This is a genomic window from Pseudanabaena sp. UWO311 (assembly GCF_006937785.1).
In the GTDB taxonomy this organism is placed as follows: domain Bacteria; phylum Cyanobacteriota; class Cyanobacteriia; order Pseudanabaenales; family Pseudanabaenaceae; genus Pseudanabaena.
The window spans coordinates 57,672-115,342 of record NZ_SJEE01000013.1 but is presented as its reverse complement, the minus strand read 5'-3'; the positions used below and the strand labels follow the sequence as shown (position 1 = coordinate 115,342).

Annotated in this window: 46 protein-coding genes (2 of these 46 cut by a window edge); 22 read left to right on the top strand and 24 right to left on the bottom strand. The window is 41.9% G+C overall.

Going from position 1 to position 57,671, the window contains the following annotated elements; translation table 11 throughout:
• From PseudUWO311_RS12085 to PseudUWO311_RS12070, 4 genes are all read left to right on the top strand, one after another.
• Positions 1–3,379, top strand: the 3' portion of a protein-coding gene (locus tag PseudUWO311_RS12085; protein ID WP_190303473.1) for a PAS domain S-box protein. 17 nt of this gene lie to the left of the window's left edge; the window shows 3,379 of its 3,396 coding nt (coding positions 18–3,396); its start codon lies off the left edge, out of view; it ends in the stop codon at positions 3,377–3,379.
• Between the two features lie 119 nt (positions 3,380–3,498).
• Entirely contained in the window at positions 3,499–3,873 is a 375-nt protein-coding gene (locus tag PseudUWO311_RS12080; protein WP_142655478.1) for a group I truncated hemoglobin, read from the top strand.
• 72 nt (positions 3,874–3,945) lie between these two features.
• Positions 3,946–4,668 (top strand): iron-sulfur cluster repair di-iron protein, encoded by a 723-nt coding sequence (ric, locus tag PseudUWO311_RS12075; RefSeq protein WP_142655477.1) that lies wholly within the window; start codon positions 3,946–3,948, stop codon positions 4,666–4,668.
• Positions 4,669–4,735: 67 nt separating this feature from the next.
• Entirely contained in the window at positions 4,736–5,182 is a 447-nt protein-coding gene (locus PseudUWO311_RS12070) for a CopD family protein (protein ID WP_142655476.1), read from the top strand.
• A 32-nt stretch (positions 5,183–5,214) separates the two neighbouring features.
• On the opposite strand, the gene PseudUWO311_RS12065 is transcribed toward PseudUWO311_RS12070, so the two are convergent.
• Positions 5,215–6,177, bottom strand: coding sequence for a hypothetical protein (locus tag PseudUWO311_RS12065; protein WP_142655475.1), 963 nt, complete (start codon positions 6,175–6,177; stop codon positions 5,215–5,217).
• Positions 6,178–6,381: 204 nt separating this feature from the next.
• Here PseudUWO311_RS12065 and clpB point away from each other — a divergent pair, with 204 nt between their 5' ends.
• Positions 6,382–9,054, top strand: a complete 2,673-nt coding sequence (gene clpB / locus PseudUWO311_RS12060) for an ATP-dependent chaperone ClpB (RefSeq protein WP_142655474.1) — start codon at positions 6,382–6,384, stop codon at positions 9,052–9,054.
• A gap of 66 nt (positions 9,055–9,120) precedes the next feature.
• Positions 9,121–9,474 carry a DUF565 domain-containing protein gene (locus PseudUWO311_RS12055; protein WP_142655473.1) on the top strand — a complete coding sequence of 118 codons (354 nt, stop codon included), beginning with the start codon at positions 9,121–9,123 and terminating at the stop codon, positions 9,472–9,474.
• Between the two features lie 77 nt (positions 9,475–9,551).
• Here PseudUWO311_RS12055 and PseudUWO311_RS12050 read toward each other — a convergent pair whose 3' ends face one another.
• Entirely contained in the window at positions 9,552–10,145 is a 594-nt protein-coding gene (locus PseudUWO311_RS12050) for a cob(I)yrinic acid a,c-diamide adenosyltransferase (protein WP_142655472.1), read from the bottom strand.
• Between the two features lie 237 nt (positions 10,146–10,382).
• Between PseudUWO311_RS12050 and PseudUWO311_RS12045 the strand changes: the two genes are divergently transcribed.
• Entirely contained in the window at positions 10,383–10,898 is a 516-nt protein-coding gene (locus PseudUWO311_RS12045) for a molybdenum cofactor biosynthesis protein B (protein ID WP_142655471.1), read from the top strand.
• 146 nt (positions 10,899–11,044) lie between these two features.
• On the opposite strand, the gene PseudUWO311_RS12040 is transcribed toward PseudUWO311_RS12045, so the two are convergent.
• Positions 11,045–11,827: a RibD family protein gene (locus tag PseudUWO311_RS12040; RefSeq protein ID WP_142655470.1), complete on the bottom strand. Its 783-nt coding sequence runs from the start codon at positions 11,825–11,827 to the stop codon at positions 11,045–11,047.
• 144 nt (positions 11,828–11,971) lie between these two features.
• On the bottom strand, positions 11,972–12,538 hold the full coding sequence (locus tag PseudUWO311_RS12035; protein ID WP_142655469.1) for a hypothetical protein: 567 nt from the start codon (positions 12,536–12,538) through the stop codon (positions 11,972–11,974).
• A gap of 418 nt (positions 12,539–12,956) precedes the next feature.
• On the opposite strand from PseudUWO311_RS12035, the gene PseudUWO311_RS12030 reads away from it, so the two are divergent.
• Positions 12,957–13,514 (top strand): photosystem I assembly protein Ycf4, encoded by a 558-nt coding sequence (locus tag PseudUWO311_RS12030; RefSeq protein WP_263402936.1) that lies wholly within the window; start codon positions 12,957–12,959, stop codon positions 13,512–13,514.
• 165 nt (positions 13,515–13,679) lie between these two features.
• Positions 13,680–14,453 carry a peptidylprolyl isomerase gene (locus PseudUWO311_RS12025; protein WP_142655467.1) on the top strand — a complete coding sequence of 258 codons (774 nt, stop codon included), beginning with the start codon at positions 13,680–13,682 and terminating at the stop codon, positions 14,451–14,453.
• A gap of 40 nt (positions 14,454–14,493) precedes the next feature.
• Here PseudUWO311_RS12025 and PseudUWO311_RS12020 read toward each other — a convergent pair whose 3' ends face one another.
• Positions 14,494–14,952, bottom strand: coding sequence for a hypothetical protein (locus PseudUWO311_RS12020; protein WP_142655466.1), 459 nt, complete (start codon positions 14,950–14,952; stop codon positions 14,494–14,496).
• A gap of 205 nt (positions 14,953–15,157) precedes the next feature.
• Here PseudUWO311_RS12020 and PseudUWO311_RS12015 point away from each other — a divergent pair, with 205 nt between their 5' ends.
• The 3 genes from PseudUWO311_RS12015 to PseudUWO311_RS12005 all read left to right on the top strand — a co-directional run bounded on the left by PseudUWO311_RS12015 (position 15,158) and on the right by PseudUWO311_RS12005 (position 20,901).
• Complete coding sequence (locus PseudUWO311_RS12015; RefSeq protein ID WP_142655465.1) at positions 15,158–16,765, top strand: Hsp70 family protein; 1,608 nt, start codon at positions 15,158–15,160, stop codon at positions 16,763–16,765.
• Between the two features lie 101 nt (positions 16,766–16,866).
• Entirely contained in the window at positions 16,867–17,376 is a 510-nt protein-coding gene (locus PseudUWO311_RS12010; protein ID WP_223807549.1) for a hypothetical protein, read from the top strand.
• A 60-nt stretch (positions 17,377–17,436) separates the two neighbouring features.
• Positions 17,437–20,901, top strand: coding sequence for a response regulator (locus PseudUWO311_RS12005; protein ID WP_142655464.1), 3,465 nt, complete (start codon positions 17,437–17,439; stop codon positions 20,899–20,901).
• Between the two features lie 54 nt (positions 20,902–20,955).
• On the opposite strand, the gene PseudUWO311_RS12000 is transcribed toward PseudUWO311_RS12005, so the two are convergent.
• From PseudUWO311_RS12000 to PseudUWO311_RS11985, 4 genes are all read right to left on the bottom strand, one after another.
• On the bottom strand, positions 20,956–21,921 hold the full coding sequence (locus PseudUWO311_RS12000; RefSeq protein WP_142655463.1) for an ABC transporter permease: 966 nt from the start codon (positions 21,919–21,921) through the stop codon (positions 20,956–20,958).
• Positions 21,922–22,152: 231 nt separating this feature from the next.
• The gene (locus tag PseudUWO311_RS11995) at positions 22,153–23,223 is read right to left on the bottom strand and encodes an ABC transporter permease (RefSeq protein ID WP_223807548.1); all 1,071 of its coding nucleotides are present in this window, start codon (positions 23,221–23,223) and stop codon (positions 22,153–22,155) included.
• Complete coding sequence (locus PseudUWO311_RS11990; RefSeq protein WP_142655462.1) at positions 23,216–24,718, bottom strand: ABC transporter ATP-binding protein; 1,503 nt, start codon at positions 24,716–24,718, stop codon at positions 23,216–23,218. The genes PseudUWO311_RS11995 and PseudUWO311_RS11990 overlap by 8 nt, the downstream gene beginning before the upstream one ends.
• A gap of 128 nt (positions 24,719–24,846) precedes the next feature.
• Positions 24,847–26,130 (bottom strand): BMP family protein, encoded by a 1,284-nt coding sequence (locus tag PseudUWO311_RS11985; protein WP_223807547.1) that lies wholly within the window; start codon positions 26,128–26,130, stop codon positions 24,847–24,849.
• Between the two features lie 241 nt (positions 26,131–26,371).
• Between PseudUWO311_RS11985 and PseudUWO311_RS11980 the strand changes: the two genes are divergently transcribed.
• Positions 26,372–27,049 (top strand): glutathione S-transferase, encoded by a 678-nt coding sequence (locus PseudUWO311_RS11980; protein ID WP_142655461.1) that lies wholly within the window; start codon positions 26,372–26,374, stop codon positions 27,047–27,049.
• 129 nt (positions 27,050–27,178) lie between these two features.
• Positions 27,179–28,738 carry a bifunctional phosphoribosylaminoimidazolecarboxamide formyltransferase/IMP cyclohydrolase gene (gene purH / locus PseudUWO311_RS11975; RefSeq protein WP_142655460.1) on the top strand — a complete coding sequence of 520 codons (1,560 nt, stop codon included), beginning with the start codon at positions 27,179–27,181 and terminating at the stop codon, positions 28,736–28,738.
• Positions 28,739–28,799: 61 nt separating this feature from the next.
• Here the strand turns inward: purH and PseudUWO311_RS11970 are convergent, their stop codons facing one another.
• The 9 genes from PseudUWO311_RS11970 to PseudUWO311_RS11930 all read right to left on the bottom strand — a co-directional run bounded on the left by PseudUWO311_RS11970 (position 28,800) and on the right by PseudUWO311_RS11930 (position 40,471).
• On the bottom strand, positions 28,800–31,781 hold the full coding sequence (locus PseudUWO311_RS11970) for an ATP-binding protein (RefSeq protein ID WP_142655459.1): 2,982 nt from the start codon (positions 31,779–31,781) through the stop codon (positions 28,800–28,802).
• A gap of 80 nt (positions 31,782–31,861) precedes the next feature.
• A complete protein-coding gene (locus PseudUWO311_RS11965; RefSeq protein WP_142655458.1) occupies positions 31,862–33,271 on the bottom strand; it encodes an ABC transporter substrate-binding protein in 1,410 nt (469 codons plus the stop codon).
• 85 nt (positions 33,272–33,356) lie between these two features.
• Positions 33,357–34,019 (bottom strand): HAD family hydrolase, encoded by a 663-nt coding sequence (locus PseudUWO311_RS11960; protein WP_142655457.1) that lies wholly within the window; start codon positions 34,017–34,019, stop codon positions 33,357–33,359.
• 11 nt (positions 34,020–34,030) lie between these two features.
• On the bottom strand, positions 34,031–34,969 hold the full coding sequence (locus PseudUWO311_RS11955; RefSeq protein ID WP_142655456.1) for a phosphoglycerate dehydrogenase: 939 nt from the start codon (positions 34,967–34,969) through the stop codon (positions 34,031–34,033).
• Between the two features lie 136 nt (positions 34,970–35,105).
• Positions 35,106–36,128, bottom strand: a complete 1,023-nt coding sequence (locus PseudUWO311_RS11950) for an AEC family transporter (RefSeq protein WP_142655455.1) — start codon at positions 36,126–36,128, stop codon at positions 35,106–35,108.
• A gap of 170 nt (positions 36,129–36,298) precedes the next feature.
• Positions 36,299–37,060: an SDR family NAD(P)-dependent oxidoreductase gene (locus tag PseudUWO311_RS11945; protein WP_142655454.1), complete on the bottom strand. Its 762-nt coding sequence runs from the start codon at positions 37,058–37,060 to the stop codon at positions 36,299–36,301.
• Between the two features lie 70 nt (positions 37,061–37,130).
• Positions 37,131–37,580 (bottom strand): cupin domain-containing protein, encoded by a 450-nt coding sequence (locus PseudUWO311_RS11940; protein WP_142655453.1) that lies wholly within the window; start codon positions 37,578–37,580, stop codon positions 37,131–37,133.
• A gap of 168 nt (positions 37,581–37,748) precedes the next feature.
• Positions 37,749–39,398: an iron uptake porin gene (locus PseudUWO311_RS11935; protein ID WP_142655452.1), complete on the bottom strand. Its 1,650-nt coding sequence runs from the start codon at positions 39,396–39,398 to the stop codon at positions 37,749–37,751.
• Positions 39,399–39,679: 281 nt separating this feature from the next.
• Positions 39,680–40,471: a pentapeptide repeat-containing protein gene (locus PseudUWO311_RS11930; RefSeq protein ID WP_142655451.1), complete on the bottom strand. Its 792-nt coding sequence runs from the start codon at positions 40,469–40,471 to the stop codon at positions 39,680–39,682.
• A 287-nt stretch (positions 40,472–40,758) separates the two neighbouring features.
• On the opposite strand from PseudUWO311_RS11930, the gene PseudUWO311_RS11925 reads away from it, so the two are divergent.
• The 4 genes from PseudUWO311_RS11925 (at position 40,759) to fabF (ending at position 43,993) form a co-directional block, all read left to right on the top strand.
• Positions 40,759–41,328, top strand: a complete 570-nt coding sequence (locus PseudUWO311_RS11925) for a phycobiliprotein lyase (RefSeq protein ID WP_223807551.1) — start codon at positions 40,759–40,761, stop codon at positions 41,326–41,328.
• Between the two features lie 36 nt (positions 41,329–41,364).
• A complete protein-coding gene (locus PseudUWO311_RS11920; protein ID WP_142655450.1) occupies positions 41,365–42,225 on the top strand; it encodes a glutaminase in 861 nt (286 codons plus the stop codon).
• A gap of 193 nt (positions 42,226–42,418) precedes the next feature.
• Positions 42,419–42,655 carry an acyl carrier protein gene (gene acpP / locus PseudUWO311_RS11915; RefSeq protein ID WP_103668621.1) on the top strand — a complete coding sequence of 79 codons (237 nt, stop codon included), beginning with the start codon at positions 42,419–42,421 and terminating at the stop codon, positions 42,653–42,655.
• Positions 42,656–42,739: 84 nt separating this feature from the next.
• Entirely contained in the window at positions 42,740–43,993 is a 1,254-nt protein-coding gene (gene fabF, locus PseudUWO311_RS11910; RefSeq protein WP_142655449.1) for a beta-ketoacyl-ACP synthase II, read from the top strand.
• 193 nt (positions 43,994–44,186) lie between these two features.
• Here fabF and PseudUWO311_RS11905 read toward each other — a convergent pair whose 3' ends face one another.
• Positions 44,187–44,552 (bottom strand): Rieske (2Fe-2S) protein, encoded by a 366-nt coding sequence (locus PseudUWO311_RS11905; protein WP_142655448.1) that lies wholly within the window; start codon positions 44,550–44,552, stop codon positions 44,187–44,189.
• A 970-nt stretch (positions 44,553–45,522) separates the two neighbouring features.
• On the opposite strand from PseudUWO311_RS11905, the gene PseudUWO311_RS11900 reads away from it, so the two are divergent.
• Positions 45,523–46,056 carry a hypothetical protein gene (locus PseudUWO311_RS11900; RefSeq protein WP_142655447.1) on the top strand — a complete coding sequence of 178 codons (534 nt, stop codon included), beginning with the start codon at positions 45,523–45,525 and terminating at the stop codon, positions 46,054–46,056.
• Between the two features lie 98 nt (positions 46,057–46,154).
• Here PseudUWO311_RS11900 and purD read toward each other — a convergent pair whose 3' ends face one another.
• The 4 genes from purD to PseudUWO311_RS11880 all read right to left on the bottom strand — a co-directional run bounded on the left by purD (position 46,155) and on the right by PseudUWO311_RS11880 (position 53,228).
• Complete coding sequence (gene purD, locus PseudUWO311_RS11895; protein ID WP_142655446.1) at positions 46,155–47,426, bottom strand: phosphoribosylamine--glycine ligase; 1,272 nt, start codon at positions 47,424–47,426, stop codon at positions 46,155–46,157.
• A 253-nt stretch (positions 47,427–47,679) separates the two neighbouring features.
• Entirely contained in the window at positions 47,680–48,291 is a 612-nt protein-coding gene (locus PseudUWO311_RS11890) for a chromophore lyase CpcT/CpeT (RefSeq protein ID WP_142655445.1), read from the bottom strand.
• A gap of 267 nt (positions 48,292–48,558) precedes the next feature.
• A complete protein-coding gene (locus tag PseudUWO311_RS11885) occupies positions 48,559–51,933 on the bottom strand; it encodes a response regulator (protein WP_142655444.1) in 3,375 nt (1,124 codons plus the stop codon).
• A 62-nt stretch (positions 51,934–51,995) separates the two neighbouring features.
• On the bottom strand, positions 51,996–53,228 hold the full coding sequence (locus tag PseudUWO311_RS11880; protein WP_142655501.1) for a dicarboxylate/amino acid:cation symporter: 1,233 nt from the start codon (positions 53,226–53,228) through the stop codon (positions 51,996–51,998).
• A 266-nt stretch (positions 53,229–53,494) separates the two neighbouring features.
• On the opposite strand from PseudUWO311_RS11880, the gene PseudUWO311_RS11875 reads away from it, so the two are divergent.
• Together PseudUWO311_RS11875 and PseudUWO311_RS11870 are read left to right on the top strand one after the other, a co-directional pair.
• Positions 53,495–54,316: a fumarylacetoacetate hydrolase family protein gene (locus tag PseudUWO311_RS11875; protein ID WP_142655443.1), complete on the top strand. Its 822-nt coding sequence runs from the start codon at positions 53,495–53,497 to the stop codon at positions 54,314–54,316.
• Between the two features lie 221 nt (positions 54,317–54,537).
• Positions 54,538–55,413, top strand: coding sequence for a COP23 domain-containing protein (locus PseudUWO311_RS11870; protein WP_223807545.1), 876 nt, complete (start codon positions 54,538–54,540; stop codon positions 55,411–55,413).
• Positions 55,414–55,458: 45 nt separating this feature from the next.
• Here PseudUWO311_RS11870 and PseudUWO311_RS11865 read toward each other — a convergent pair whose 3' ends face one another.
• Positions 55,459–56,661, bottom strand: coding sequence for a phosphoglycerate kinase (locus tag PseudUWO311_RS11865; RefSeq protein ID WP_142655442.1), 1,203 nt, complete (start codon positions 56,659–56,661; stop codon positions 55,459–55,461).
• A 392-nt stretch (positions 56,662–57,053) separates the two neighbouring features.
• On the opposite strand from PseudUWO311_RS11865, the gene PseudUWO311_RS11860 reads away from it, so the two are divergent.
• On the top strand, positions 57,054–57,671 hold the beginning of the coding sequence (locus PseudUWO311_RS11860; RefSeq protein ID WP_142655441.1) for a DUF1796 family putative cysteine peptidase. It continues 1,656 nt past the right edge of the window; only the first 618 of its 2,274 coding nucleotides appear in the window; its start codon is at positions 57,054–57,056; its stop codon lies beyond the right edge, outside the window.

Genomic DNA, 57,671 nt, shown 5'->3' with positions numbered 1-57,671 from the left:
GACTGAAAATCATTTAGCAGAAATTTTAGAGCGTATTATATCGTTATCTTTAGAGATTAGTAATGCCTCAAATTTGAACGATCTGTTGAACGTTGTTGTTCAACAGACAAGAGATCTGCTGGGATGCGATCGCGCATTAATATATCAGTTTCTTTCCGATGGCGATGGCGTGGTGATGGCTGAGTCAGTGGGTGAGGGGTGGACTGCAATTGTTGGGGAATTAATTGGCGATCCTTGCTTTGCCAGCAAATATGCTCAGCTTTATCAAGAAGGTAAATTTAGCGTTATCGAAGATACGCATACTAAGCTAATGGAGCCATGTTATGCAAATTTGTTAGCAAGGATGCAGGTAAGAGCAAATCTAGTTATGCCAATCTTGGTTGGTTCGCAACCGCATCTATTTGGTTTGCTGATTGTCCATCAATGCGATCGCCCCCGTTATTGGCAACCTTCAGAAATCAGTCTACTCCATAACATCGCAACTCAATTAGGAATCGCGCTAGGGAGTTCCAAATTTCAGATATTAATCACAAACCAACCCAAAATCCCTTTATCAACTACGCAGTCAGTATCTAACTCGACAGAATATCGCCAATTTGAGCCAGAACTACTCTGGCAAGAAGTCCTATTACAAACAATGTCCGAGGCATCGCCACTCGCCTTTTTTGTGGTAGACAACCGCACTGATAAGATTCTCTACTTTAACCATTATTTTTGTGAGATTTGGAATATTGAGCATTTAGAAGCGAGAATGCAAAGTGGGGAACTGAAAAACAACGATATTATTCCTGATTGCATTCCCTTAATCGCTAATTTATCTGCTTTTATTGAATCCTGTAAACCGTTACAGAGTGAAGAAAATCGCATCACTATTGAAGATGAAATTCCATTTGTAGACCAGCGTATAATTCGCCGCTTTTCTAAGCAAATTCGCGATCTCCAAGATCGATATTTTGGCAGATTATACATATTTGAAGATATTACCGAGCGTAAACAGAAAGAATATATCCTCAAAGTTGATGCCGAACGTAGGCAGTTTGCGCTCGAAAGCAGTGGGGACGGCGTTTGGGACTGGAACGTACAAACTAATGAGGTCTTCTTCTCTCCTCGCTGGAAAGCTATGCTTGGATTTGAAGATAGCGAAATTAATAACGATTTTAACGAATGGCATATTCGCGTTCATCCAGAAGATCTTGAGAATGCTTATGCAGAGATTGATAAACATTCTCTTGGTGAAACCAGCCAATTCGAGATCGAACATCGTCTTCAATGCAAAGATGGTAGTTATAAATGGATCTTGTCAAGGGGAAAGATTATTAGTCGCGTCGCCGATGGCGCTCCCTTGCGATTTCTTGGTACCCATGTGGATATTAGCGATCGCAAACGTGCTGAATTTGCCTTAAAAGAAAGTAAAGCTAAACTAAGAGAAGCCTATGAGGAGCAGAATGCGCTATTTGCAGCCATGAGTGATGTGGTTTTAGTTCGTAATGCTGAAGGAACTTGTCTCAAAGTCGTTACTACTAAAACCACAAATTTGTTGGGCACTCTTAAAGAAGTGATAAGTAAGTCTATTTATGAAGAACTTCCTTGGTCAGTCGCTGAAATTATTGTGAAGGCAACTAGAGAAGCTTTAGCAACCAAAAAAATCGTAAGTTGTGAATATAGTTTAGATATTAATGGTAAAGAAATTTGGTTTGATGCCAATATCTCACCTATATCTGAAGATAAAGTGATTCAATTTGCTAGAGATATTACGGAGCGAAAGCAAAATGAAATTGCATTGCGTGAAAGCGAATCTAGATTTCAACAATTGGCAGATCATGCCCCAGTCTTAATTTGGCTAGCTGGATTAGATAAGCTCTGTTACCACTTTAACAAGAGTTGGTTAGACTTCACTGGGCGAACGACAGAGCAGGAATATGGGAATGGGTGGGCTGAGGGTGTGCATCCTGATGATTTGCAATTTTGCTTAGATACCTATGTCCAAGCCTTTGAAGCCCGTCAAAAGTTTGAGATGGAGTATCGCCTCAGACGATTTGATGGCGAATATCGCTGGCTTCTAGATACAGGTGTACCGCGATTTGATGCTAATGGAGAATTTTTAGGTTATATCGGTTCCTGTATTGATATTAGCGATCGCAAGCTAGCCGAAATAGAACTCGCCAAAGCGAAGGAAGATGCAGAAGCGGCGGCAAAGGCTAAGAGTAATTTTCTGGCAAATATGAGTCATGAGCTACGGACACCGATGAATGGTGTATTGGGTATAGCAGAATTACTTTCCGCCACTAATTTGACCGCAGAACAGCAAAATCTTGTCCAAATTATTCAAGATAGTGGAGATACCTTACTAGCGATCGTCAACGATATCCTTGATTTCTCTAAAATCGAAGCAGGGATGATGACACTAGAAGCTAAGGAATTTGTTTTAGATGATATTTTGTCGTCTGTATGCAAGCTTTTAAACAAACAAGCCTTAGATAAGCAGATCCAACTCAATTATGCGATCGCTTCCCATCTTCCCAGCAAATTTATTGGTGATAGTACGCGACTCCACCAAATCCTACTAAACCTAATTGGCAATGCCATTAAATTTACGCAAAGTGGTCATGTAGCGATCGCTATTAGTGGTCAATCGCCTAATAACAAAACTGAGCCATACAAACTCACCTTTGCCGTGCGTGATACAGGCATAGGCATTCAGCACGAATATCTAGCGGAACTCTTTCAAGCCTTTACTCAAGCCGATGCTTCGATCAGTAGAAGATATGGTGGTACAGGACTGGGCTTAGCCATTACTAAACGTTTAGTAGAATTAATGGGAGGTACAATTTGGGCAGAAAGCCTCGGTCATGTTGGTGGTAATCCGCCATTAAATTGGCTACCCACCTTAGATTCACAAGGCACTACCTTCCATTTTGAGATCGATCTATTGCCTAGCTTCTCAACGCCTCACACCGCAAAACTGGATAGCAATGAACTCAAAATTGATACCCATATGTCTGAGAAATTTCCTCTCCGCATTTTGTTAGTAGAAGACAACCTCTTCAATCAAAAAATTGCCAGTATTACTCTTAAAAAATTAGGATATCAAGCCGATATTGCTAACAATGGGTTAGAGGCGATCGCGGCTGTTCAACAAAAAGTTTACGACTTGGTGTTAATGGATGTACAAATGCCAGAAATGGATGGCTTGACCGCCACCAGACATATTCGCCAAAATTCTATGGATCAACCGTGGATCGTGGCAATAACCGCAAATGTAATGCCAGAGGATCGTAAGGCTTGTTTGGAAGCAGGGATGAATTATTACCTGAGCAAGCCCTTTAAAATTCAAGATATAGTTCGGATATTTTCTACCTTAAGATCTAATACCATGTAAGGCCGACTGTCTATTTTTAGACTGGGAAGGAAGTATATATAAGTCGGATTTGACTTAAGTCAAAGGCTTCTTCGTTAATCTTCTCCTATGCTGGTTTCACAAGACAAAAAAGAAACCAAATGACAACATTATTTGAAAAACTCGGCGGCGCAGGAGCAGTTGCCGTAGCGGTAGATCGATTCTACGAAAGAGTATTACAGGATGATCGCATCAAACACTTTTTCGCAAATACAGATATGGTGAAGCAAAGAAATCACCAAAAAGCTTTTCTCACCTATGCTTTTGGCGGTGCTGATAAATATGACGGTCATCACATGCGTCAAGCCCATAAAGATTTGGTGAGTAATCAGGGTCTAAATAGCGATCATTTTGAGGCTGTTACCGAAGATTTGATGATTACCCTCAAAGAGATGGGAGTAAATGATGACCTCTTGGCAGAAGTAGCAGCAGTGGCGGCAGCGCCTCAACATAAAAAAGATGTCTTGAACGGCTAGATGTTTTTTCAAAGTGCGGCTTTGCCTCACTTTGAACTTATAAAAAATGAGATTAATTGAGATTTTAAAGATATGACAACTTTGCAAATCAGTGACACCGTAGGTCAAATTGTTCGCGATCGCTCTTCCCTTTCTCGTCTGTTTGAACAAGCCAAAGTTGACTATTGCTGTGGCGGCAAGAAGTCTCTGGAGGAAGCTTGTCATAAGCAAGGTATTGATCCGCAAGTATTTCTTTCCCAACTCCAAGCGATCGCTAATTCAACCGAAGATCCTGAGATAACCGTAGCAAATTTATCCCTCACCGAACTAGCTGACCACATCGAACAAACTCATCATGCCTATCTGCATACTGAGCTACCTCGTTTGGAAAAGATGGTAACTAAAGTTGCGGCAGTACATGGTGAAAAGGAACCACGATTGCACCAAATCAAGGATATATTTCTTGCTGTATCCCAAGAACTGGAAACGCATTTGCAGAAAGAAGAGAAGATTTTATTCCCGATGATCCGTCAGTTAGAATCTAGCACCACAGTTCCCTCTCTCCATTGCGGCACTATCGTAAATCCTGTGCATCAGATGGAATTTGAACATGATGAAGCTGGTGTTGCCCTCGGTCAGTTGTGTCAACTCACTAATAATTACAATCCTCCAGAATGGGCTTGCAACACCTATCGCGCCATGCTGGATGGTTTGCTGAACTTTGAGCAAGATATGCATCAACATATTCATAAGGAAAACAATATTCTGTTTCCTAAAGCGATCGCGCTAGAGCAAGTCAAAGCCAATCAGAGCTAATCAGAATTAAGCGATCGCAGTATTTTTGAAACCTAGACTAAGGCAGGTTACACCTGTAAATCACAAAATGTTATTTAAAATCTTAGTTGTTTTGCATATCTTAGGAGCCACAGTCTGGACAGGTGGTCATCTGGTATTGGCTGTAACCGTTCTGCCTCAAGCACTCAAGCACCGCGATCCCGATCGCATTCATCAATTTGAAGAACATTTTGAAGGATTTGGACTGACTGCACTGTTGTTACAGGTGACTACAGGACTATGGCTCACATGGATTTATTTTCCGAATTTCCAGAACTTCTTAGCCTTTGATTCTTATCTGTCAACTTATATCTGCATCAAACTATTACTTCTGTCAGGTACGATCGCCTTGGCAATTCATGCACGCTTTTTTATCATTCCAAATCTTACTAAAGAGACTTTGAATTCCTTGGCTTATCACATTGTTGGAGTGACGACACTAGCTGTTCTATTTGTTATTTTGGGCGCAGGAATTCGCCTCGGTGGTTTCTTGTAAAAGAAAAAGGGGCGCATTCGCCCCTTTTTCTTTTACAGCAGCTCTTTGAGCTTCAATTGATATTCTTCAGGAGTAATACTTCCTGCTTTCAGCTCCTCATTTAGCAACTGAACTTGAGGCTCGATCGCTTGTTTCTTCGCTGCAATTTCATCAGCTTTAGTTTTGTAAACAGCTTCACCCTCTTTCTTCGCTTGTTTAAAAGCTTGACGGAGACTAAAGCTATCCATTTCGCCACCAGATGCATAGTATTCGTTGGCAACTTTGCCAAGCGCCCATGTACTTGCATAAGCAGTAGTTGCACCAACTACCATGCCAAAAACAGGAACAAGTTTAGCTAGATTGCTAACTGCGATCCTTGTACCAGTGATTCCTAAACTCCCAAAAAGGGCTTTGCGAAGATTTTCGTTAGCGCGATCGTAGCCCCAGCTTTGACCGATCGCTTGAGCGAGATCAAGTTGGTTCCAGTAGATCAACATATCGAAGGCGATCGCGATCCCAGGGATGGGGAAAGCACCTAAAACTGCATTCAAAAAACAAGCATCGGTAGTCGCACTTTCAACCTCGGCTGCCCGTTTATCAGGATCATCGATTTGACGCACCTGTTCCGAGATAGAAGATTTGGTGGAGCGACGCTCTAGGGTCTCCAGCCATTCTTGTTTGCCCCAAAGCCTAGAACTCGTGAAAGTTGAACCAATTTTATCTAAAAGCTCTTTTTCTTCTGAACTGCACTCACCATCGATATTTGCCATCGCATAGGCAGACTGATAAACCATCTCCTGCGCGATCTCGCTAGTGATTTGGGTCAATAATGTATCGATTGGCTCATCTTCTTCATTCAAGAGGCGATCAACGGTAACGCCTTCAGGTAGATGGATTTCTTCAAAAGTATCGGCAAGACTGGAAAACTCTTCTTCAAGCAGTTTACCGTCGGCTTTTGCCATGCTTACCAAAACCTTAAAGCTTGCCAAAACTTCTTGCTGATTGACTACGGACATCGAAGGCTTTCTCCTTTCCAGAAATTATCAATGATGGTAACAGCGATCGCGATCTAAGTTTGTATAAAGCTAGTCTAAGAGAGTACGCCCTTTCGTCGCATAGTCTCACAAACTATTTAGGTTTGCTATAGACAAGAAACTATATTGTAAACTTATTTTAACTAACGTTAGCAATCACACTTAAGCCTGCTGTAACCAAAGTCAATGCAACCAACCGATCCGAAAAAATTTACCGAAAAAGCATGGGAAGCGATCGTCAAGTCGCAAGAGGTCGCAAGGCGATCGCAGCATCAACAACTTGAAGTCGAGCATTTGCTGATGGCGCTCTTGGAGCAAGAAGATGGCTTAACCACAAATGTATTTGCGGCGATGTCCGTACCGATGGCGCGGGCGCGGCGACAGGTTGAAGAATTTTTGCGGCGACAGGCTCGTGTGGCGAGTCCAGAGCAGTTGTATTTGGGGCGCAGCTTGGAGATATGGCTCGATCGCGCTGAGGAGAGTCGCAAGGGCTTTGGTGATGACTTTATGGCAGTTGAGCATATGCTGTTGGGCTTAGCCGATGACGATCGCATCGGTAAGCGGCTATATCGGGATTTAAGCATTGATCGCAAAAAATTAGAAGAAACAATCAAATCACTACGGGGTAGCCAGACCATCACCGATCAAAATCCTGAAGCAAAGTATGCTGCTTTGGAAAAATATGGCCGCGATCTTACAGAACAGGCGAAGCAAGGCAAACTCGATCCTGTGATTGGTCGTGACGATGAGATTCGGCGGGTGGTACAGGTATTATCGCGGCGGACTAAAAATAATCCTGTGTTGATTGGTGAACCAGGGGTTGGTAAAACAGCGATCGCAGAGGGACTTGCCCAGCGTATTATTCGTGGCGACGTACCAGAGTCTCTTAAAGATCGCACGATTATTAGTATGGACATGGGGTCGCTGATTGCAGGGGCAAAATATCGGGGGGAATTTGAAGATCGCCTGAAAGCAGTTCTAAAAGAAGTTCTCAATTCCGATGGCAAAATAGTGCTATTCATTGATGAATTGCATACCGTGGTGGGTGCAGGAGCCACACAGCAAGGCGCAATGGATGCAGGAAATATTCTCAAGCCGATGTTAGCACGAGGTGAATTGCGCTGTATTGGCGCAACGACCTTAGATGAATATCGTCAATACATAGAGAAAGATGCAGCTCTAGAGCGTCGTTTTCAGCAAGTTTTAATCGAGCAGCCGACAGTCGAAGATACAATTTCGATTTTGCGTGGTCTAAAAGAGCGCTACGAATTACACCATGGCGTAACTATTTCTGATTCAGCACTAGTAGCGGCGGCGACCCTTTCTAATCGCTATATTACCGATCGCTTTTTGCCAGATAAAGCGATCGATCTTGTGGATGAATCAGCAGCCAAATTAAAAATGGAAATGGATTCCCGACCACTAGAGCTAGATGAAATTGATCGTCGGATCAGACAGCTAGAGATGGAAAGATTTTCTTTGCAAAAAGAAAAAGATGCCACTGCTGTCGAACGAATGGAAGCAGATGGCAAAGTAGTCTATAAGAACAAGAGCAGTAAAGCCGTACAGGATCGACTGGAACGCCTTGACAATGAGATGAATGAACTCAGCGATCGCTTTACCAGTCTCAATGATCGTTGGCAACTTGAGAAAGATGCCGTGACGAATTTACGTTCATTGAAAGAACAAATCGATCAAACTAAGCAGCAAATCGATCAGATGGAGCGCGAGTTTAATCTTAATAAAGCCGCAGAACTCAAATATGGGAAATTAACTGAGCTAGAGAAAAATCTGGATGAAGCTGAGTTAGAAATTAGCCTTGCGGGTTCTGAAGGATCTCTGTCTCGCGAGCAAGTTACTGAAGATGATATTGCCGAAATTGTAGCGCGTTGGACGGGAATTCCTCTTAACAAATTATTGCTTTCAGAACGGCAGAAATTACTGACTTTAGAAAAACATCTCCACGATCGCGTTATTGGTCAAGAAGAAGCGGTAACTTCGGTAGCTTCAGCAATTCGTCGCGCTCGTGCGGGTATGAATGATCCCAATCGTCCAATTGGTTCATTTCTATTTTTGGGTCCCACGGGCGTGGGCAAAACTGAGCTGGCTCGCACCCTTGCCGAATTTCTATTTGATTCCGATGCCTCGATGGTGCGGATCGATATGTCGGAATATATGGAGAAACATTCGGTTTCGCGATTAATCGGTGCGCCTCCTGGATATGTTGGCTATGAGGAAGGCGGACAATTTTCAGAAGCCGTGCGTCGCCATCCTTACTCAGTAGTACTATTTGATGAGGTCGAGAAGGCGCATCCTGATGTATTTAATATTCTTTTACAAGTTCTTGATGATGGGAGAATTACCGATAGTCAAGGGCGCTTGGTAGATTGCAAAAACACGGTGATCATCATGACCAGTAATATCGGTAGCGATCGCATTCTCGAAGTGTCAAAGGATTTATCCAGCGATCTTGATGGCGACTCTCGCTATGATGAAATGCGCGATAAAGTCCTTGATGTCCTTCGCAATCACTTCCGTCCCGAATTTCTCAATCGCATTGATGAAACCGTAATCTTCCATGCTTTACGGCGCAATGAAATTCGCTCGATTGCTACGTTGCAAATTAAACGTATTGAAAATCGACTTAGCGATCGCAAGATTTCTTTAAAACTAAGCGAAGAAGCGAAAGACTATATTGCTGCGGTTGGCTATGATCCTTCCTATGGTGCGCGTCCTTTAAAACGAGCGATTCAAAGGGAGATCGAAAATCCGATCGCCAATAAAATTCTAGAAGGAACTTTTGCGGAAGGTCATCAGATTTCGATTACGGTTGAGGATGACAAACTAGTTTTTAGCTAAAGTATCAAGGATGTGCGGCGCTTTGCGCCGCACATCCTTGACATATAGAGCAGTTGAGAGATTTTTATGCAAAATACTCGTCTTAGTACAATTGTCAGTGGTAGCGTTACAAGAATATCGCAATGGTCACGGAACCCTTGGCGGCGAACATCTTTTATACTGATTAGTCTGTTGTTCGGATTCTTTTTAGCATCAGTGGTCTCCACTGCTTCTGGAGCAAAATCTGAGCAAGATATCGTGAGCGCAGCCATTGTAGTTTTGATTGTGGAGCTTACTAATCGCTATGTTTATAGTACTAAAAGAGTAACTTCTGTTGATGGAAGCTTAGCCCCAAGACTACTGACTACTGAAATATTGAATTCTATTAAGTTAGGCTTGGTATATGGACTATTTCTAGAAGCCTTCAAGCTTGGTTCATGATTAAGAAAGAGAGCTTTCTTAACAAAAAAACTTTAAAAAGTGCTGCGAAGCAGCACTTTTTAAAGTTTTTTTGTAGTCTAACTACGTCGGTGGGTGACTTGATCAGCGTAGTCGGCAATGCGAGAAGGCATTGATGCGCCTGTCAAGATAACATTGACCTTGGACGATCTCGTTTCTAGCACCTCTAGCAATTCTTCCTCTGTGATTAGCGATCGCGCTACGAGCAAATTCGCTTCGTCTAAAATAACTAAACTTGCATGTTCTAACTTAATCGCAACCTTGGCATATTCCCATAGCTCCAGTACCGCCAATTTCTCGACATCCGTCAATTCGATATCATCCTGTGACAAGTCCCGCTGAGCTTCACAACGGAGCCATTCCAAGTTTTCGACTAGCCGCCGAGGATTTTTCAACCCTTGATTAATGCCTGTTTGAAATGGTTGTACTAGTAATACCTGTGTGCCTTGACCCGCTACCCGCAAGCCTTGCGCGATGATATCAGCGTAGAGATTGCGGTGGGGCGCGATAAACACCTGCACATTGCCTTTAATTGGGGTCACGATAGATGCGCTTTTAGGCGATTTGAGATCTGTTGGATTAGTTTTGGTCTGATTCTGGTTGTTTTTTGTTGGTTTCGTCTTAATCTGAGCCGTCTTAATTTGAGCCACCATAAACAAATCTAGTGTTTAAATTTCCACTATGCATCATAGCAGACACTAGATGTAGAAATTGTTCCTCTTGAGCTGCAATGGCGTTGGGATGGTCTAGATCTATGTCTAGGGCAAAGTTTTCGCGATCGCAAATTTTTGATAAGTAATGCGATCGACCAAATGGAGATTTTTGGTGACGAGTTTGCAGATAGTGGCACAAATGCTAAAACACTGCAAGGTTATACTTAACTAAAAACTATGAAGCCTTCTCAAAATCCTTGTCCAGATCCACCATCCTATCAAGTCCATTTTGCAGTAATTACTGTCAGCGACACCCGCACACCAGAAACTGACAAAAGTGGCAATTTTATTAAACAATCGATGACTAATGCTGGGCATCTGCTGGACTACTACACCATAGTCAAAGACGAACCCGACGAGATTCGCGAGCAAATGTATAAGTTAGCCGCGATCGCTGATCTTGATGCGATTATTCTCAATGGCGGGACGGGGATTGCGCCACGAGATACAACTTACGATGCGATCGCTGCTTTGCTGGAAAAGACACTCCCAGGATTTGGCGAGATGTTTCGATATCTGAGTTGGCAAGAAGTGGGATCTAGAGCGATCGCCTCGCGATCGGAGGCAGGAATCTATAAAGGCAAGCTAGTCTTTTCGCTGCCAGGTTCGAGTAATGCCGTGAAACTAGCGATCGAGCAGCTAATTTTGCCAGAAATTATTCATCTTGTGCGCCAACTTAAAGGTTTGCATTAACAAATTGATAGCGTAGCCCTGCACTCAAGTGCGGGCTAAAAGTTCAAACCCGTTGAAACGGGTTAATTGGAATTATTCTTTAGTCTGCTTCAGCAGACTTGAGCTTTTAGCCAAGAACTTGAGTTCTTTGGTTGTTTGCATAAGCCCTAAAATTGATAGCGCAAAAATAACTCTGATTCATGGTGGTATAGCGATCGCAACTTGAGTTTGGGTAAATCAGTACCACCAAGCCCATAACCTGAACCGCCAACAACGGTCATATTGTCAGCTCCGCCAACTATATGAGGAGATAACGTCAAAAACAACTCATCAGCTAAACCTTGAGAGATTAGCGAATAATTTAGGGCGGGGCCACCTTCCACTAAAAGACGCTGAATTCCAAGTTTCTCAAAAAGCATTGCCAATACTTGTTTTATATCGATTTGGTGATCATTGGTGGGAAATCGAAAAATTTGCGCTTTCTCCTCGAGCCAAGGTTCGACGGAAGTATCTTGTCCCAGCAAAGCAATTCGCAAATCTTTCCCAGCATTCCAAAACCGATGGTCGCTAGGCAGATTACCCGAATTACTAATCACGATGCCGAGAGGCTGAGGCTGCAAAAAGTTTTTTTGACGTTCCTCTAATAGGTCGGGAGGTACGGTAGGGATAAAGGCATCCTGGCGTAGCGTCGTGCCTCCAGCTAAAACAGCATCAAATTGCGATCGCAGTCTTTGCATTAATAGGCGATCGGGACGCGAGCCTAAGCCTGTAAGTTTCCCTTGATAGGTTGTCGCTTTTCCATCGACACTAGACACCATATTGAAGGCAATATATGGACGCTTAGCGGGGCGATCGCCTGCATTCAGCTCAAATTCCACACCTTCCGTTGGGAAAGCTAGTTCTTCAAAGTTATAAATGTGATCGTGAGATGAGTAGAAACTGTTATACATTTTGTAGCGAGTTTGATCGGTATTTGCTAAACCAAAAAGAGAGTTGCGGCGCTTCGCGCCGCAACTCTCTTTTTGGTTTTGATTTTATCCAAAACCTTAAAAGAACAAGCAAGATCGCAGTGCGATCTTGCTTGCCTAAAAAGATTATTGTTTGACCAATTTTACAGGCTGACCATCAGCTTGCAATTCCTTGCCATCTGCGGACAAGGTGTAAGGCTGTTCGGGAGGAGCTTGGGGCGGTTTTTCTCCATTAACGGATTCAACTTGAGAAACAACCTTGCCATCTTTGATTGAAATTTTGCCAGCAGTCTTGATTTCTTGGACTTCATCTTTAGTAGAGACTGCTTTGAGGGTAGCTTCAAAAGTACCTTCAGGTTTAATCGTCCATTTACCTGTAACGGATTTAACACCCTCTTTTTCAGCATCAGCTAAAACTTTAGGGTCTAAAACGACTGTATATTCACCTGCGACCTTGTCAAGACTAGCAGCGGTTGCGGGGCTTTTATCTGGTGCAGATTCAGGAGTCTTTGTGGTAGGAGATGCTGATGCGGTGGTAGTAGGACTTGCCGTTGCTGCGGCTGTGGGTTTAGTGGTTGCCGCAGTTTCTTTTGGTGCTGGTGGTTGCTGACAAGCTGACATAACCGCAACACAACTAACGGCGATCGCTGCGAGTAGGCTTTGCTTTAAGGAATAATTGAGTGATTTTTTCACGATTAATTTGGAAAGGTAATTGTCGGTAAGTAACGGTTGGAAATTAGTCTTGAGTCACTTGTCTAATCAAGATACTCTACGCATCATTTCTTAGCAAATCTTTTGGGATACAACTGATTGCGATCGCGATCAGCCTGAAGCATAGATATATCCAGCAACTCTCCGTATTTAAAGCTATTGGTCATTGATCCCAAATCTCAAAATTGGTTTTGAGAACGAGAATTGCTGCTTGAGTAGCTAATCAAAATTAAATATAAAGCCCCAAAATCTGCACTGCCCGCTACGCGGGCGGTGCAGATTTTGGCTCTGGGTTTTTAATTTTGATTAGCTACTTACGAGTAGTTTACACATACTAGAGACTGCAAGCCGCTATATACTGTTCCTTAGCATAGTAATTTTTTTAATATTGTTTCAACCGATGGTAACTACAAAATCTCAATCCAATGTTCTGCGATATGACATTGTCGGGTCACGGCGCTTTAGTAACTATTGCTTTGCGGTTATTGTTGCCATAGGGGCTTCGGGCTTTTTGCTAGCAGGAATATCGAGTTTCTTAAAGATTAATTTGCTGCCGTTTTCTGAGCCTCTACAGTTGGAATTTGTGCCTCAAGGTTTGGCGCTGTCCTTTTATGGAGTAGCTGGCACATTGCTAGAGCTATACCTGCTTTATGTAATGGCGATCGATTATGGAAGCGGCTACAACGAGTTTGATCGCAACAGTGGCAAGGTGACGCTTTTTCGGCAAGGACGTAGTAAGAGCAAGAACATTGAATTGACCTACAAGATTGCTGATGTGCAGGCAGTACGTGTGGAAATTCGCAATGGACTAAACCCTAAGAGAGCATTATATTTGCGAGTTAAGGGCAAAGGTGACTTACCTCTATCAGAGGTTGGTCAACCGATCGCTTTAACTGCTCTCGAAGATCGAGCCGCAGAAATTGCCAAGTTTTTGGCAGTGCCATTGGAAGGGCTGTAATTAGATGCGATGCGGCGCAAAGCGCCGCATCGCATCTAGTTATAGTAGGGTGTGTTAGCGTCAGCGTAACGCACCCTTAAAGTACCATTGCGGTTATTGGGTGCGTTACGCTAGCGCTAACACACCCTACATCTAGGTAGTTTTTTTAGTTATCAAGGGTTAAACATGTTGCGTTGGATTCTTAGTTGTTTTTTAGCAATGAGTGTTTTGCTCACAAGTTGCGCAAATGGCGGTAGTGTTTCCGCAAGTGCTTCGCCGACTGCTTCGGCAGTTACATCAGCTACTACTTCGCCTGCCGCAAGCAGCAAGCCAGCTGCGACCCCAGCATCGCCTAAGCCTAGTGCCAGTCCTGAAAACTCACTAGATGCGGCACTTGCTAGATTTGTGCAGCTTAAAGGCTCAGCAACGGTGGAATTAAAACTAAAGTCTGGAACCGTTAAGATCGAGCTTGATGGGGTTAATGCACCAGTTACCGCTGGGAATTTTGCCGATTTAGTCAAGCGTGGGTTGTATAACGGCTTAACTTTTCATCGAGTGGTTAAAGATCCAACCCCCTTTGTCGCCCAGGGTGGCGATCCCCTTGGCAATGGTACGGGTAATTTCACTGATCCTGTAACTTCACAGCCTCGTTATATTCCTCTGGAAATTTTGCCTGATGGCGCAAAACAGCCTGTCTATGGCGAAATTTTACCACCTACCCAAAAGCCAAAATTGCGTCACAACAAAGGCGCGATCGCTATGGCGAGATCACAGTCTCCTAATTCTGCATCTAGCCAGTTTTATCTCGCTCTTGATGATATTTACTTTCTTGATGGATCCTATGCTGTATTTGGCTATGTAACCGAAGGCATGGAATTAGTTGAAAAAATTCAAGTCGGCGATCGCATTGAATCGATAACGATCATTAAAGGCGAAGAAAACCTTAAGCAACCTGCTTAAAAAATTAAAAAAGGAGCCTGCATTCGCAGGCTCCTTTTTTTTAACGAATACGAATGATCCGTTGCTCGATAATATAGCGATCGCCAAGGTTAGAGTTATAAGGGTTATAGATCATCGATGGATTTGACGTAGGATAGCTGCTATATCCTCCAAGGTTGGCATTATATGGGTTATAGACCGATTGATTTGCCGCAGGAAAATTAGCAGGATAGACCACGCTAGGTGCAGAAGGATAGTTCCATGATTTGCCGTAATTATGGATTGGGACTATCTCCCGCACAATCACCCTAGAGTTAACATCTTGATGGTGGTTGTAGTTTTGGGGGTAAGGATTGTAATAAGTGTGCTGATGATTAGAGTTATAGGAATCGTAGGTTTGATAGGTGTCGCTTGAGGGGCTTGATCCAAATCTGATGTTAATGGTGACATCAGCGAGTGCTGAGCCTGCAAATGTAGTGATTGCCCCAATCGCGGCGATCGCAGTAATGATAAGTTTCATCGGTTTATGCTCCTTAAGATTTCAGAACACAACATAGAGCCTATCTCTACTTTAACTCAAGCTACTCCCCTCTCACCCAAGAATGAGTGGTGCGGCGCTCAGCGCCACTCATTCTTGGGTGGAAAGGATAGATGTTATAAATGAATAATTAGTGGTGCGTGGCTTTATCTCGTACCACTAATTATTCATTGGGAAGAGAGTAAACATGACTGTTGTTGCGATTGACTTTGGAACTAGTAATACTGCGATCGCAATTCTTATAACAGACAGCGATCACGATATTGCTACACCAAAAACTTTGCATTTTGATAATATCTCTCACGGTTTTGAGGTGGATGAGGGAACTGCTTGGCTAGTGCCTAGCTTAGTCTATGTGCTTGGCTCCCAGACGGATTATGGTGAATTTCTATTTGGAGAGCAAGCGCGATCGCAATATTTATTAGAAAATCAATCAAAGCGAATGTTCCAAGGATTTAAGCGGGATATTGTCGCTAGTTTTCGATCACCTGCGCGTGAGATTGATAACAAGCTTTATGATGCCGAAGCGATCGCAGAACTGTTCTTGAAAGAACTATGGCAGCGACTAATATTGCAAGATATCCACCCAACACAATTAATATTTACAGTGCCAGTTGGCGCATTTGAATCATATCTCAACTGGTTTAGGAACTTCGCCGAACGACTAAAAGTTAATAACTTCCAAATTATCGATGAATCTACTGCTGCCGCTCTAGGCTATGCGATTACTCGTCCAAATGTGCTGGTATTAGTGATTGATTTTGGTGGTGGCACGTTAGATTTGAGTTTAGTACGCACTGCACCGATCGCTAACGCCACCAATCCTAAACAAGTTAACAAAGCTGAAGCGATTGCCAAATCTGATGCTTATATTGGTGGAATTGATATTGATCGATGGATCGCAGAGTATTTTTTACGGCAATTGGGAAGAACGCGATCGCAAATTAGGGAAGCTAGTTGGCTCAGTATTTTAGAAATAGCGGAACAAATCAAAATCAAATTGTCAGTGGTTCAGGAAGTCGCGGAAATTTGGCTGGATGAGAATATGATTTCTCACGAATTGAGGCTTAATCAAGAAGAATTGACGGAAATTCTTGAACAAAATCAGATGCTTGAGCAGTTGCGCGAAGCTATTGATGAAGTTCTGACTATTGGACTAAATCGGGGTATTAGTAAAGCGGCGATCGAGCAAATTCTGTTAGTGGGAGGTAGCTGCCAGATTGTGGCAATTCAGCAATTGATCATATCGTATTTCGGCAAATCCAAAGTCAAGTTTGGCAAACCATTTGAGGCAGTCGCTCATGGGGCTTTAGTTCTAGGTCAGAAGATCGCGATTGTAGATCATTTGCGGCATAGCTATGCGATTCGCCTTTGGGAACCTTATCTGCATCAATATTCCTTCTATACCTTGTTTGAGAAGGGCACAAAATATCCTTGCCAACGCCCTGAGCCTTTAATTTTGCAAGCAGCGATCGCGGGACAAACCGAAATTTGGCTGGATATCGGTGAGGTTGCCGATATTTCGCAGGCTGAAGTTACCTATGACAGTTTTGGACGCATGACTAGCAGTCAATTGCTGAAACAATCGGATTTTCGATCGCTAGCCGCAAATAGTAAAAAATCAGAGGTCGATCAAGTGTGCATAGCGCGACTCGATCCTTCAGGACAGTTAGGAAGCGATCGCATTACTGTAAATTTTGAAATCGATGATCGGCGAGTTTTGATAGCGACCGTGAGCGATTTGCTGACGGATCAGGTACTAATCAACAGACAGGCGATCGCCAAACTAGAATGAATCTTTAAGAAATGACCTTAAACGTCTGAAATTTTGTAGAATCTAGAAACGTATATTTCTACGTTCTGACTCAAACCTTCAGTTGATAGCAGGCATCACTTGTGACTCACACACGCTCTAAACATTCTCGACTGATGATTGCTGTCTTACCTGACGAATCTTCAGCTTTTGAAGCATATCGATTGCTTCAATGTCATGGCATCTCGCCAGAGCATCTTGCTCTGGTCGGAAAAGGTTATAGCAGCCCCGATAGTGTGGGCTTATTTAATCCCACTTTCACAGCGTGGCGCTATGCCAAGCGAGGAATGTTTTGGGTAGGTGTAATTAGCACCGTAATGGGCATTATCTTGTATCTGATCTTCAATATCAAATTGCCCAATCTTGAATGGCATCAAGCTCTATTGACAATCGCTTCAACCTCTGGACTGATTGGGATCTTCATTGGTGGTGTTATTGGTACTTTATATGGCTGGTTTTTTAAAAGTAGCCTGTCTATTTCCTGTCGTAGTTGTTTAGAGCGCGGACAATACTTGCTCATGCTAGAAGGTTCTGAAACGCTTACTCGGCGAGGAAGAGAAATTCTTGATGACTATACTGTAAAACCACATTAATTACCCTAAAAAAGCACTGCAAATTTCGTGTTAAGATCTTGCGAAATGAGTTTTTAAGCTATGTCTAATGCGAAAACTATTTTGATAGTGAATGATGATGAAAGCGATCGCTTACTTTGTCGTAACTATATAGAATGTGATCCCGAAAATAGCTATCGTATTTTAGAAGCTGAAACTCTTAAGCAAGGATTGGAATTATGGCGATCACAAAGCCCTGATGTTGTATTAATTGACATCGGTTTGCCTGATGGCAATGGCATAGTCTTAGTTGAGACTATTCGTGTCGATATTCAAAGTAAGTCAAGTAAACAGATAATAGATCTCAAACTTCCAGTAATCATGATTACTGGAAGTGAAGATGCAAAAAATGCTGTGAGCGCAATGCGTTTGGGGGCGTATGACTACTTGACTAAAGATGATATTACCAAATATTCATTACAACGGAGTATCTGTAGCTTACTTGAATACCTTAGCCTAAACCGCCAACTAGAGCAGTCTCGCAGACGGGAAGAGCTAGTTTCTCAAATCGCTCAAAATACTCTTCAGTTTATTAATCTAGAAGATATTTGTCAGACTGTGGTTCAAGAAATTAGTAAATTTCTCCAAACCGATCGCACGCTTATTTATAAATTTGATGAGGTTATGAGCCGCAGAATTATTGCTGAGGCAGTAGTTCCGCCTTTTTCTTCTTGTCTAAACATTGAGTCTGATAATGGTTGTATGTGTCTTTCTGAAGCGCAAGTGAACGCTTACTTAGATGGCAAGTTTTTTGCTGCTTCTGATATACATAGCGCTGATTTTTCGGAATGCCATGTGCAGATGTTGGAAGGCTTTCAGGTTCAGGCAAATGTTGTTTTACCAATTCTATTAGCTGAACCTCTAAGTATTAATAGTTCAGTTTCAAATAAACAACTCAATAATCAGCCAAATAATCACCAGAACAATCAAACTTTATGGGGATTACTGATTGTTCATCAATGTTCTACAAACCGTGATTGGGAAGACCATGAAATTAAGTTGCTTAAGCAATTATCGGTGCAATTAGCGATCGCAATTCAACAGGCTGAAATCCATCAGGAATTTCAAAACCTGAATGGTTCTTTAACGATACAAGTCCAAAATAAGACATCCGCACTTCAAGCTAGTGAGCATAAGTTGCGTTCAATATTAAATGGGATTCCAGACATTATCAATTTAATCAGTATAGATGGTACTTATCTTGAATCCAAACAGGATAAACCTTCTTATGATTTCATTCCCGATCATACTCATTCGATTGGGAAGAATATTGTAGATCTCCTGCCATTAACACTTGCGACAAATCAACTTCAAACAATTCAGCAGGCTGTCTCTTCTGGGGAAATGTTAACCATCAATCAAACTTATCAGGCTAGTGACGGGGTGCACTATGAGGAAGTTCGAGTAATCCCAATAGATAATAACGCTGCTGTTGTAGTTGTCCGTGATATTAGCGATCACCGTCGCGCTGAAGTTGCCTTATTTGCAAGTGAGGAGAAACTCAAAAAAGTAGCATTGTCATCTCCAGTGATTATCGAGATTTTTGTGCAACATGCAAATAGTTCTGCTTGTTTTGAATATTTAAGTCCAGCTTTTGAGGAGATTCATGAGTTAAAAGTTGCACAAGTCATGCAAAATCCTCAACTTTGTTTTGAGCAGATTCATCCTGATGATGTAGCGAATGTATGGGAAGCTGTTGGCATTAGTCTTGAGACACTATCAATCTTGCAGCACGAATGGCGAGTCATTACCCCATCTGGCAAGATTAAATGGCTATGTAGTAATCTCCGCCCAGAGCGGCGAAAAAATGGAGATACGGCTTGGTATGGAACTGTCTCAGATATCAGCGATCGCAAACAGATAGAAATCACTCTTGAGAAACAATTAATCTATAATAGAACACTTTTAACTAATTCTTTTGATGGAATTGTGATCATTGATAGTATGGGAAATCTTGTTGAGTGTAATTCAAGTTTCGCCGAGATGCTTGGTTATTCTCTAGAAGAAATACCTAATCTCAGTATTTATGATATTGATGTGAGATGGACAAAAGAAGAATTAGATAAGGGAATTCAAGAATTTAAACTTCAGCGAAAAAAAGTCCTGTTTGAAACTCAACATCGTAAAAAAGATGGATCGATCTGTGATATTGAGATTAGCGCCAATTCTGTCGATTGGGATAATAATATTTTACAATTTTGCATTTGCCGAGATATTACAAAACGCAAACTCGCTGAACAATCATTAGAGAAAGCCAAAGAACTAGCCGAATCTGCCAATAAAGCTAAGAGTGAATTTCTTGCCAATATGAGCCATGAAATCCGTACGCCAATGAATGGAGTTCTTGGCATGGCGCAACTGCTATCTACTACACCCTTGAATGAAGACCAAAAGGATTTTGTAAAGGTTATCTTAGATAGTGGAGATGCTTTATTAACGATAATTAATGACATTCTAGACTTCTCGAAAATTGAATCTGGAAATCTCCAGCTAGAGCAGAAAGAATTGAACTTTGAAGATACGATCAATGCTGTTTGTAATCTCTTAAACAAACAGGCTTCTGACAAAAGTATTAATCTGCAATGCCACGTTAATAGTATAAACCCAACTACCGTTATAGGAGATAGATCACGGCTGCGACAAATCCTGATCAATCTAATTGGTAATGCGATTAAGTTTACTGAACAAGGCTATATTTCCATCAGCTATAACCGTAAGTTTATAACAGCTAACACCTACGAATTTAGATTCTCGATCACAGATACAGGAATTGGCATCAATCGCCATAGCATTTACAAACTCTTTAAACCTTTTACTCAAGCCGATGCCTCGATTAACCGTCAGTTTGGGGGCACTGGACTGGGCTTAGCAATCTCGAAACGACTTGTAGAAATAATGGGCGGAACGATCTGGGTAGAAAGTCGAGGTAATGTCGGTGGCGATCCTCCACCAGATTGGGTAATCAGATCTAACGATAATACTCAAGGCTCCACTTTCCATTTCACGATCGTCTTACCAGTAATTGGAGCAATTCCAACAGTTAAAGCAATTGATGATAATCTTAGTGCCGCTCTATCCAATGAGAATAAAATCAATTTCGAGAAGTTTCCTGTCAAAATTTTGATCGTGGAAGATAATATTATCAATCAAAAAATAGTTGTCCTCATGTTGAAAAAACTAGGATGTCAGGCTGATGCTGTTAATAATGGCAGTGAATGCGTGGAGATCATAGCCGATCAGGAGTCCAATCTAGCCTATGACATCATATTCATGGATGTGCAGATGCCTGTCATGGATGGACTAACTGCAACTAGAGCGATTCGTCAAAGTTCATCATTACAAACTCAGCCTTGGATTATTGCCCTGACGGCTGATGCTCTGCCAGAAGATTATGAAGCCTGTATGAGCGCGGGAATGAATGACTATATGAGTAAGCCAATTAATATCAAAGATATCGAGCGATCGCTATTAAAATACATCAAAGTCAATAACGTACGATCGCTGTAAATCAATTACCTAATACCAAAACACAAAATGGCTTAGCCATTTTGTGTTTTGGTATTAGTCCTGATCAAATACTTTTCCTAATGACGCAGGTGGTGTAGTTCTGACTGTATTTAATATCCCTTGTTTAAGCGATCGCGGCAAGGCTGATATTAAGCGATCGAGCCATTCTCCTGAAGTCAGCGCCAACATCATAATCATCAATACAAATGGAGCCGTATTAAATACCTGTGTCGGCACTTCAGGAATGGCACTCTGAGCGACGCTAGCTAAAGATTGCAAAATTCCAAATAGATATGCTCCTAAGGCTACACGCAGAGGATTCCAACCACCAAAAATGACGATCGCTAAGGCAATCCAGCCATAACCTGCGGTGTGGCGGTGGCTCCATCCAGCTTTAAAATCTAACGAGAAAGCGGCTCCTGCGATCCCCATTAATGCACCACCGAGGAGCGTATAGATGTAACGCATTTTAATCACATTAGTGCCTCTAGCAAAAGCCGCAGATGGTTGTTCACCCACTGTCCGTAGGATCAAACCGCCTTGGGTACGATAGAAATAGAACCATGAACCCAGAATTAAAATGTAGCTGCTGTAGACTAATAGATCACTTTGAAATAGGAGTTTCCCAAAAACAGGAATACTCTCTAAAACAGGAATTTTAAAGCTCGGAACCGTAATTCCCTCAACTCTGACAACGGGATTACCTAAAAAAGAAGATAAATCACTACACATCAGAGCCAATACAAATCCAATTGACACTTGAGATTGCTTTAGGGTAATTGCGCCAACTGCAACGACTAATGCGATCGCAGCGCCAACTAGCGCCGCCGATGCAAATCCTAATATCAAGCTATTAGAGAACTTCGCTACCGCAAAGCCTGTCATCGCTGACATCATGATTGTGCCTTCGGCAGATAGGTTGATCACGCCTGCTCGTTCGGTAATAGTTTCGCCAATACTGGCAAAAATTAAAGGTGTTGAAGTTGCGATCGCTGTAGCCAGAATTGTAATTATATCCATGAATTTATGACTGAATTAATTTAAGAATTCATTGAAATATTTGTAGATATCCCTGTAGGGGCAGGTTTTGCAATAAATCTGTGGTTAACACGTTAAATTTTGTCTAAACCTGCCCTTACATCTGGGTTGGTGATTTTTATAAATATCCCTGTAGGGGCAGGTTTTGCAATAAATCTGTGGTTAACACGTTAAATTTTGTCTAAACCTGCCCCTCCGAATTGTCTAGAAAGATCATGTTTCTTTGGATAACTTTGCTAAACCTTCGCCAAGAATAGCGAAAAGTAGCAATGCTCCTTGAATAATCCCAGAAAGAGAAGAATCTAGACTTAGAGATAGCGGTAATTCCAAACTACCAACATTAAGAGAGCTAAATAGAAATGCGATCGGCAAAACCAAAAAGGGATTGTAATTAATCAGCATGACTACTAGCAAAGCTAAAAATCCTAAATTGCTAGAAACATTGGGAATGAGTCGATGGAATACCGCGACTACTTGCAAAGAGCCAGCGATACCAGCTAATGCACCACAGATGACAAAACTGCTCAGCATTTGCGCGATCGCAGGAATTCCCAACACATGAGCTGCCCGTAGATTATTACCCACCGCTTTTAGCTTCAACCCAAAATAAGTAGCTCTAATTGCGATCGCCGTTACAATCAAAGCAAATATAGCGATCGCTAAAGCGATCGGACTAAAATCCGTATTGCCCACAGTAGGTAAAGCTAAGGCATCGCTAAATGGCTCAGTGCCGCTCATTGAGGCAACTCCCGATCGCTTCCACGGGCCAAAGACTAGATAAAGAGCTAATCCCTGTGCGGTGAAGTTCATGCCCAAACCAGCAAAAATCTCGCTGACTTTGCCATAGATATTCAGCAGTCCAGTTAGTAAGCCCCATAAGCCGCCGCCAACAATGCCAAATAATATGGCAAACGCAATCGCGATCGCAGGGGGAAACCCTTCGGGAATAAGTCTGAGCAATAATGTCGAGGCGATCGCACCCGCCGTAATTTGACCTTCGATACCTAAGTTATATAAACCTGCGGTAAAGGTAAAAATCAAACCGCAGGAGGCAAGTAATAAAGGACAAAGGGTAGAAATGACTCTAGCAAAGCGATCGCTACTACCAAAAGCCCCATTCCACATGCCCATGGCGACTTGAGGTGGTGAGCCACTTGATAGCAAGATCACCGCCGCAATGAACAATAACGCCGCCACAAAAGCCCCAATCCGAAAGTAGACGACTTTAGGGAATTTTTTGAGAATTTGAAGATTTTGTGAGAAATTTTGTAAGGGACTATGCAAACTTTCCTCCGATCGCTTGACCTAGTTTATCGACTGTTAAAGTTTTCGCATCAATGGGCTGTGAGACTTTACCGCCGCAAAATACGAGAATGCGATCGCTATATTGCAAAATCTCATCAAGATCGGAAGATGTGAATAAAATCATCATTCCTTTTTCGCAACGTGCCATCATCTGTTTCCAAATCCATAGGGTGGATTCGATGTCTAATCCTCTGGTTGGCTGTTCCATTAATAGTAGATTTAAATGATCTGGTAAAAGTGATATTTGGGTGCGCTGCTGATTACCTCCCGATAATCTTTCAACCTTAGTAGAGGGTTTCCCACGAATATTAAAAGTCTCGATTGCCTCATGTGCAAACTTGCGTGTATCCCGCCAATTGATTAAAAAGCCTGAATGCGATTGACGCAACATGAAATGCTCATGGATTGATAGACCGCGAATCAAACCATCCTGTAAGCGATCGGCTGGCAAATAACCAATTCCTGCCTTCAAGAAATTACTATAGGCGCGACTAGTCATATCCACATCACTAATGCGAATCTTGCCAGCGTTCGGCTTGAGTAAACCAGCACAGGCTAGCAATAGCAATTGTTGTCCATTGCCTTCCAATCCCGCCAGCCCGATCACCTCGCCCTCATTAACCGTTAATTTATCAATCTGTAAACTTAAGCGATCGCCATCAATCTGCAAGTTCTGAATTACTAAAGCGGGTTCCGTTTGCTGAATGTTAATCTCATGTTTTGCGGGTATGGCTAGCTCTCGACCAAACATCATATCCACTAAAGACGATGCTAACTCATTAGATTCTCGACCTTTAACCTCAGCTTCTCCTATTACTTGACCCTGACGCATTACCATCAAGCGATCGCATAGTTCTTCTACATCTTCTAATTTATGCGATACAAAAATAATCGATTTCCCGTCCGCAGCCAATTGCTTGACCGCTGTAAATAAAGCAGTTTTTTGGGATGCGGAAATACCTGTTGTTGGCTCATCAAGGATCAAAGTCTTGACTCCAAGAGACAAAAGTCGAAGTATTTCTAACTGCTGACGCTCTCCTACAGTCAGATTACTTAGGCGATCGTTAGGAGGTAAGTCAAAACCAAAAGTTGCGGATAGCTGCCGAAGTTCTCTAATTAAATCACCACGATCGTTGCTAGTTTTAGTTCTTTTTTTGCCTAAAGTACTTCTCCCAGCCATGAAATTATCAAGTACCGATAGAGAAGGAAAGTCTAAAGGATCTTGATGCAGCATCCCAATTCCTGCGCAGATGGCATCCGCAGGAGTTTTAATGTCAACTTCCATTCCATCTAATACAATCTTGCCAGAGTCCTTAGTAATAAATCCACTCAGGACTTTAGATAGAGTGCTTTTTCCTGCGCCATTTTCGCCCAAGATACCATATACAGTTCCAGCCTCAACCGTCATGGAAATATCATGGTTTGCCTTGACATTCCCAAAGGATTTATAAATATGGCTTAGTTCAACTTTCATGTTTATTCCATAAGGCTTTTTCTCATTTAAAATTTACCTCACCCTAACCCTCCCCTTGCAAAGGGGAGGGAACAAGATTTCTAGTTTTCCCCCTTTGCAAGGGGGAATTAAAGGGGGTAATTCATACCTTATTTACTAGCGCCTTCAATACCCTGTAGCAAGCTGGTAAAGTACCAAATCTGCTGTGGAGTTGCAGTTTCTCCTTCCTTGAGAAAAGGAGTCCCATCTTGATAGTTCAGAGGTCCCTTAAAAAGACTGATCTTGCCATCTCCCAAACCAGTAATAAATTCCGTCAAGAACTTGTCGCCTTCTGGAGTCAAAGCCTTACCTTTCTCAAATCCCACTCCTGAAGTGTCAGGATTATTCAAGTCTTTCCAATTAGGCGTTGCGGCAATAAATTCTCCTGTAAATTTACCTTCCTTAGCCTTTTTGACTTGATCGAGATATGCTGGGCCCCAGTTGTAATAGGGAACTCCAATACAAATTTCTGGAGCAGCATTACAGCCAGTTTTGAGCCCGTAGTGTAGATATTTGACCTTCTTGCCAGCTTCAGCAGCTTTCTTTCCTTGCACCGCCACTTCAGGTGTATCAATACCACTCATCACCACATCAAAACCACTGTTGTAAAAATCATCAGAGACCTTAGTCGGGTCAAGGGTCTGTCCAGGAATATTGAACCAGAAGCCAATCCAAACCACCTTAAACTTCAAATCTTCGGGATTTTTTTTGCGGTAGGTTTGCCAGCAATACTTAGCTCCCAAATAACTTGCTGATACTAGCCTGCGGGTTTCGTCATTGATTAACGGCCCCACAAAACCGATTTTGCCTGTCTCTGAGTTGAGAGCCGCTGCGCATCCAGAGATCATTCGGCCATACTCAATTTGAGGCATGACGTTGCTAATGTTTTTCTGGTTTTTGAAATTTTTGCCTTCTTTCCAAGCATAGTCACCGCTTGCATGAATTATGGACACATTAGGATGCTTTTTCGCGGTTTCTAGGGCATCATCTTTAAAATCGTCAGAATTGAAAACTACTAGCTTTGCACCCTTAGCAATAAGATCGTCAGCCACCTGAGAGGCTTTGACGTTTGGGCGATCGCCTGGGTTGACTTTATCTACATAGTCAAACTGGATGCCAGATTGCTTCTCCATTACATATTTTGAGGCTTCGTAATGACCTTGGTTCCAACCAGAATCATTTTTCGGCCCAACTAAAATCATCGCTGCTTTAAATTCTTTCGCATCGGTCGCAGTTGTAGTTGCCGCAGTAGTTGCTGTAGTTGGTGCAGTGGTTGAAGCTGTAGGAGCTGTGGGAGTACTGTTACAAGCTCCAGCAAATATTCCCACTAGCATGGCAGCCCATAAAAGCTTGAAAGAAACTATAGAAGAAACCTTATTAGTGAGTATTCCCATAAATTAATGTAGTTATATTTTAGATATTTTATACCTTTTTACTATTGTATTTAAGGCGATCGCACATGAGACAAAGGTATTGCTAATTACAGTTTTTGCAACGCTTTACATGAAGCCCAGAAACAAGAAATTTGTTAAAAGTGGAGCAAAGCAACACTTTTAACAAATTTCTTGTGATTCTCTTGCTCACGGATTTCTGTAAGTAATAACATATGCTAATTATTATCTCTTGTTTAGGTATATGCATCTTCCAATCCTCTATTCTTTCAGGCGTTGTCCCTATGCAATTCGCGCAAGAATGGCTCTTGCTTATGCTGGTGTTAGCTATGAACTTAGAGAAGTTACTTTAAAAAATAAACCCAAAGAGATGCTCGATATTTCGCCAAAGGGAACAACGCCAGTGATGCAGGTTTTTATGGAGGAAGATTTTATTGTTTTAGAAGAAAGTCTCGATATTATGCATTGGGCGCTGGAGCAGCATGATCCCCTCAATTGGAAAGATTTGCCAGAAAAATCTTTAGCGATCGCACAACAGCTTATCAATACCAATGATCGCGAGTTTAAACTTGCCCTTGATCGCTATAAGTACCCAAACCGATTCCCTGAAAAATCGCAGGAAGATTATCGTCAACAAGCAGAAGAATTTCTCCAAGTTTTAGAACTTCAACTTCAGTCGCGATCGCTAACTGGTGAAGCTCAAGCTTTTTTAATTGGTGATCAGCAAACTCTTGCTGACATTGCGATTTTCCCTTTTGTACGACAGCTTGCCAATGTGGATATAGATTGGTTCCTATCGAGTTGTTATGAGCGCTTGCAACAATGGTTGAAGTGGCATGAAACTAGCGCCATGTTCGAACTTGTGATGCAAAAGTTTCCTGTATGGACATCCGATCAAGAAGCGATCGTGATTACTCCTTAAAACCAAAAATTGTTTGGGTGGGCGAAGCCCGCCTAAACAATTTTTGGTTTTAATAATGCGATAAAATGGTACAGGAGGATGACAACACTTTGTGTTGCCATCCTCCTAATAACGAATATGGAGCTTTTTATGAAACCCCTTGCGCTTTTGAGTGTCTCTGACAAAACAGGACTACTCGACCTTGCCCGCGAACTATCGACCAACTATAACTTTCAACTAATTAGTAGTGGTGGAACTGCCAAGGCACTCAAAGCGGCTGAGCTTGAAGTTACCAAGGTTTCCGACTATACAGGCGCACCTGAGATTTTAGGTGGACGAGTGAAAACCCTGCATCCGCGAATTCATGGCGGGGTTCTTGCAAGACTCGAACTACCTGAACATCAGCAAGACCTAGCTGACAATGAGATTCAACCAATTCGGATTGTGGTGGTTAATCTTTATCCATTTACAGAAACGATCGCAAAGCCCAATGTCACCCTCGAAGATGCGATCGAGAATATCGATATTGGGGGCCCAACTCTAATTCGCGCCTCGGCAAAGAATTATAATCATGTTGCCGTATTGTCCAGTCCTAGCCAATATCCAGAATTTCTGGCGGAGCTAAAAGCGAATAATGGCGAAACAACCTTAGAATTTCGCAAAAAACTAGCGATCGCGGCTTTTCAACATACACAATCCTATGACAAAGCGATCGCTGATTATTTAGAAAAGGAACAGAAAGCAGCACTAGGGTTACCGAATACGCTCGCTTCTTCCTATACTTTGCTATGCAATAATCCTAAACCTTTGCGTTATGGTGAAAATCCCCATCAACCCGCCATATGGTATCAAGTTGGTGCAACGCCCAAAGGTTGGTCTGCTGCCCAACAATTGCAAGGCAAAGAACTCAGCTTCAATAACTTGCTCGATCTAGAAGCAGCACGGAGCATCATCGCTGAATTTAGTGACGATCTCCCCTGTGCGGTAATCATCAAACACAACAACCCTTGCGGAGTTGCGATCGCACCTACTATTGCCGAAGCTTATCAAAAAGCTTTTGAAGCAGATTCCACTTCTGCTTTTGGAGGTATTGTCGCCCTTAATCGTCCGATTGACGAAGAAACTGCGCTGCTTTTAAATAAAACATTTTTAGAATGTGTCGTTGCTCCTGCATGTGTCCCCAGTGTGGCAGCAATTCTGGGGAAAAAGCAAAACTTACGGGTGCTAGTTCTATCTGATCTTAAGCATGGTTCCCATGAGACAGTGAAGACGATCTCTGGAGGGATGCTAGTCCAGAAGTCTGATGATGAAGCAGTTAATCCTGATGTATGGAAAGTTGTGACTGAAAAGCAGCCAACCCCAGAACAGTTGCAGGAGTTGATTTTTGCTTGGAAAATTAGTCGTCATGTCAAGTCTAATGCGATCGCCATTACTAAAGACTGCACTACAATTGGCATTGGCGCTGGTCAAATGAATCGAGTTGGCTCAATCAAAATTGCTCTCGATCAAGCAGGCGAGAAGGTGAAAGGAGCATTCCTAGCTAGTGATGGCTTTTTCCCGTTTGACGACTCTGTGCGAACTGCCGCAGCCGCAGGAATTATTGCGATCGTGCAACCAGGAGGAAGTATGCGTGATGCCGATTCGATCAAGGCAGCTGATGAGCTTGGCTTAATTATGGTATTTACAGGCGTTCGCCATTTCTTACATTAAACAAAAAGCAGGGGCAATTCATGAATTGCCCCTGCTTTTATAACGACAGACAATCCTCTTTCTATTGGTCGGCAATTAACAAAAAGCGAATATTTTCCATACCTTGCTCAGCACGGAGAGATTGCACTTGATCCGCTAACTTGGTACTAGCAATGATTACATCTGGCTGAGAAGCAATCACAGTAGTTCGTAAATCGTCTTGATTAATGATTTTAGATGGTAAGAAGCCTTGGTTTTGCAGCATTTCCATCAATAGATCGATAGAACCAAAATTGTCATCCACTACCAAAATCTTTTTGCCAGTAGAAGCCTTACTAGATAGAAGAATATCAACTTCTCGCAACAATAGCACCATATCTAGAGGTTTAGTCACATAACTATCAATACCTAGATGGCGACCTTTAGCTTTGTCATCTAATACTGAGACAATAATAATGGGAATATCCAAAGTCGCAGGATCGGATTTGAGAATTGCTGCTACATCATAGCCACTAATACCATCCATAACAATATCAAGGGTGATTAGATCGGGACGACTTTCACGAACTTTGACAATCGCTTCTTGTCCATTTCCAGCTTCGCGAATAGTATATCCTTTAGCTTCCAACTCTTGTCTCAGCAGGTTGCGAATACTCGCATCATCGTCAATGACTAAAATGTTCTTAGGTTCATCTATCACACTCTGACCGTCTGATTGCGTTTGACTTTGCGAAACCGATCTTTTCTTGAGTTGATCAATCAAAATGTCAAAATTAATTGCAGGAATCTCATTTTCTGGATTGATTGGAAGTGTAAAAGAGAATGTACTACCCTTTCCAATTTCACTCTCTACCCAAATCTTCCCTCCATGATAAGAGATGATTTCTTTGGAAATTGGTAGTCCTAGCCCTGTGCCTTGTGGTTTATCGGTCAGAGTATCCCCAACCTGCTTGAACTTCTCAAACACTTTAGGCTGATCCGATTCAGAAATTCCTACTCCTTGATCGATTACACTGACCATAATTGATTGATCATCTAGCTTAACCCGACAAGTGATGCTTCCCCGATCCGTAAACTTCACAGCGTTGGAAATTAAGTTGATTACGACTTGAATCAAGCGATCTTTATCACCAAGGATATCGGGTAAATCTGCTTCAATCTCTCTTACTGGTATTAATGCTTTTTGCTCAAAGAGCGCAGAAGTTGCCGAAAAGGCTCGATCAATTACTTCGGTAATTGCCAAAGGTTCCATATTCCATTGCATCTTACCAGCTTCTATTTTGGCAACATCTAGGACTTCGTTAATTAGTTTGGTGAGCCGAGTCCCCTCAGATACTATGATCTCAATATTTTCAGTGACTTGACGGACACTTCGATTCACTTTTTTGTCATCGGTCTGGATAAGTGGAAATATTGATTCATCTAACTTTTTCTGAATCAATTTCGCAAAACCTAATACAGATGTAAGCGGTGTTCTCAATTCATGGGATACCGTTGAGATAAAGTCTGTCTTCATCCGATCTACTTCTTTCTCGGCAGTAATATCACGAATGAGAATTACAGTACCTAAATAATTTGTTTCTAATAGAGCCTCTTCCGAAATACTTGCTTCTCCAAAGATTGAAGTTGCAACTGCTTTTCCAATACGGCGATCAGGTAGGGCAAACTCTTCACTAAAAACTTGTTTCGGATTCTCTCTTGTGCTTGTAACGAGATTAGCGATTTCCTCAGATTTAAATATTTCTCTATAACTCTTAGCCTTAGCAATCACTTTACTGCTAATCCCAATCATGCCTGCTAGCGCTGGATTAAATTGGGTAATCTGATCTTCTCCATTAACTACCACCAAGCCATCCACCATGTTGTCAATAATCGCCTTGATCTCACTGGTACGCTGTTCGACTTTCTGCTCCAGAGTACGACTGTAATCGGCTAACTGTTCTCCTGAAGCTTTAAGTTGTGATGTCATTTGATTAAATGCGATCGCCAAAATTCCAATTTCATCTTCTGTGAGAACAGGTGCTTGTGAATCAAGATTACCTCCAGAGACTTGGTTTGCTGCATCAGCGATCGCCAAAATTGGCTGAGAAATTCGTCTGGCAATTAAGTACACAGCTGTCAACAAAATACCTGCGGAACTCAATCCAATCAGCAAAATATCACGAGCAAGGCGATCGGCAGGTTCAAAAGCTTCAGCCTGCGATATTTCTGCAAGTAACGCCAGATTGAGGTTGTCAATCCAAATGTAACTTCCTAATACAGGTATAGTTTTATAGTTTTTATATAAACCCTCCCCATCTTTTCCTAAAGCCGCCGCAGAAATACCATCACTTTTAATATCTTTGGCGAGCTCCTGTTTATCACCTTCCGCTCCTGAAATTAGGACATTCTTAGTAGCTAGTCTGCCCACTAAATAGGTTTCGCCGCTATTACCTAGTCCTGTGCGTTCACGAATGATGTCATCCACCCCTTGGAGATCTAGATCAACCGCTATCACGCCAATGCGATCGCCAGCTTTATTCGTTAAAGGAGCCGCAAAAGTCATTGCTGCCTTTCCAGTGATTGGTGAGATATAGAAATTAGGCACAATGATCCGAGATTGGTCGCGAGTAAAGTAAGTAGTGGTATTTCCGAGCGGTTGGTACTTGCCTTCTTTTTGCTTGTCTGTGGAAACAACCGTAATCCCGTTATTTGTAAGGATTGAAATCTGTCGAATATTTGGTTTGACTGCGGATATATTCGCCATAAACTTTTGCAGAGAGTCAACAGCCGCCTTGAATTCTGGAGATTCTCGCTCTTTCGTAAAAGTTATTTCAGAATTAAAGATCAAATCTGGCAACTGCGTCATTAAAATTACATCGCGGCGTTGATTATCAACCCATTGATTCACCTGCGATTCTTTGAGCGATGTGGCAACTGCTAATCGGTCAATCACTGATTTTCTAAGAGCATCACGACTGCGAGTATTGGCACTTACCGCAACTACTAAAACTGTGACAATCGACAGAACCGAAAAATATGCCACAAGTTGCATCAGCAGGCGTTTCTTAAATAGGTTGATCATCTTCTATACTCACTTAACTAACAATAGTTGTCTGGAAGGTAGGATAGGCGGCGCTTCGCGCCGCCTATCCTACCTTCTAATTATTTCCACTCAGTGAAAATAGCCTTGATTTGGGCGATCGCAGTATCAGCTGCTTGTTCAGGTGAATTTTTACCTGAAGCTACGGACTTGATCGCTTGTCCCCATACTTTTTTAGCACCCACTTCTGAATAAGCAGGATTCTGGGCTGTATAAAAAGAACTAGTATTCTGAAATTGCTTAGTTGCTGCCAAAATATGTGGGTCTTTGGAATCCTTATAATAGGGATCTTCTAATAATTTTGGCATAGTCGGGAAATACCTTCCTCCTGCTCCTTTCAAATAGGTGAGTAAATTATCAGGTTGGATAATATGAGACAAAAGACTTTTAGCAAGAGCTTGCCTTGCCTGTTCCTTAGCAACATCATCCTTAGCCTTTTTAACGTTGGGGGCAGAAAATATAACCGCCTGTTTTACCGCTACTAAATGGCTAAGAGTCTTACCGTCGGGAGAAAGCGGCCATTCTGTGGTCACTAATTTTTTGTTGTAAACCTCTTGATCAAACTGTTGAGATGCTGGGATAGATAATCCTGGGTTAGCCGTCATGAATGAGTTTCGGCTAAGAAACACCTGATTGTTATCGGCATCTGTCCATTGTAAAGCGGTAGGAGGTACATGCTTACTCTGATAGAAGCCAGCGTATTTTGTTAATGCGGCGATAATCCCTTGGCGATTTTGGGGATTCTCAACTTTTAGTTGTCCATTCTCATCTAGTAGCTGTACTCCATAAGCTGTGAGGAATTGCTCAAACATGAAGATCACATCTGTAGCTTCAGTAGACATTGGTAAGCCGATTCCAAAGATGTCTTTTTTGCCTCTATTCGTTGCGCGGTCTTGAGCCGTTTCCCAAAATGCCCAAAATCCATTCCAATCCTTAGGAATATTGGTGTCACTCAGTCCTACATCTACAAGCATATCCCGCCAATAATGCAGCCCAGCAGCTAGCTGGGCGATCGGTACAGCGTAGAAAGCAGGATTAGGATTTTGACTATTTTTATAGGCGACAGCTTTAAGGGCGATTGGGCTGAATAAATTTTTAACAGGTTCTACAACATCAGAAACATCTACTAATTTATTTTGCCAAGCTAATTTCGGATAGAGGGCAAATTCAGCGGTATTACTAAATAAGATGTCGGGAGGATTCCCATTATTAAGAGCATTTTCAGCGTCACGATTCACAGACCCGTCATTATAGAACGTGATTTCCACCTTCGTATTATTCTTTTTTTCCCACTCGGCAACAATTTGTGAAAGTGCCTCTGTTTCAGCAGGATAAAAGCTTTGAATCCACCAAACCCGAAATTTGGAGCTTTTTTCGGGAGCCCGATAATTTAAGACGGCAGAATCGCTACAGGCTGCCAAACCTAAACCTGCTAAAGATAGAGATAACTGATTAAACTGACGACGACGCATAAATTTTTAAGATTAAAAAATAAAGCAAAAATGTAAACTTCAGGAGACAAGGTGTACATCGCCAAGCCTATGTACACCTTGTCTCCTATGTGACGAGTTCAACTAAGTCTGGGAGAACAATTGTCCCTGTGGGGAAAGGATAAGTTTCAGGATACTGCATCACTCTGCCTACAAATTTTACACCCGCAGCGATCGCACCTTCATAATCAGCGATCGCATCGCCAACCATCAATACGCGATCAGGCTCAAAATCATATTTTGACAAAATATCTTGGATAATATCTCCCTTTTTAGCTGGAGACCCATGCACAGAGACGAAATAATGAGCCATATTTCGCCTTGAGACGATGCGTTTCAACTCTTGATCGGGAGTTCCTGAAGCCACAAATAAAGGTGTGGACTGATAATTTCTTTCTAAAAGCTCATAAGCTCCTAAAACATAAACCGCATCCACCACAGCATCTTCAACATATTGTGAGAATAAATCTCCTAGCCGCATCTCCTCTTCTTTGGTTAAGTCTTTGCCAAGCAAAACCTCTTGGTAGTAACGAAATTTTTCAAATCGCGATACTCCTCCATGAAGCAGGTGATAGGCTTTAACCTGCTCTACAATGCGATCGCCATATTCTGCATACAAAGCCCCAAAAGCTTGAGTTTTGACATCGACAGATTCAACTAAGACTCCATCAAAATCAAATACGATCGCATCATATTTTTTCGCAATACCTGTAGTCTCGATCTCGTTCATTATATTTTGGCTCACTTAGCTAAGCCCAAATTTACAAGGCTATCAAATAGATTTTGAGCAGCTTCTTGCTCCATCTGAATTCTCGCTTCCTTAGCGTAAGAACCCATATGGGGGGTCAAAATAACCTGAGGCAAGGTACGGAGTTGACCAGAATATGGTTCTTCTTCAAACACATCAAGGGCTGCGCCTGCCAAATGCCCAGAGACTAGTGCTTCGTACAAGGCTTGTTCATCAACCAGCCCCCCTCTAGAAGTATTAATTAAAATGCTACCTGCTTGCATCTTATTGATAAAGTCGCGATTAACTAAATGATGATTGTCTTTGTTGTAGGGAATATGGATCGTGATTACATTGGAACGTGCGATAAATTCATCTAAAGATGAGATACAAACTGTATCTGCGAATAGCGAATCATCACGAAAAATGTCATAGGCAATTCTTTTTGCCCCAAAAGCCTTCAAAATCTGTCCTACTCGATTGCCGACTCTTCCATAGCCCAACAGCCCCACTACTTGAGAGGCAAGTAGTCTACCCATCAAAGGATTCCATTTTCCTTCTCGCAAAGTGCGATCGGCTTCAGAGGTGCGCCTCAACACGGAAAGAATCAGACTCACTGTCAACTCGGCAACAGCAATTACAGGAGCTGTAGGCGTAATATGTACAGGAATCCCCAATTCTTCAGCTACTACTAAATCAACACTGTCGGTTCCAATTCCACATCGCGAAATTACCTTGAGAGACTTAGTTGAGTTTAAAACATTTCGAGTTAGAGGTTCAACGCCTGCAATCATTCCAACGACATCACCGCTGAGAAGTTCTAAAACTTCTGATTCTTTGAGCTTTCTACCATAGGGATTTAAAACTATTTCAAAACCTTGAGCTTGGAGACTTTGCAATACCTGATTGCTTTTTACATCAAAAGAAGAAGTACTGATCAGTAGCTTGGGCATATTTTCTTTGGTTCCTAGGTTGACTTTATCAATTCTGTCAAGAATTTCTCCGTACGTCTACATAATTATGGCTGATATATTCAACTATTTTTCACATAAAGATTAGGTAAAATAAATATTTTTCGGTTTAGGATTTCTAAGAAAATAGCCACAACCAAATAGGTATAGTAAACAGTAAAAGAACTACACCAAAAGCTAAGGTCGTAACTGTTAAGTCACGATCCAAATTGTAAGCTTGGGCAATTACAAGAGTCGAAAAGGCTGGTGGCATTGCCATTTGCAAAACCATAGCCATACGTGGTTCTCCAGTTACGCCAAAGAACATTAGCCCTGTCCCAACTACAAGTGGAGTAAGTAGCATTTTGATCGATAGACAAGTAAGAGCTTTTTTGACATTGCGCAGGGTTTTTAACTGACTTAGTTGCATCCCAATCATTACCAATGACAAAGTCACAGTTGTCCATGCGATTGTGCTCATGCCACCCGAAACTATTGTAGGCAAGGGAACAAATCTCATCCCTACTCCAATCGGCAAGCTCCATAATGCAGGGGTCTTAGCCATTGATACAAATGGATTGGGCTTCTTCTGACCGCTAGACATGCTGCCATAACGGCTAGCGAGAGCGATCCCAACGGAATAGGCTGCGATCGTAGAGCCAATCAAATCATAAAATAACGACCAAGCAAAATATTGTGGACCCACGAGAGCAAGACTGACGGGATATCCCATAAAAGCAGTATTGCCTAGGGTCATAGCAAGCAGGAAACTACCTTGAGTTGCACCTGACCAAGCACTGTCATTTTCTAAAGTGGCATCCATACTTGGCGAGGTTTCAAGATTTTTTTCTCTAGAAGTAATTCCTCTCGATAACTTACTAAATCTTTCGTCACTTACACCAAGATCGATCCAAATCCAAGCTAGTCCAGCCCCTACTAGAATCGCAACCCAAGCTGTAGTTGGAGCAATCACGATCCATCCCGATAGATCTGCTTGACGGAGGAAAGAAATAATACTAATCGGAACTCCTACAAACAGCAGAGCTTTACCGAGGTAAGTGGTGAAAATCTTTGGGAGGAGTTTGCCTAAGACATACCCCAAAAGAGTCCATCCAATTAACCTCACGTAGAGCATGACGAGAGGGTTTTCTAAAGTGAACATAAAATTTCAACCATAGGAACTAAGTGTGAAAGCTGAAAAAGAGGTGAGTGTTTATTAGGTAGGAAAAATAGAGAAAAGTGTGGATTTACAGATGTCCCGACCTTTTCGAGAAGAGACATAGTTATTTGTTGTTGCTACAGAAAAAGTCGAAGATATCTATAATCTGCATTTTATAACTGTCCACCATTTACATCAACGATCGCACCTGTCATATAGCTAGATAGTTGTGATGCTAGAAATAAAATTACATTTACTTGTTCTTCCATCGAGGCGATTCGACCTAAAGGAATTGAATCAATTAACTTTTGTTCTGCTTCTGGTGGTAATGTTGCCGCTAGCATCGGCGTGTAGGTTTGGCTGGGACAAATAGCATTTACATTAATTTGAAAAGGGGCTAGCTCATAGGCAAGTTGCCTCGTAAAGCCTATCGACCCTGCCTTAGAAGCCACATAATGAATGCCTGATAATTTACTCCGAAAATGTCCTGCGATCGATGAGACATTGACGATTTTCCCACTTCTTTGCTGCTTCATGATGGGGACTACATGTTTGCAGCAGAGAAACTGACTGGTGAGATTTGTTGCCATGACTTTGTTCCAATCCTCAAGGGAAATATCTTCTATCTTGGCAATTTGGTTAATCGCTGCATTGTTGATTAGAATGTCTATCTGCCCATATTTCTGGAAAACTGTAGCGATCGCAGCTTTGACTTGATCTTCATCAGAAACATCACAGGGAATTGACAATGCCGATTTACCTGTTGCATTTAGTTCTGAAGCGATCGCCTCAGCGCCACTACGAGAGATAAACGCGGTATGCGCTCCATAAAGTGCGATCGCCTCAGATACGGCTTGACCAATACCGCTACTCGCCCCAGTAACAATTGCGACTTTTCCCTTGAAGTCGTGGGGGAATTCATGGGGTTTAGTCATAAGCTAAATCAACTAATTTAAGTGTTTTATGAATGATGAAGTGCCGCGCTTAGCATACACTTCATTCCTTTTAAGTGTGAGCAAAAACGTGATCTTCTACAAAAATATGGTTTACATCAGGTTTCCCAATTGCTAAACGGATCGAGGGTTTATCACCAACAACACGAATATTATGAATTACCTTACGGGGTACAAAAATGATGTCATCCTTAGTAGCACGGTAAGCTCCATGTCCATCCACATCCCACTCTAGTTCGCCTTCCATGATTACCCACCACTCATCCTCGTTAGCATGATAGTGAGTGCGATTGCTTTCCCCTGGCTTTTGACAGATCATGACGGCACTCATCATGTCGGTATAAATGAGGCGCACTGACCAAGATGGCTCCCCCATCTCTTTTTTGATATCTTCTAAACGATTAAAAATACGATTGATACTGTCATGGGTATTAGCTTTGGCAACACCATCATTTTTCATTACCGTAGCAAGGTTTTGGTCTTGGCTTGCGATCGTGGTCATAGCTGATTACTCCATCAAAGTTTTAATCAAATTATCACAATAAATATAGTAATCCTTATTTATTTGTGAGGTCAAATAATTTATGAGTGTGCGCCCCTTTGAGACGCACACTCATAAATTATTTGGGATTGCTATATTAAAGGTACGCTTAGAGTGCCTTTAAATTTATTAGAAAGAAAACGTTGTGCGGATGACACCGACTGTTGCTGTCGGATTAGTACTCACACCTTCAGGGTTAAATACCCAGAAAACACCAGGGGTGATGCTAATATTTTTGCTGAGACGATAGCGATAGAAAAGTTCTAGATGATATGGAGTTGAGTTAACTGAACCTAAAGTTGCCAAGCCACTAGCAGACGTGCGATTAATCGGTTGTCCAAATAGAATGCTTCCTGCACTACCTTCACTGAATAAATCATTGAAAGTCAAACCTGCAATCCAACTGGTGAAGGTTGTCGAGGCAGAAGTATTAACTGCATCTGCAAAAATCACGGCTCCCCAAGTATGGAAAGAGATTTTGGGAGTGATTTTCCAAGCCAAGTTACCCGCGATCGAGTTAGCTCTAGTTGAACCATTTACAGCATTAGTACCGTCGGTAGTAATAAATTCAGAACTGGTTAGACCAGTACCTAGAGAACTTCTGCCATTACCTCCAAACTGCTGATAGGTATTCGCATAGGTAACAGAAGCATCTAGATTCTCGGCAGGCTTGAATAAAAGCTGAACTAGAGCAATTGTAGAACCACCAAATAATCCACCCTGTGCACCAGGTGATGGAGAAGCTGGATTGGATGAACCATAACCAGCTTGGATTTTGAACTGATCGGAAACTTTCCAATCAAAGGCAAATAGGGAAGATGTGCCAGCAATCCGCATCAGGGGATCAAAACGACCAAAACGAGAAATCGATCCTTGACCATTGCTTGCTACTGGTGAGAGGACAGTAAAGAACTCATCAGGGAAGCTAATAGGGGCAACGTAAAGAGTTACCTTGTTGTCAAAAATAGGGAACTTATAATCAAGAAGGCTGAGAGCAAATGAATTGTCTATAAAGGAACTGGCTGGACCCGGTCCAATTCTGGCGGTGTTTGTTCCTAATAGTGAGGCAAGGCTACTTGAGTTACCCGTACTAGCTGCTGCAAGGTTGTTGCTTGCCTCGAGACGAGTTCTCAGTAAATCTTTACCTGTAAAGCTGGTATTGAGGACAAGGCGAGTACGATTGCCTAAAGTAATGTTTGATGTAGCGTTGGTAGGACCGCCACTACCTGCTGTTGCTGAGAAGATCACTTCTCCAGTGAGTTTTGTCGTGGTCGAAAATTGCTGTGCTTCTAGTTTGGCAGTTTTGGCATCAAGGGCATCAACACGACCACGCAAGGTAGCGAGTTCAGCCGCAAATTCTTCTTGAAGCTTTTGTAAAGTAGCTAAATCTTCTTTACTTACTTTGTCAGCTAGCCCTGCAGAGATGATTTCATTGATTTTGTCGAGACAAGCATTCAAACCTGCGGCAAATTCATAGCGGCTTGTGGCTTGTTTGCCCCGAAAAGTTCTATCTGGATATCCTGCAATGCAGCCATATCGTTCGACAAGAGATTGCAAAGCTGTGAAAGCCCAGTCCGTTGGTTTCACATCACTTAATTGTGAAACAGATGTGACATTTTGAGCTTGCTTAGTGGCAGGGGTTAGCTGAATAGCCTTGTACGCGTCAACACTTGCGGAAGATGTCGTTGTTTCCGCATGACTGAGAATTGGAGACACAGATAGAGCTGTTAAGAAAGACAGTCCAGCTAAACCAACAGAATAACTTTTTACCTTAAACATCTAAATACCATCCTCATACTACACCTATACATAAGCGTAAACTTCTTAGCCTTAGATGTCAAAGGCATATTTGGCTGATATTAGCAATTCTCATTATTAAGCCAATTTGGGTGATTCTAGCGCCTTCGACGCTAGAATCACCCAAATTGGCTTTTTTGAAAGCCTACCGTGTGGGCTTTCAAAAAACGATTTTATAATGAGAATTGCTGGACTGATATTTAAAATCAAGCCAAGGATGTTGAGGCTAAATCGACCCTCTATCCTTAGTTTGATTTTGATTTTTATTTGGTTAGGCTAGCTAATGTCGTCTTGAGAGTCAATTGATTGAGTGTCTCTAGCTCTTGTCGCGGATGATTAAGCAGTCGCGATCGCATCTCATCAGTTAGTCCTTGAACATTAGTGAAATCTGCCCCTGCAATACTTTCAAATTTCTCAAAATCAGCATCAGTTAGATCGGCTGCGCGGAGATCAGATCCAGCTAAATTTGCCCCATTCAATCTGGCTTTTTGTAAATAAGCACCTGTCAAAATAGCTTTTCTTAAATCAGCTTGAACAAGTCTTGCCCCTGCTAAGTTAGCTCCTGTTAAATCTGCGCCCCCAAGGTAAGCGCCCATCAAATTTGCATTTTTTAAATCTGCATCTCTGAGATTACCCGTATTAAGTGCTGCACCATTCAAGCTTGCACTGGGCCCGATCGCACCAGAGGATTTATAAGCGAAGTTCTCAGGAAAAATAGTTGCGCTATCATATCTTGCTCCTTGCAGCTTTGCCTCGGTCAAATTTGCTTCACTGAGATCAGCCCCACTCAGATTGACACGATATAAATAAGCTCCTTGTAGATTGGCTTTTTGAAGTAAGGCTTGATGAAGATCAGAACTACGCAGATCGGCTCCACTAAGATTGGCTTCGCTTAAATTTGCCAAACTAAGATTAGCGCGGATCAGAGTTGCTTCTTGCAGGTCAGCTTTTTGGAGGTCACATCCACTGAGATCGATCTGATATAAGTCTTTTTTATTTAAAGGAGTACCTGCTTTGATGGCTGCTAAAACTTCTTCTTGAGCAAGTTTGGACATAATTTTGTGAAATCATTCAAATTTTTATTAAAACTCTAAAAAAATGATCATAAACTGAACTAGCAGTAAAACAAAGAACCAATTTTTTGTGGTGAGGCGAAGCCACGGCACAAAAAATTGGTTCTTCATAGGTTTAAGCAAAAATCTGGATTTTGCGATCGCAATTTACGCTAACTTTCTTTAAAGTAAGCAATGACAAATAATTCTTACAAAGCGTTGCAAAACAAAGCTTTGTAAGGATTATTGGATTTTATTTTTAAGGAGTTGCCCCTGTGCTTGTACCACCGATGACAATGATGGACTTCTTTAAAAAAAGTGAAGGAGTTTGGTTCATTCACCGCACCGTACATCATTTTGATAGCGTCGCTGACGAATCTGGGGAGTCAAAGATTCATGTCAAGTTGGTCACAAAAGAAGATGATCGAATACAAAAAATCTGTGATTCACAGGGCATTGATTTAGCGATCGCCTCCTGTGGTGCTAGCTTTATGTGGCAAGCCCATGAGGAGGGTGGTGCGGAGCCAAATCCTGACCACGCCGCAATTTTAGTCGATGTACCAGATGATGTGACGGGGCGATCGGGCAAATTATTGCGAAGTCAAGGCTATGTCGAAAGAATCCCTGTTGTCAGCCGCTATTGGTTTGGTGATGATGGCATTTTGACTATTGATACTGAATATGACAATAATCAGGGGCAAGAGCGCTGCTGGTTTATTACTGATGATTTTCGTGTGCGGGCGAGTACGGTACGCATGAATAATGGTGTTTATTTAATGACCTATTGTTCTGAGCGACGTTGTGTTGGAGAAGTAGATTTAGAGGCAATGCTACAAAGAAACTTGGCAAGGCAAAACTAAGTGCAGATGCAATAACTTATTGGAAAAAATATTTTAATGCTCGAACATGATCTTCAACAATGGCTCAAATCAGCACGACAAGAATCAGCCAAGGGAAACCTACCAAACTATATTCCCTTCCTAGCTAAGGCTGATCCACAGGCGATCGCGATCGCCATCCAAAAAATTAATGGTGATCATCTGATGGCTGGTGACTTAGAGTTAACTTTTCCATTGATGAGTGTAATTAAGCCATTTTTGCTGCTTTATTTGCTAGAGACACAAGGCTCTAAAAAGGTTTTTCGGTTAGTTGATAGTCAAGCAACATCTGAGCCGTTTAATGCGATTCCTGATGGGAAACCCAAAAATTCGATGATTAATAGCGGCGCGATCGCCTTGTCATCGCTATTGGAATCTAGTGAATCCCTCCAGAATTGGCTTAATCAGCGATTGGGCACAGATTTAAAGCTTGATTTGGAAGTCTTAGCTTCAGTGCGATCAATTGCTGATCGTCGAAATTTAGCGATCGCCGATCAGCTTAAAAATCTGGGAATAATTGCTAATCCTATTCAAGCACTTGCAGTTTATGAAGAAATTTGTTGTTTGCGAGGCAATGTTCAAGATCTCGCGAAAATTGGGACTTTATTAATTGATACTCAGCAATCGCCTAATATCCAAATCGTGCTGGAGATTATGACCCAATGCGGCATGTATGAGTCGTCATTAGAATTTGCTCAGAATGTAGGAGTTCCTTCCAAGTCCAGTATTAGCGGTGCTTTACTATCGATTATTCCTGCTCAAGCAGCGATCGCCTGTTATAGTCCTGCTCTTGATGCGACTGGTAATTCAGTCTCAGGAATATTTTTAATCCGACAGATTAAAAACTATGTTTTAGGGTTAGGGCGCGAAGAAACGTAAACCCAAGATCTATACCGCCCGCTACGCGGGCGGTATAGATCTTGGGTTTACGTTTAGTGAAAGTCAGCCGAAATATTTGATTAAAAATTGAATTTTTCGATAGTTATTTGCGATCGTGTATATACAGCTACCTTTATCCGATAAAATTAAAAACGCTAAAAAGTTTTATTGGTTGTAAGCAGAGAATAAGTAAATGAGTACCTTTGAGCAAGTTCAAGACATCGTTGCATCACAATTAGGCGTTGATAAAGCCGAAGTTAAGCCTGAAGCTAGCTTTGCGAACGACCTTGGCGCTGACTCTCTCGATACCGTCGAATTGGTTATGGCATTGGAAGAAAAATTCGGCGTTGAAATCCCCGACGAAGACGCAGAAAAAATTGCCACCGTGCAGAACGCCGTTGATTACATTGACAGTAAACAAGCTGCTTAAGCAATTGTTTTAGATAAAAGCTTTGTTGCTCAGCGACAAAGCTTTTATGTTCTTAAAATTTTTGACATACTGATTCCAAACGAAATGCAAAACCCTCAGCCCCTCTCTCGCGTCGTTGTCACTGGACTAGGTGCAATCACACCGATCGGTAACACGGTCGAAGAATACTGGCAAGGTCTAGTCGATGGCAAAAACGGAATTACAGAAATTACTCGCTTTGATACGACCGATCACGAATGTCGAGTTGGTGGCGAAGTAAAAGATTTTGATCCGCTTGCCTATGTACCTGCCAAAGAAGCTCGGCGAATGGATCGCTTTGCTCAATTTGGTGTGAGCGCCAGTATCCAAGCTTTACGCGATGCTAATCTGGAAATAACGCCACTTAATGCGCCTCAAATTGGGGTTTTGCTAGGTACTGGAATTGGTGGCTTGCAAGTACTAGAAGATCAGCATGAAATTATTCGTACTAAGGGTCCAAGCCGTTGTAGTCCATTTATGATTCCGATGATGATCGGCAATATGGCGGCAGGTTTGACGGCAATTCATACGGGTGCTCAGGGTCCCAACTCCTGTACCGTGACTGCTTGTGCTGCTGGCTCTAATGCGATCGGCGATGCATTTCGTCTAGTGCAAAGTGGTTTTGCTCAAGCAATGATCTGTGGTGGGACTGAGGCAGCGATTACTCCCCTTGGCTATGCAGGATTTGCATCAGCAAGAGCCATGTCTCGCCGTAATGATGATCCAGCTCATGCTTCCCGTCCCTTTGACAAAGATCGTGATGGCTTTGTGATGGGTGAGGGTGCAGGCATCTTGATTATTGAAAATCTGGAACATGCTCTAGCGCGTGGAGCAAAAATCTATGCAGAAATCGTGGGCTATGGCTGCACCTGCGATGCTTATCATATGACCTCGCCTTCTCCAAATGGTGAAGGTGCAGTGAGAGCGATGACTCTTGCGCTCAAGGATGGCGATATTTTACCTGAGATGGTGGACTATATCAACGCTCATGGTACGAGTACTTCCGCAAATGATAGTACTGAGACTAAGGCTATTAAGAAAGTTTTAGGTGATCATGCCTACAAGGTTGCCGTAAGTTCCACTAAGTCGATGACAGGTCATTTGCTCGGTGGATCTGGTGGCATTGAGGCAGTGGCGACAGTTTTGGCAGTAAAAAATGATATCGCGCCGCCCACGATGAACTTAGAAAATCCTGATCCAGATTGCGATCTAGATTATGTGCCTAACAAGTCTCGTCCAATGACGATCAATGTTGCGACTTCTAACTCATTTGGTTTTGGCGGTCACAATGTAACGTTAGTATTCAAAAAATACCAGTAGTTATACCAATTCACGAAAGTGTGGCTACACTTTCGTGAATTAAAAACCAAACCCTGTAAGGGTTTTAAAAGCACAAAATGGCTACGCCATTTTGTGCTTTGGTATTACGATGGTGCTTTAGCGGAGCGTAACGCACCCTATCAAAACAATAAAAAAGCTGCCACGCAAAGCGCGGCAGCTTTTTTTGTTTTTGTTATGCGTCGATGAATAGATCTGAGCCTTCTTGTGTGACTGAGAAACTTTTCACGTCAGTAGAAGTTTTGCCCATGGAAATCATTTTTCTAGCAACATCAGGTAAAGGAATACCAACAAAGGAATCTACCCATTCAGTATTCTTGCCAGTACAAATTTCAAACTTGGAGCCATGAAAAGGACAGGTAATTGTCCCATTTTCAAATTTGCCTTTTGCTAAAGGTAGTCCAAAGTGAGGGCATTTATTGGCGATCGCGCAATATTTATCACCAACTTTTGCGACGATAACAGATTGTCCATTGGCTTTAGTTTTCAGGACTTTATCGGAAATGACATCGGAAGTTGAAGCAATTTTGACTTTAGTCATTTGTTTTGTGGAGTGATGGGTAAGACACAAAAAACTATATCACAAGCCTTGTTTGTCCTTGAATCATGATGAATTGTGACAAAACATAATGGCACAAAGTCATAGCCAACACCTGACCGATAGCTTTTACTGACTTTTATAGCCATAGTCACTCTATTTAAAACATAAAACCCAAAATATAAGTGTCCGCGCTTCGCGCGGACACTTATATTTTGGGTTTTGATTTGTTCTAGCTATCTCTTGCTTTGCAATAGTTGCCATGTTGCTTTACATGTCACCAAAAAGAATATTTTGCATGATTTTCGCGCAAATATATAAATCCCAAATTGATGCCTAAACTACGTACCGCCATATATTTGAGATTGAGTTTCTGATTTTGTCAGAAAATGCTAGAAAAAAAGACCATACTTTTTCCGTTCCAAGAACTTGTTTGTTAATGCCTTGATTGATGTCATCAAACATCATAATTTTTATCGTTAAAAACAAGTTACAGCTAGATTAAAAAAATATGATAATCCCTGAAAACCTTGCTAATAGATGTTTTTGAGGGTTACATCTATACAATTACCTTAGATAACCAGTTTAAATAAACTGTGCTAACTTAGCTGTGTCAACAGCAACAACATACAAAATATTTTATTTTCTGCGTTGTTATCTGTATTGATTTTTGGATTCATCTCTAAAACTTTTTGGCGAGTCTAACGGAAGGGTGTTGAGTAATTGTGAATTGAATAATAAGTTCTAATGTTTTAATTAAAAAATGACTTGGGAAAAGTATTGGTAAATGTGTTGAGTACAAACTATGAGTTTGTTTGCCTAATTAGATGGAGATTTAATTAGAAAGTTCCCACTTAATGTCAGGATTTAGAATTAAAAATCAGAATAAATGTATTATTAAAAACATTTTGACTCGCTAGTTTTTTAGAGAGCTTATCTAAATAAAAATAATTAGTGAACTGTGAGGAAAAAGATGACTATTGAAGACGCACTCAATATCGTAGATTCTGTTTTGGGAAATAAGAGCCTCAGTACAATTCAAGAGGCTATATTTCGCCAGACTTGGGAGGGTAAAACCTATTCAGAGATCGCGGAAAAAGCTGGCTATGATGCTGCTTATATTCGTGATGTTGGCTATAAATTATGGCAATTACTATCAGAAGCTTTTGGCGATCGCGTAACTAAAAATAATTTACAAGTGGTTTTGCGTCGCTATAGCAACCGATCTGTTAATGCTAATACTAATTCTTTGGGAAATTATCCATCTACGATTAATTCTCAGATGATTGCAGCCATGTCATCACCTGTAAATTTACCTGCCGCCACAGAGTCATTTAGTCAGGAGATTAGTAATGGAGCTTCTAAGCTTTTGCAATTGTTAGCACGGGTTTTGACTGAACCTATTGGCGATCGCCCTATTAATCACCATTGGCAACAAATTCACGACTCTAACACTGACTCTTCGTTGAAATTAACGATTACAGTCAATCTCAGCATGGCTGACTAATAACCTCATCCCTAAACCCTATCCTTGCAAAGGAGAGGGGGACGATAAAAATATTGCGCCCCTTGTCCTTTGCTAGGACAAGGGGTTGGGGGATCAGGTTAAATTGCTTTGCTAGCAATATCCTTGCGGTAGTACATGCCATCATAGGCAACAAACTCAATGGCATTGTATACATTAGCGATCGCATTCTGGATATCATCGCCTAAAGCCGTAACCCCAAGCACTCGACCGCCATTAGTAACTAAAGCATTATTCTTGAGTTTTGTTCCTGACTGGAATACAAGTGCACCCATATCTTCGGCTTTGCCAATACCTGTAATAAACTGTCCAGTATCTACCTTGTCTGGATAGCCACCTGCCGCCATTACTACACATACAGCTGATTGCTTTTTCCATTTCAGAGGTTCTAAATCAGCTAAGTTTCCTTTGATGCAGGCTAAGAGCAAATCATCAAGATTAGTATCAAGTAATGGCAATACAGCTTGGGTCTCAGGATCTCCCAATCGGCAGTTAAACTCCACAACCTTGGGCTCGCCTTCAGGACTAATCATTAAACCTGCGTATAGACAACCACGATAATCGATGCCTCTAGACTTCAACGCTGAAATCGTGGGCTCTAAAACTTGTGTTTGAACTTTTGCCATTAACTCAGACGTTGCGATCGGAGCGGGAGCATAGGCTCCCATACCACCTGTATTAGGTCCAGTATCACCATCACCGAGGCGCTTATGATCTTGAGCAGGGCTTAAGGAGCGGATAGTTTTGCCATCGGTGACTGCGAGTACGGAGACTTCTTGTCCTGTCATAAACTCTTCGATCACAACGGTTTCGCCTGCGGAGCCGAACTGTCCAGCAAAAATGCGATCGATTGCTTCAGTGGCTTCTTCCAGAGTCATGGCTACAGTGACTCCTTTGCCGCTAGCTAACCCATCAGCCTTGATCACGATCGGTGCACCCTGCTCTTGCACATAGGCTTGCGCAGTTTCGAGACTTGTGAAAGTGGCACTGGCAGCGGTGGGGATATTCGCCTCTTTCATCAGCGCTTTCGCCCATGACTTGCTTGCCTCGATCTGAGCACCTTCTTTAGTTGGACCAAAAATTAACGCTTCAGCAGCTTGAAAATAATCAACAATGCCAAGTGCTAGCGGCAGTTCGGGACCAACTATTGTAAAACCAACACCTTGTACTTGGGCAAACCGTAAAATCCCTTCAAAATCATCAATGCTAAGGGAAACGTTCTGACAGTTTTGCATAGTTGCTGTACCGCCGTTTCCTGGGATGCAAAAGACGCGATCAATATTGGGAGATTGCAGAAGTTTCCAAGCTAGGGCGTGTTCTCTACCGCCACTGCCAACTACGAGGACTTTCAAATTACACCTTTAATACTCACACTAATTTTGCTTTCTCTATAACAGCTTTGCTCATTCATCAAACCCAAATAATCATTTAAAATTCCTGCTAAGTTAGGCTTTTAAATAATTATTTGGACTTTACTCATTTGCAAAATATGATGAGAAAACTCCAAATGATCAGATTTTCAAGAAATAACGTACTGCTAAAGCAGGACTATAAATCTCAAGAATATTTATCATTCAGGCATCAATTATACCTGAGGAGTAGCTCTTAAGGAGTAGATCCTATGGTAATTTCGTTGCTAAAGCTTGTCTTTTTCACAAACTGGAAGGCTCCCGCGATCGAACCCCAGACTCTTTCATCGGTTACGAGGTCATAGCCACGATCAAGGCTGCTATATGTGTTTTCCGTGACTTCAAACTCAATTGATAGATAGGTATCGACACCTTTACGATTAATGCAACATTTTTTTCCTGGTTCGACTGCTCCTTTAAATGTTTGGTGATCAGCGCGATCCACCCATTGAGTGCAGCCCTGTAGCTGCTCGATCGCATCGATATCCAAGATCTTAAGTCGATCGCGATCGCGGCTTGCACCAAAGAAAGTTTCCGCATTTTTAAGACGATAGTTGATCATTTCAATGCGATCATTTTGAAAAATCAGATGTAAAACTGCTGTGCGATAGGGATGATTTAGCTCGTAGTCATAGGCTTGTTCGAGAAATAGCCATACACCGTCGTCGGTAATGGGATTGGGCAAGGCGCGAATGCCAACGCGAATATGGGCAAAAAATGGCGGATTATCGATCGCTTGTTCCCAATTACTATGATCACCTGCTAGCCATTGAGCAAGGGTATATACATCTTTAGGATTTGTAGTCATGAGTTGTTAAGTATTTACTTTTTTTATTAGACATTAAAATTCTGAAGATGCAAAGATTGAGTTTCCCGACTTTTTTGTATAGGCAAAATTAAATATAAAAGCCTAACAATCTATACCGCATGCATAGCGGGCGGTATAGATTGTTAGGCTTTTAATTATGCTGAGGTACTTACTCCTGAAATTATGGCAACGGTCAGCTAATCGGAGATAGGTGCTGAAATGGGCATTTCAGAGCGACTAAAAAGATGCAAATACGTCGATCACGCTTTAACTGTCCAGAGCCGAAATTACGCGCATAATTTCTTGAATATTAATCGGTTTACTAATGTAATCATTCATACCTGCATCGAAACAAGCTTGGCGATCTGCGGGCAGTACATCGGCAGTAATTGCAACAATCGGCACTTGGCTCATTAATTCAGTGCGAATAATCTTTGTGGCTGTTATGCCATCCATTTTTGGCATTTGTAAATCCATTAGGATTAGATCGTAGGTATTATTTTGTAAAGCTTGTAAAACCTCTAGACCATTGTTAGCAATATCATGAATCTGATAACCAAGTTTTTTAAGTATAGAACTAGCAACCATTTGATTAACGTTATTGTCTTCCACTAAGAGAATCTTTAAAGGAAATTTTTCGGCAAAGTGTCTGTCGATCGCAGGTTTTTGGTTGGTTACTCCCAAAGGTTGTTCGCTCATTGGACGAGTTAAGACCACGATCTCAAAATAGAATATTGAACCTTGGGTATCAATCAAGGGTTGCCAATCTGCGGGAGGATTGCCTCCAACTTGACCAAAGCTCTCTACCCAGATTGTACCATTCATTAACTCGACAAGTCGTTTGCTGATAGCTAGTCCTAATCCAGTACCACCATACTTTCGACTAATGGAGGCATCAGCTTGGGTAAAGGGTTGGAATAGTCTGTCAATGTGATCGCCTTTGATGCCAAAACCTGTATCAGAGATCGCAAATTTTAATTGATATTTCTTTTTTACCCCTAGTTCTTCATCCAGAAAAGCATCGGGAACTGATTCTTTGCCCTCCACTTCTTCTTCTAGGGGCTTTCCACTAACTGAAATGGAAACCTGACCACTTTGGGTAAATTTAATAGCATTGCCAACCAAATTTAGTAAGATCTGGCGCAACCGAGCGTAATCTCCAATTACTATAGGAATATCAGGTGCGATCGCATATTGGAGATCAATTTGTTTAGCTATTGCTTGACTATTTAGCAGTTGAGAAACTCCACTAACTACATCTTCTAACTTGAAATCCCATTCTTCTATTGATAGCATTCCCGATTCAATTTTAGAGAAGTCAAGAATATCATTGATAATTGTCAAAAGAGATTCGCTACTATCCTTAATTGTTTTTACAAAATCTGCTTGCTCTTCTGTAAGGATTGTTGTTTCTAGAAGTTGTGTCATTCCCATTACGCCATTCATCGGTGTACGAATTTCATGACTCATATTTGCTAAGAATGCACTTTTTGCTCTAGTAGCCTCTTCGGCAATTGTTTTCGCTTTAGCTAGGGCGCTTTCTGCTTGCTTACGGACAGTGATATCCACTACTCGCGCTAAACTATAACGCTGTTCTCCAAAAGTAATTCTCTTAAGAGAAAGATCTCCCCAAAATTCGCGTCCTTTGAGAGTGAGATATTCTACCTCGATGCTGCAAAAGCCATTTTGGTTAACTTCTTGGTCAATCTGATCGAGTTCTTGCCTAGTAAACTGTCGTTTGTGAAGAGTGCGCCCTTCAATATTAAGTAAGTCATTTTTATCTTCAACTTCAAATAGTTTTATAGCTTGCTGATTGCAGTCTATTATGAGTGAAGTCTTACTATCGACTAAGAACATTGCATCAGTAGACTCATTAAAGATTAATTCTCGTAAATCACGACTGTGGGTTAGCTCTATTTCTAATCGTTTGCGATCGCTAATATCGGTAATTGTACCAATCAGCCTCACTACTTTTCCTTGATCGTCGCAAATCGCCTCACCACGGCTGATAACGTGACAGATTGAGCGATCAGGACGAATGATCCCGTGTTCCACCATGTAAGGTGTGCCATGGGCGATCGCTTCCTCCACGACTACGCGAAGCTTGGATTGGTCATCAAGGGGAAGAATGTCAAAAAAGTTGGCATATTTAGGTAGTGGCACATTGGGATCAAATCCCAGAATAAGGAATTGCTGATCTGACCAATGACTAACTCCACTAGCTACATCAAATTCCCAACTACCGATTCTCGCAATGCGTTGAGATTCAGTGAGATCTTTTGTTTTTTTAGCAACCTGTTTTTCTAAATCTTGGGCATAGTTTAAGCGCATTTGATCTGCATCATGAAGATCAATCATCATTTGATGCAAAGCTTCTTTCAAAATTTGCACTTCAGTAATGCGCGTATCTGGAATTGTTTGTTCCAGACGATTTTCAGAAAAAGACTTAGTGGCTTGAGTGAGATGAGATAGTGATCGAGAAATGCATCGAGATGTACAAATACCGATACCAATGGAACCTACTAGAGAGAATCCACATAATAGAATCGAGCGATAAACATTCTTCTGAATTTCTGACATAAAGTCAGCCTCAGGGATCGCTATTACAAAAAGCCAGTCTAAGCCGTATTTATCTTGATAGGGAGTAATCTGCACAAATTGGCGATGTTCTGCAATCGTCAGACTTAATTGTCTAGATTCCTTGAGGTTATTAAAATCACCAAATTTCTGACGGAGCTGTTTAGACACTTCCCTCGTCAGGTCATCTTGACTTTCCGAAGCGAGTATTCGAGAAAATTTTTTATCGGTTCGTCTCAGCCCTGAAGATTCTGTTGCTAGTGATGTCGCAACCATATCTCCCGATCTCTCAATGATAAATACTTGTCCAGCAGGAGTGAACTTTAACTGCATGAGAAATAGACTAATATCAGACAGAAAATAGTTGCTAGAGAAAAAACCAGATAGTCTCCCCGTGACATCATAGACAGGTGCAACCGCAACTGTTTGTAATAATGGAAGAACTCGTGCTAAAGATATTGGAGTCCATGCTTGCTTACCAATATCTTTAGCTTGCCTATACCAACTAACAGTGCGAAAGTCATCATCGAATTGTAAAAATAGTTGAAGATGTTTGCCTTGGGAGTCAGTTGAATAGTACCGACGCTGGTTGGGAACAATTTTGTGAAAAAAAATAGAGCCAAGGGGAATATTTTTGCCTGTGGCTGTTTCTGCAAGTTTCCGAAATTCTTCAGAGCTAATTCGCAGATAGCCAATACCATTCCCATCCTCGCTTGAATAAATATTGTTGGGCAGTGATGGGTTTAACAACATCTGCTGCCAGAGTTGTTGTCTTAATTTTTCTTGATCATTAATATTGAGCGTTTCCTGTTTTACCGCCAAATCATTTGTAGCGACAACCTGTTGTGAAATTTGTAAATAACTATTGAGACGATCGCTGATTCGTTCTGAAGTTTGCCTCAATAGTTGGTTAGCCAAATTCTCGATTGCTTGTTGACCACTCTGGTAAGATAGATAGCCAACTAGTCCCACTGTACTCACAATGATTGCCACAAATGGCCCAACTAGCACCGAGCTAAGTGGAATATTTTTTGTGAATGGCGATCGCTTGCGAGAAATGCTCATTTAGACGTTTTTTAAATAACTATTATACAGAAATATAGTTATTCAACAGTAGTGGTTTGTTTTCATCTAACTGGTATTTGCTCTGCTTCGGGTATTTGTTCAACTTCCCAATGGCTGAGAATAATTGCATTCACACTGTTCCCAATAATATTAACGACAGTTTTAAATCCATCGGTTAAGCGATCAATCCCTGCGACTAAGGCGATCGCTTCTAAGGGTAAACCTGAGGCTGATAGCACAGTTGCCATCGTGATCAATGCTGAGCCAGGCACTCCAGGGGTACTAAATGAAACCAGTAAACTACTAACAGCGATCGCAGTTAGTAGAGAAGGGGTTAAGGGAACTTGATAGATTTGAGCGACAAATAGAGCGTTAAATCCTTGCAAAATCGCTGCGCCATCACGTTTAAGAGCCGTACCTAGAGGGATCGCGAAACTGGCTATTTCTTCACGTAAGCCATAGTTCTCTTGAATATTTTGCAATACTACTGGCAAAGCGGCATTAGAACTAGCCGTACCAAAGGCTAAGGCGATCGCTTCTGAAAGACTACGCAAAAATCTTACAGGATCAGCTTTGAGCGTAAACAGAGCTAACATATCCAAGCAAATCATGATCGAAGAAGCCATTACTAAGCCAAAAACATAGAGAAACAATTTTGCTACTAGTTCTAATCCTTGGGTGGCGATTGTGGAACTCATTAGTGCAAATACTCCCAAAGGCGCAACATACAAAATTATGGATAAAGTCTTTTCACTAATGTGATAGATACTTTCAATCAATTCCACGAAAGGTTTTGCTTTCTCTTTAGCAAGTTGAACACCTATCCCCAATAGAACTGCTGAGAAAATGATTTGCAATAGATTGCCAGTGCTAAGAGCTTCTAATGGGTTTACAGGAATTAGGCTAACGAGCCAAGATATTAAAGATGGTGCTTCAGTAATACTAATATTCTCTGAGATTGAGAAGCCTTTTACGCCACTACCAGGCTGCAAGAAATAGGCAGTCCCCATACCCACACAAAGAGCGATTGAACTGGTGATCAGGTAGCTGGTCATTAACTTAACTGTATATCTGCCAACTTGTCCAGCTCCTTGGATTCTGGTTAATCCCATAATTAGTGAAGAGAAAACAATTGGAACGACCACAAACTGAATCAGCCTTAAAAAAGATTCACCAACTGGAGCTAAAAAACTTTGATTGATTAGTTCAATATTCTCAGGAAAAGTTGTGTTTAACAAAGTCCCAAATGCAACACCAAATGCTAGTGAAATGAGAATAAAAGTAGATAGATTCATATTCCAAATTGCTAATGTAAAAACTGCCATACAAAACTTACAGCAAAAAACTTACAGATCTGGGGATCAAGCTAACTTAGCCAGACAAAAAAGAAAGTCCAAAATGAACTGCGATCGCAATAAAACCTCAAAATCTGTACCGCCCGTATAGCGGGCGGTACAGATTTTGGCTCTGGATTTTTAATTATGCTGCGGTACTTAATGATTGCTATATAATCAAGTCTGCTAGGTTGCCCCTCTTAATATTTAGATACAAACAAGATGCTATGGCGGATCGTTATGTTCGCGTGAAAACTTCCCAAGGGGAAGTCTGTTACGGGCTGTTAGAGTTGAATCAATCTATAAGGCTACTCAGTACAGCACCTTGGCTGGGAGGGGAGCCAAATGGTGAATTACTTGCGCCAGATACTTATCAACTTTTAGCTCCCTGTGAGCCGAGCAAGATTGTTGCTGTGGGTAAAAACTATTCGGCACATGCTGCAGAAATGGGTGGAGAAGTCCCCAAAGAGCCAATTATATTTTTAAAACCTACTACTACGATTATTGCTCCTGAAGCTAAAATAGCCTTGCCGCCGCAGTCTAAAAGAGTGGAATATGAAGGTGAGTTAGCACTGGTGATTGGTTCTCTTTGTTTTAATGTCACACCCAATCAAGCGATCGCAGCTATTTGGGGCTATACGATCGCCAACGATGTGACAGCAAGGGATTTACAAAGAAGTGATAGCCAATGGACTAGGGGGAAGGGCTTTGACACTTTTTGTCCTTTGGGTCCTTGGATTGTGCGCGAAATCAGTCCTACTGCGATGCTACAAACTTTTGTAAATGATACTAAAAAGCCTTTTCAGTCAACCTCAATTGAGGAGATGGTATTTTCCCCAGACTATATCGTTTCCTACATTAGCCAAATCATGACTTTACTTCCAGGAGATATTATTCTCACAGGTACGCCTGAAGGTGTGGGGCAAATGCAAGAAGGCGATCGCATTTATATCGAAATCGAGGGGATTGGTAAATTGCATAACACGGTAATCTTGCGATCGCCTTTACCGATTGAGCAAGAACCTGAAGAAAGCGAAATTAACGAATAGTAACAGAGTATTTTGCGCTCAACCTCCGATAGAGTTTTTAAAAGTGTTACAGAGAAACACTTTTAAAAACTCTATCGGTTTGTTTGATCAAAAATTTTGACGCGACAAGAAGTTTTGCTTTTTAAATTTTTAGCGGGAACATATGCTATGACACTTAGGTCATAAATATTTAGTAAGATCTATAGTTAAAGTCAGGCTCAATGTCATAGGCGTAAGCACGCATGAGTCGCAAAATATATCTGGGGGGACGCTTTTATTTGTTTACTCATCCTCACACACCCACTAATCCTATGAATTACTTAACCAGAAATTTACCAAAATTTTTAAAAAAACAGCTTGGCTATTTGTCGGCGATCGCGTTAGGTTTACCCCTATTAGCAAGTCCGAGCCTCGCTCAGATTATCCCTGTCGAGACAACCCCTAGCTCAAATCCTTCAAGACTGCCATCTGAAAATCCCAACGATAAAGCTGCCAATCCTACTGACAACAAAACGGCACGTTTTAGTTGCCAGTCGCGTGATGGTCAATATATTGTTGTCTATCAACCCAAGAGCCAACCCCAAAAATATTTCCCTTGGGCTGCTCCTAGTGCGATGGGTGATGGCTGGTCACCTGAAAAGCGTTGCAATGAAATTAGCCGTCGGTTGGAGTCATACCGCCCCGATGGTTTAGTGGAAATGCGAACCAGTACTGAAAATGGGTACAACGTGATCTGTGCTACTACCGATAAAAACGCTGCTTGTCGGATTGTTCTGACTGTTCCCAATGGACAAGACCCGATTGCTACTCGCGATCGCGTATTTGGAAATCTTGCCACTGCTGATAGTGGTCAAGCAACCACAGCCGTAAATACCTATCGTGGACGCGATCGCACTTTAAATGACATCACTGGCGATCTTGGTTTAGGCATAGATCTCAAGGGAATTAATGGTGTCCTTGGCTCGGTAATATCTCCAAGCCGTCCTGTATCTAATGTGCGTAGTGGCAACTTGTACTTGAAGCCATTCCTCGATCCTAGTGATGGGGGCACTGGTACTAGCATAAGCAATAGTGGCTTTACTGGAGGCAGAAGGCTCAACCCTGATAATTTTCGTTAAAAAAAGAGGGGCGCGATGCGCCCCTCTTTTTTTAATGGAAATATATTAAGCTTCGTTCAAAGCTGCAATACCAGGGAGGATTTTGCCTTCGAGCAATTCTAAACTTGCACCACCACCAGTTGAGATGTGGCTCATCTTATCAGCAACACCAACCTTCTCAACCGCAGCTACAGAGTCGCCGCCGCCGATGATGGTGATTGTACCAGTGGCTGTAAGATCAGCAAGAGTATGCGCGATCGCTTCAGTGCCAACAGCAAACTTATCAAACTCGAATACACCCATTGGGCCATTCCAGATTGCAGATTTGCATTCAGAAAGCGCAGCTTGGAATACCTTTACGGAGTCAGGACCAATATCCAAGCCCATCCAACCATCAGGAATATTGTCAATGCTAACAGTTTGAGCATTAGCATCAGGCTTGAAGTTATCAGCAACAACAACATCAGTTGGGAGTAAGAACTTGACACCACGTTCTGCGGCTTTCTTTTCAAGGGCGCGAGCCAAGTCTAGCTTATCTTCTTCAACGAGAGACTTACCAACGCTCAAGCCACGAGCTTTGTAGAAGGTAAAGATCATGCCGCCGCCGAGCAACAAATAATCAACCTTATCGAGCAAGGTTTCGATTACGCCGATCTTGCTAGAAACCTTAGAGCCACCAACGATCGCAGCCAGAGGACGCTTAGGATTGTCGATCGCACCACTTAAGTATTGCAATTCTTTATCAAGCAAGAAACCAGCAACTGAGGTGCTGATGTACTTGGTTACGCCTTCTGTGGAAGCATGGGCGCGGTGAGCAGTACCAAAAGCATCATTTACATAAATGTCAGCCAAAGATGCTAGTTTTTTGGCGAATTCAGGATCGTTCTTTTCTTCTTCAGGATAAAAACGTACATTTTCTAACAAAGCGACATCGCCATTGTTAAGAGCATTAACTTGAGCCGCAACTGCGTCACCAATGCAATCGTCGGTTTTGACAACGGGCTGACCAAGTAGCTCAGATAGACGTACTGCTACAGGATTGAGTCGAAGACTTTCAGTGACACCCTTGGGTCTGCCGAAGTGACTGGTGAGAATTACGCGAGCGCCAGCTTCGGTGAGGTACTTAATGGTTGGTAGTGCTGCACGAATACGGGTATCGTCTGTAATTTTGCCAGTTTCGTCTTGAGGAACGTTAAAATCAACTCTTACTAAAACTTTCTTGCCTGCTAATTCCGCAGCAGTCAAACTTGCAAGACTTTTCTTCGCCATAAATTTTTTATACTCGTAGTATATAAAGTTGCTTTTTTACTATGTCTTAATAATTTTACCGAATTCCGTCCAGTTTAAACCCCAAAAAATACGAGGTAGCTACTTAATAATTTGCTTTGCAATTCAATAACGATCTTTTTCGATTGCTAGCTGTAGTTTCTAAAACAGACTTCAAGTGCAACTTAATGCTAAGTTCAAAAATAGTTCAAGTTTAAGGCGATCGCTAAAAATGCTAACGGTTGTTATACCAATTCATAAAAATGTGATGACACTTTTGTGAATTAAAAACCAAACCCAGTAAGGGTTTTAAAAGCACAAAATGGCGTAGCCATTTCGTGCTTCGGTATGAGTTGGCGGAACTAATCAGTCCCTATCCACAAAAGACATAATCTATGTATCGATTTCAGGTAAAAGCACCCACTCAAAATGGGGAAATGATTGGTATCGTCGGCTCGATTTCTCAATTTGGATCATGGGACATCAAAAAATATTTACCTCTGCGGACATCAGGCGATCGCTACCCAATTTGGTGGGTAGATGTGGAAATTGATCCGCACACCTTGACTGATGCTGAAGAGAAAATTGAATATAAGTATGTGCGAATTGATGCTAATGGGAAAGCTCAATGGGAATGCGAAAAAGAAATCAATCGCTGGGTTCCCATTGAGATAGAGCACATTGGCTCCAAAACTTCGACAATCGTTGTTGATGATCTTGCATTTGGATATGTCCACCCATTCCCCTATGGATATTTAGAAAATGCGATCGCATCAGAGTCAGAGGCAAAACCAGAAACACATTCACAAAATGGGCTCAAAGTATTAGTCCTCGGCAGTTCTGTGGCTATGGGTTGTAGTGCTTGGTTGCTAAAGGGTTGGGCAAATCAACTAGGGCAAGTCCTAAAGGAAAAATTTGGTCATCAATTGATCAACCGATCGCAATTGGGTGCAAATGTCACTAGTACAATTGAGCGCTTCGCTTCAGTCGTTGTACCTGAAAAACCAGATCTG

Coding starts and splice junctions, on each gene's coding strand:
- fabF (WP_142655449.1), top strand. CDS start 42,740: ATGCAAAACCCTCAGCCCCTCTCTCGCGTCGTTGTCACTGGACTAGGT.
- PseudUWO311_RS11890 (WP_142655445.1), bottom strand. CDS start 48,291: ATGACTACAAATCCTAAAGATGTATATACCCTTGCTCAATGGCTAGCA.
- acpP (WP_103668621.1), top strand. CDS start 42,419: ATGAGTACCTTTGAGCAAGTTCAAGACATCGTTGCATCACAATTAGGC.
- PseudUWO311_RS11960 (WP_142655457.1), bottom strand. CDS start 34,019: ATGAACGAGATCGAGACTACAGGTATTGCGAAAAAATATGATGCGATC.
- PseudUWO311_RS11885 (WP_142655444.1), bottom strand. CDS start 51,933: ATGAGCATTTCTCGCAAGCGATCGCCATTCACAAAAAATATTCCACTT.
- PseudUWO311_RS11945 (WP_142655454.1), bottom strand. CDS start 37,060: ATGACTAAACCCCATGAATTCCCCCACGACTTCAAGGGAAAAGTCGCA.
- PseudUWO311_RS12065 (WP_142655475.1), bottom strand. CDS start 6,177: ATGTCCGTAGTCAATCAGCAAGAAGTTTTGGCAAGCTTTAAGGTTTTG.
- PseudUWO311_RS11935 (WP_142655452.1), bottom strand. CDS start 39,398: ATGTTTAAGGTAAAAAGTTATTCTGTTGGTTTAGCTGGACTGTCTTTC.
- PseudUWO311_RS12015 (WP_142655465.1), top strand. CDS start 15,158: ATGACTGTTGTTGCGATTGACTTTGGAACTAGTAATACTGCGATCGCA.
- PseudUWO311_RS12005 (WP_142655464.1), top strand. CDS start 17,437: ATGTCTAATGCGAAAACTATTTTGATAGTGAATGATGATGAAAGCGAT.
- PseudUWO311_RS11985 (WP_223807547.1), bottom strand. CDS start 26,130: ATGGGAATACTCACTAATAAGGTTTCTTCTATAGTTTCTTTCAAGCTT.
- PseudUWO311_RS11875 (WP_142655443.1), top strand. CDS start 53,495: ATGGCGGATCGTTATGTTCGCGTGAAAACTTCCCAAGGGGAAGTCTGT.
- PseudUWO311_RS11965 (WP_142655458.1), bottom strand. CDS start 33,271: ATGCGTCGTCGTCAGTTTAATCAGTTATCTCTATCTTTAGCAGGTTTA.
- PseudUWO311_RS11880 (WP_142655501.1), bottom strand. CDS start 53,228: ATGAATCTATCTACTTTTATTCTCATTTCACTAGCATTTGGTGTTGCA.
- PseudUWO311_RS12000 (WP_142655463.1), bottom strand. CDS start 21,921: ATGGATATAATTACAATTCTGGCTACAGCGATCGCAACTTCAACACCT.
- PseudUWO311_RS12030 (WP_263402936.1), top strand. CDS start 12,957: ATGGTAACTACAAAATCTCAATCCAATGTTCTGCGATATGACATTGTC.
- PseudUWO311_RS12080 (WP_142655478.1), top strand. CDS start 3,499: ATGACAACATTATTTGAAAAACTCGGCGGCGCAGGAGCAGTTGCCGTA.
- PseudUWO311_RS11900 (WP_142655447.1), top strand. CDS start 45,523: ATGACTATTGAAGACGCACTCAATATCGTAGATTCTGTTTTGGGAAAT.
- PseudUWO311_RS11865 (WP_142655442.1), bottom strand. CDS start 56,661: ATGGCGAAGAAAAGTCTTGCAAGTTTGACTGCTGCGGAATTAGCAGGC.
- PseudUWO311_RS11870 (WP_223807545.1), top strand. CDS start 54,538: ATGAGTCGCAAAATATATCTGGGGGGACGCTTTTATTTGTTTACTCAT.
- PseudUWO311_RS12070 (WP_142655476.1), top strand. CDS start 4,736: ATGTTATTTAAAATCTTAGTTGTTTTGCATATCTTAGGAGCCACAGTC.
- PseudUWO311_RS12045 (WP_142655471.1), top strand. CDS start 10,383: ATGAAGCCTTCTCAAAATCCTTGTCCAGATCCACCATCCTATCAAGTC.
- PseudUWO311_RS11955 (WP_142655456.1), bottom strand. CDS start 34,969: ATGCCCAAGCTACTGATCAGTACTTCTTCTTTTGATGTAAAAAGCAAT.
- PseudUWO311_RS11920 (WP_142655450.1), top strand. CDS start 41,365: ATGCTCGAACATGATCTTCAACAATGGCTCAAATCAGCACGACAAGAA.
- PseudUWO311_RS12025 (WP_142655467.1), top strand. CDS start 13,680: ATGTTGCGTTGGATTCTTAGTTGTTTTTTAGCAATGAGTGTTTTGCTC.
- PseudUWO311_RS11970 (WP_142655459.1), bottom strand. CDS start 31,781: ATGATCAACCTATTTAAGAAACGCCTGCTGATGCAACTTGTGGCATAT.
- PseudUWO311_RS11940 (WP_142655453.1), bottom strand. CDS start 37,580: ATGACCACGATCGCAAGCCAAGACCAAAACCTTGCTACGGTAATGAAA.
- PseudUWO311_RS12040 (WP_142655470.1), bottom strand. CDS start 11,827: ATGTATAACAGTTTCTACTCATCTCACGATCACATTTATAACTTTGAA.
- clpB (WP_142655474.1), top strand. CDS start 6,382: ATGCAACCAACCGATCCGAAAAAATTTACCGAAAAAGCATGGGAAGCG.
- PseudUWO311_RS12055 (WP_142655473.1), top strand. CDS start 9,121: ATGCAAAATACTCGTCTTAGTACAATTGTCAGTGGTAGCGTTACAAGA.
- PseudUWO311_RS11990 (WP_142655462.1), bottom strand. CDS start 24,718: ATGAAAGTTGAACTAAGCCATATTTATAAATCCTTTGGGAATGTCAAG.
- ric (WP_142655477.1), top strand. CDS start 3,946: ATGACAACTTTGCAAATCAGTGACACCGTAGGTCAAATTGTTCGCGAT.
- PseudUWO311_RS11925 (WP_223807551.1), top strand. CDS start 40,759: ATGACAATGATGGACTTCTTTAAAAAAAGTGAAGGAGTTTGGTTCATT.
- purH (WP_142655460.1), top strand. CDS start 27,179: ATGAAACCCCTTGCGCTTTTGAGTGTCTCTGACAAAACAGGACTACTC.
- PseudUWO311_RS11905 (WP_142655448.1), bottom strand. CDS start 44,552: ATGACTAAAGTCAAAATTGCTTCAACTTCCGATGTCATTTCCGATAAA.
- PseudUWO311_RS11950 (WP_142655455.1), bottom strand. CDS start 36,128: ATGTTCACTTTAGAAAACCCTCTCGTCATGCTCTACGTGAGGTTAATT.
- PseudUWO311_RS12050 (WP_142655472.1), bottom strand. CDS start 10,145: ATGGTGGCTCAAATTAAGACGGCTCAGATTAAGACGAAACCAACAAAA.
- PseudUWO311_RS11930 (WP_142655451.1), bottom strand. CDS start 40,471: ATGTCCAAACTTGCTCAAGAAGAAGTTTTAGCAGCCATCAAAGCAGGT.
- PseudUWO311_RS11980 (WP_142655461.1), top strand. CDS start 26,372: ATGCATCTTCCAATCCTCTATTCTTTCAGGCGTTGTCCCTATGCAATT.
- PseudUWO311_RS12020 (WP_142655466.1), bottom strand. CDS start 14,952: ATGAAACTTATCATTACTGCGATCGCCGCGATTGGGGCAATCACTACA.